The organism is Geodermatophilus sp. SYSU D00525, from assembly GCF_054050475.1.
Window position 1 is genome coordinate 1 of the sequence record NZ_JBJGZK010000029.1, and the last position, 55,433, is coordinate 55,433.

The 55,433-nt window shown below is 77.2% G+C and carries 59 protein-coding genes and 2 pseudogenes; 21 read left to right on the plus strand and 40 right to left on the minus strand.

The annotated features are described in order from the left end of the window. Positions 1–48: 48 nt before the first annotated feature. The 4 genes from ACI796_RS19420 to ACI796_RS19435 form a co-directional block, all read right to left on the minus strand. Positions 49–783 carry a DUF6542 domain-containing protein gene (locus tag ACI796_RS19420; protein ID WP_456942859.1) on the minus strand — a complete coding sequence of 245 codons (735 nt, stop codon included), beginning with the start codon at positions 781–783 and terminating at the stop codon, positions 49–51. Positions 784–987: 204 nt separating this feature from the next. Next, positions 988–2,103, minus strand: a complete 1,116-nt coding sequence (locus ACI796_RS19425; RefSeq protein ID WP_456942860.1) for a DNA recombination protein RmuC — start codon at positions 2,101–2,103, stop codon at positions 988–990. A gap of 62 nt (positions 2,104–2,165) precedes the next feature. After that, positions 2,166–2,702, minus strand: a complete 537-nt coding sequence (locus ACI796_RS19430; protein WP_456942861.1) for a methylated-DNA--[protein]-cysteine S-methyltransferase — start codon at positions 2,700–2,702, stop codon at positions 2,166–2,168. Continuing rightward, positions 2,699–4,183 carry an AlkA N-terminal domain-containing protein gene (locus ACI796_RS19435; RefSeq protein WP_456942862.1) on the minus strand — a complete coding sequence of 495 codons (1,485 nt, stop codon included), beginning with the start codon at positions 4,181–4,183 and terminating at the stop codon, positions 2,699–2,701. Before ACI796_RS19435 ends, ACI796_RS19430 begins: the two co-directional genes overlap by 4 nt. A gap of 113 nt (positions 4,184–4,296) precedes the next feature. Here ACI796_RS19435 and ACI796_RS19440 point away from each other — a divergent pair, with 113 nt between their 5' ends. The 5 genes from ACI796_RS19440 (at position 4,297) to ACI796_RS19460 (ending at position 8,565) form a co-directional block, all read left to right on the plus strand. Continuing rightward, positions 4,297–4,896, plus strand: a complete 600-nt coding sequence (locus tag ACI796_RS19440; RefSeq protein ID WP_456942863.1) for a hypothetical protein — start codon at positions 4,297–4,299, stop codon at positions 4,894–4,896. An 81-nt stretch (positions 4,897–4,977) separates the two neighbouring features. Then, entirely contained in the window at positions 4,978–5,877 is a 900-nt protein-coding gene (locus tag ACI796_RS19445; RefSeq protein WP_456942864.1) for an ABC transporter ATP-binding protein, read from the plus strand. Then, positions 5,874–6,692 (plus strand): ABC transporter permease, encoded by an 819-nt coding sequence (locus ACI796_RS19450; RefSeq protein WP_456942865.1) that lies wholly within the window; start codon positions 5,874–5,876, stop codon positions 6,690–6,692. The genes ACI796_RS19445 and ACI796_RS19450 overlap by 4 nt, the downstream gene beginning before the upstream one ends. Continuing rightward, positions 6,689–7,933, plus strand: coding sequence for a sensor histidine kinase (locus ACI796_RS19455; RefSeq protein WP_456942866.1), 1,245 nt, complete (start codon positions 6,689–6,691; stop codon positions 7,931–7,933). Before ACI796_RS19450 ends, ACI796_RS19455 begins: the two co-directional genes overlap by 4 nt. Beyond that, complete coding sequence (locus ACI796_RS19460) at positions 7,930–8,565, plus strand: response regulator (RefSeq protein ID WP_456942867.1); 636 nt, start codon at positions 7,930–7,932, stop codon at positions 8,563–8,565. Before ACI796_RS19455 ends, ACI796_RS19460 begins: the two co-directional genes overlap by 4 nt. A 48-nt stretch (positions 8,566–8,613) precedes the next feature. On the opposite strand, the gene ACI796_RS19465 is transcribed toward ACI796_RS19460, so the two are convergent. Continuing rightward, positions 8,614–9,510, minus strand: a complete 897-nt coding sequence (locus ACI796_RS19465; protein WP_456942868.1) for an ATP-binding protein — start codon at positions 9,508–9,510, stop codon at positions 8,614–8,616. A gap of 77 nt (positions 9,511–9,587) precedes the next feature. Then, positions 9,588–10,541, minus strand: coding sequence for a helix-turn-helix domain-containing protein (locus ACI796_RS19470; RefSeq protein ID WP_456942869.1), 954 nt, complete (start codon positions 10,539–10,541; stop codon positions 9,588–9,590). A 57-nt stretch (positions 10,542–10,598) separates the two neighbouring features. On the opposite strand from ACI796_RS19470, the gene ACI796_RS19475 reads away from it, so the two are divergent. The 4 genes and pseudogenes from ACI796_RS19475 to ACI796_RS19490 all read left to right on the plus strand — a co-directional run bounded on the left by ACI796_RS19475 (position 10,599) and on the right by ACI796_RS19490 (position 14,633). Further along, entirely contained in the window at positions 10,599–11,810 is a 1,212-nt protein-coding gene (locus tag ACI796_RS19475; RefSeq protein ID WP_456942870.1) for a hypothetical protein, read from the plus strand. Between the two features lie 142 nt (positions 11,811–11,952). Continuing rightward, positions 11,953–12,824 (plus strand): annotated as a pseudogene (locus ACI796_RS19480) (DUF222 domain-containing protein); the annotation flags it as partial. Between the two features lie 21 nt (positions 12,825–12,845). After that, complete coding sequence (locus ACI796_RS19485) at positions 12,846–13,127, plus strand: HNH endonuclease signature motif containing protein (RefSeq protein WP_456942916.1); 282 nt, start codon at positions 12,846–12,848, stop codon at positions 13,125–13,127. Positions 13,128–13,235: 108 nt separating this feature from the next. Continuing rightward, positions 13,236–14,633 carry a TonB-dependent receptor gene (locus ACI796_RS19490; RefSeq protein WP_456942871.1) on the plus strand — a complete coding sequence of 466 codons (1,398 nt, stop codon included), beginning with the start codon at positions 13,236–13,238 and terminating at the stop codon, positions 14,631–14,633. A 7-nt stretch (positions 14,634–14,640) separates the two neighbouring features. On the opposite strand, the gene ACI796_RS19495 is transcribed toward ACI796_RS19490, so the two are convergent. Further along, complete coding sequence (locus ACI796_RS19495) at positions 14,641–15,675, minus strand: alpha/beta fold hydrolase (RefSeq protein WP_456942872.1); 1,035 nt, start codon at positions 15,673–15,675, stop codon at positions 14,641–14,643. A 38-nt stretch (positions 15,676–15,713) separates the two neighbouring features. Continuing rightward, positions 15,714–17,243: a flavin-containing monooxygenase gene (locus tag ACI796_RS19500; RefSeq protein WP_456942873.1), complete on the minus strand. Its 1,530-nt coding sequence runs from the start codon at positions 17,241–17,243 to the stop codon at positions 15,714–15,716. 112 nt (positions 17,244–17,355) lie between these two features. On the opposite strand from ACI796_RS19500, the gene ychF reads away from it, so the two are divergent. Beyond that, positions 17,356–18,429 (plus strand): redox-regulated ATPase YchF, encoded by a 1,074-nt coding sequence (gene ychF, locus ACI796_RS19505; protein WP_456942874.1) that lies wholly within the window; start codon positions 17,356–17,358, stop codon positions 18,427–18,429. A gap of 23 nt (positions 18,430–18,452) precedes the next feature. On the opposite strand, the gene ACI796_RS19510 is transcribed toward ychF, so the two are convergent. Continuing rightward, positions 18,453–18,923 (minus strand): DUF7144 family membrane protein, encoded by a 471-nt coding sequence (locus tag ACI796_RS19510; RefSeq protein ID WP_456942875.1) that lies wholly within the window; start codon positions 18,921–18,923, stop codon positions 18,453–18,455. Positions 18,924–19,121: 198 nt separating this feature from the next. Between ACI796_RS19510 and ACI796_RS19515 the strand changes: the two genes are divergently transcribed. Beyond that, on the plus strand, positions 19,122–19,370 hold the full coding sequence (locus tag ACI796_RS19515; protein ID WP_456942876.1) for a DUF6458 family protein: 249 nt from the start codon (positions 19,122–19,124) through the stop codon (positions 19,368–19,370). 9 nt (positions 19,371–19,379) lie between these two features. On the opposite strand, the gene ACI796_RS19520 is transcribed toward ACI796_RS19515, so the two are convergent. The 3 genes from ACI796_RS19520 to ACI796_RS19530 form a co-directional block, all read right to left on the minus strand. Beyond that, a complete protein-coding gene (locus ACI796_RS19520) occupies positions 19,380–20,249 on the minus strand; it encodes an RNA polymerase sigma-70 factor (RefSeq protein WP_456942877.1) in 870 nt (289 codons plus the stop codon). Beyond that, positions 20,246–20,839 (minus strand): carboxymuconolactone decarboxylase family protein, encoded by a 594-nt coding sequence (locus ACI796_RS19525; RefSeq protein ID WP_456942878.1) that lies wholly within the window; start codon positions 20,837–20,839, stop codon positions 20,246–20,248. The genes ACI796_RS19520 and ACI796_RS19525 overlap by 4 nt, the downstream gene beginning before the upstream one ends. Before the next feature lie 94 nt (positions 20,840–20,933). After that, positions 20,934–21,389 carry a hypothetical protein gene (locus ACI796_RS19530; RefSeq protein WP_456942879.1) on the minus strand — a complete coding sequence of 152 codons (456 nt, stop codon included), beginning with the start codon at positions 21,387–21,389 and terminating at the stop codon, positions 20,934–20,936. 117 nt (positions 21,390–21,506) lie between these two features. Between ACI796_RS19530 and ACI796_RS19535 the strand changes: the two genes are divergently transcribed. Continuing rightward, positions 21,507–22,211 carry a hypothetical protein gene (locus ACI796_RS19535; protein WP_456942880.1) on the plus strand — a complete coding sequence of 235 codons (705 nt, stop codon included), beginning with the start codon at positions 21,507–21,509 and terminating at the stop codon, positions 22,209–22,211. Between the two features lie 2 nt (positions 22,212–22,213). Here the strand turns inward: ACI796_RS19535 and ACI796_RS19540 are convergent, their stop codons facing one another. Then, positions 22,214–23,212 (minus strand): LLM class flavin-dependent oxidoreductase, encoded by a 999-nt coding sequence (locus ACI796_RS19540; protein ID WP_456942881.1) that lies wholly within the window; start codon positions 23,210–23,212, stop codon positions 22,214–22,216. A gap of 111 nt (positions 23,213–23,323) precedes the next feature. Here ACI796_RS19540 and ACI796_RS19545 point away from each other — a divergent pair, with 111 nt between their 5' ends. The 3 genes from ACI796_RS19545 (at position 23,324) to ACI796_RS19555 (ending at position 28,225) form a co-directional block, all read left to right on the plus strand. After that, on the plus strand, positions 23,324–26,176 hold the full coding sequence (locus tag ACI796_RS19545; protein WP_456942882.1) for an AfsR/SARP family transcriptional regulator: 2,853 nt from the start codon (positions 23,324–23,326) through the stop codon (positions 26,174–26,176). Positions 26,177–26,274: 98 nt separating this feature from the next. Further along, the gene (locus ACI796_RS19550) at positions 26,275–27,108 is read left to right on the plus strand and encodes a class I SAM-dependent methyltransferase (RefSeq protein ID WP_456942883.1); all 834 of its coding nucleotides are present in this window, start codon (positions 26,275–26,277) and stop codon (positions 27,106–27,108) included. A 61-nt stretch (positions 27,109–27,169) separates the two neighbouring features. Then, positions 27,170–28,225, plus strand: coding sequence for a DUF2855 family protein (locus ACI796_RS19555; RefSeq protein WP_456942884.1), 1,056 nt, complete (start codon positions 27,170–27,172; stop codon positions 28,223–28,225). A 5-nt stretch (positions 28,226–28,230) separates the two neighbouring features. On the opposite strand, the gene ACI796_RS19560 is transcribed toward ACI796_RS19555, so the two are convergent. The 6 genes from ACI796_RS19560 to ACI796_RS19585 all read right to left on the minus strand — a co-directional run bounded on the left by ACI796_RS19560 (position 28,231) and on the right by ACI796_RS19585 (position 31,871). Continuing rightward, positions 28,231–28,539, minus strand: coding sequence for a hypothetical protein (locus ACI796_RS19560; protein WP_456942885.1), 309 nt, complete (start codon positions 28,537–28,539; stop codon positions 28,231–28,233). Continuing rightward, positions 28,536–28,844 (minus strand): hypothetical protein, encoded by a 309-nt coding sequence (locus ACI796_RS19565; protein WP_456942886.1) that lies wholly within the window; start codon positions 28,842–28,844, stop codon positions 28,536–28,538. Before ACI796_RS19565 ends, ACI796_RS19560 begins: the two co-directional genes overlap by 4 nt. Positions 28,845–29,045: 201 nt before the next feature. Then, complete coding sequence (locus tag ACI796_RS19570) at positions 29,046–29,492, minus strand: YdeI/OmpD-associated family protein (RefSeq protein ID WP_456942887.1); 447 nt, start codon at positions 29,490–29,492, stop codon at positions 29,046–29,048. Positions 29,493–29,534: 42 nt separating this feature from the next. Continuing rightward, positions 29,535–30,038, minus strand: coding sequence for an inorganic diphosphatase (locus tag ACI796_RS19575; protein ID WP_456942888.1), 504 nt, complete (start codon positions 30,036–30,038; stop codon positions 29,535–29,537). Between the two features lie 70 nt (positions 30,039–30,108). Then, positions 30,109–30,753, minus strand: a complete 645-nt coding sequence (locus tag ACI796_RS19580; RefSeq protein ID WP_456942889.1) for a response regulator — start codon at positions 30,751–30,753, stop codon at positions 30,109–30,111. Next, the gene (locus ACI796_RS19585) at positions 30,750–31,871 is read right to left on the minus strand and encodes a sensor histidine kinase (RefSeq protein ID WP_456942890.1); all 1,122 of its coding nucleotides are present in this window, start codon (positions 31,869–31,871) and stop codon (positions 30,750–30,752) included. The genes ACI796_RS19580 and ACI796_RS19585 overlap by 4 nt, the downstream gene beginning before the upstream one ends. 108 nt (positions 31,872–31,979) lie before the next feature. Here ACI796_RS19585 and ACI796_RS19590 point away from each other — a divergent pair, with 108 nt between their 5' ends. Together ACI796_RS19590 and ACI796_RS19595 are read left to right on the plus strand one after the other, a co-directional pair. Next, positions 31,980–32,876 (plus strand): ABC transporter ATP-binding protein, encoded by an 897-nt coding sequence (locus ACI796_RS19590; protein WP_456942891.1) that lies wholly within the window; start codon positions 31,980–31,982, stop codon positions 32,874–32,876. After that, positions 32,873–33,613 (plus strand): ABC transporter permease, encoded by a 741-nt coding sequence (locus ACI796_RS19595; RefSeq protein WP_456942892.1) that lies wholly within the window; start codon positions 32,873–32,875, stop codon positions 33,611–33,613. The genes ACI796_RS19590 and ACI796_RS19595 overlap by 4 nt, the downstream gene beginning before the upstream one ends. 2 nt (positions 33,614–33,615) lie before the next feature. Here ACI796_RS19595 and ACI796_RS19600 read toward each other — a convergent pair whose 3' ends face one another. Then, on the minus strand, positions 33,616–34,629 hold the full coding sequence (locus ACI796_RS19600; protein WP_456942893.1) for an NAD(P)-dependent alcohol dehydrogenase: 1,014 nt from the start codon (positions 34,627–34,629) through the stop codon (positions 33,616–33,618). 64 nt (positions 34,630–34,693) lie between these two features. On the opposite strand from ACI796_RS19600, the gene ACI796_RS19605 reads away from it, so the two are divergent. Continuing rightward, positions 34,694–35,359 (plus strand): TetR/AcrR family transcriptional regulator, encoded by a 666-nt coding sequence (locus ACI796_RS19605; RefSeq protein WP_456942894.1) that lies wholly within the window; start codon positions 34,694–34,696, stop codon positions 35,357–35,359. Here ACI796_RS19605 and ACI796_RS19610 read toward each other — a convergent pair whose 3' ends face one another. The 7 genes from ACI796_RS19610 to ACI796_RS19640 form a co-directional block, all read right to left on the minus strand. Further along, positions 35,360–36,469, minus strand: a complete 1,110-nt coding sequence (locus ACI796_RS19610; RefSeq protein ID WP_456942895.1) for a winged helix DNA-binding domain-containing protein — start codon at positions 36,467–36,469, stop codon at positions 35,360–35,362. A 31-nt stretch (positions 36,470–36,500) separates the two neighbouring features. After that, on the minus strand, positions 36,501–36,827 hold the full coding sequence (locus ACI796_RS19615; RefSeq protein ID WP_456942896.1) for a hypothetical protein: 327 nt from the start codon (positions 36,825–36,827) through the stop codon (positions 36,501–36,503). A 61-nt stretch (positions 36,828–36,888) separates the two neighbouring features. Beyond that, complete coding sequence (dhaM, locus tag ACI796_RS19620) at positions 36,889–37,296, minus strand: dihydroxyacetone kinase phosphoryl donor subunit DhaM (protein ID WP_456926344.1); 408 nt, start codon at positions 37,294–37,296, stop codon at positions 36,889–36,891. Next, positions 37,293–37,913 (minus strand): dihydroxyacetone kinase subunit DhaL, encoded by a 621-nt coding sequence (gene dhaL / locus ACI796_RS19625; RefSeq protein ID WP_456942897.1) that lies wholly within the window; start codon positions 37,911–37,913, stop codon positions 37,293–37,295. The genes dhaM and dhaL overlap by 4 nt, the downstream gene beginning before the upstream one ends. A gap of 14 nt (positions 37,914–37,927) precedes the next feature. Beyond that, entirely contained in the window at positions 37,928–38,926 is a 999-nt protein-coding gene (dhaK, locus tag ACI796_RS19630) for a dihydroxyacetone kinase subunit DhaK (protein WP_456942898.1), read from the minus strand. 129 nt (positions 38,927–39,055) lie between these two features. After that, positions 39,056–40,372, minus strand: a complete 1,317-nt coding sequence (locus ACI796_RS19635; protein WP_456942899.1) for a PRC-barrel domain-containing protein — start codon at positions 40,370–40,372, stop codon at positions 39,056–39,058. Between the two features lie 124 nt (positions 40,373–40,496). After that, positions 40,497–41,336, minus strand: a complete 840-nt coding sequence (locus ACI796_RS19640; protein ID WP_456942900.1) for an alpha/beta hydrolase — start codon at positions 41,334–41,336, stop codon at positions 40,497–40,499. A 227-nt stretch (positions 41,337–41,563) separates the two neighbouring features. Between ACI796_RS19640 and ACI796_RS19645 the strand changes: the two genes are divergently transcribed. Next, entirely contained in the window at positions 41,564–42,532 is a 969-nt protein-coding gene (locus tag ACI796_RS19645) for a helix-turn-helix domain-containing protein (RefSeq protein ID WP_456942901.1), read from the plus strand. A gap of 61 nt (positions 42,533–42,593) precedes the next feature. Here the strand turns inward: ACI796_RS19645 and ACI796_RS19650 are convergent, their stop codons facing one another. The 7 genes from ACI796_RS19650 to ACI796_RS19680 form a co-directional block, all read right to left on the minus strand. Then, entirely contained in the window at positions 42,594–42,977 is a 384-nt protein-coding gene (locus ACI796_RS19650; protein ID WP_456942902.1) for a DUF1761 domain-containing protein, read from the minus strand. Beyond that, positions 42,974–43,255: a DUF1905 domain-containing protein gene (locus ACI796_RS19655; RefSeq protein WP_456942903.1), complete on the minus strand. Its 282-nt coding sequence runs from the start codon at positions 43,253–43,255 to the stop codon at positions 42,974–42,976. Before ACI796_RS19655 ends, ACI796_RS19650 begins: the two co-directional genes overlap by 4 nt. A gap of 59 nt (positions 43,256–43,314) precedes the next feature. Beyond that, positions 43,315–43,956 (minus strand): SDR family NAD(P)-dependent oxidoreductase, encoded by a 642-nt coding sequence (locus ACI796_RS19660; RefSeq protein WP_456942904.1) that lies wholly within the window; start codon positions 43,954–43,956, stop codon positions 43,315–43,317. Further along, a complete protein-coding gene (gene nhaA, locus ACI796_RS19665) occupies positions 43,953–45,896 on the minus strand; it encodes a Na+/H+ antiporter NhaA (RefSeq protein ID WP_456942905.1) in 1,944 nt (647 codons plus the stop codon). Before nhaA ends, ACI796_RS19660 begins: the two co-directional genes overlap by 4 nt. Continuing rightward, positions 45,893–46,732: an SDR family oxidoreductase gene (locus ACI796_RS19670; RefSeq protein WP_456942906.1), complete on the minus strand. Its 840-nt coding sequence runs from the start codon at positions 46,730–46,732 to the stop codon at positions 45,893–45,895. The genes nhaA and ACI796_RS19670 overlap by 4 nt, the downstream gene beginning before the upstream one ends. Before the next feature lie 219 nt (positions 46,733–46,951). After that, a complete protein-coding gene (locus tag ACI796_RS19675) occupies positions 46,952–47,776 on the minus strand; it encodes a VOC family protein (RefSeq protein ID WP_456942907.1) in 825 nt (274 codons plus the stop codon). Positions 47,777–47,856: 80 nt separating this feature from the next. After that, positions 47,857–48,120, minus strand: coding sequence for a glutaredoxin family protein (locus ACI796_RS19680; RefSeq protein ID WP_456942908.1), 264 nt, complete (start codon positions 48,118–48,120; stop codon positions 47,857–47,859). Positions 48,121–48,320: 200 nt separating this feature from the next. On the opposite strand from ACI796_RS19680, the gene ACI796_RS19685 reads away from it, so the two are divergent. Continuing rightward, positions 48,321–48,647 (plus strand): hypothetical protein, encoded by a 327-nt coding sequence (locus tag ACI796_RS19685; RefSeq protein WP_456942909.1) that lies wholly within the window; start codon positions 48,321–48,323, stop codon positions 48,645–48,647. A gap of 49 nt (positions 48,648–48,696) precedes the next feature. Next, positions 48,697–48,891: pseudogene (locus tag ACI796_RS19690) on the plus strand (DUF1905 domain-containing protein); the annotation flags it as partial. 151 nt (positions 48,892–49,042) lie between these two features. On the opposite strand, the gene ACI796_RS19695 reads toward ACI796_RS19690, so the two are convergent. Genes ACI796_RS19695 through ACI796_RS19720 form a run of 6 tightly spaced genes read right to left on the minus strand, consistent with a single transcriptional unit; the run spans position 49,043 to position 55,277 of the window. After that, positions 49,043–49,759, minus strand: coding sequence for a PIG-L deacetylase family protein (locus ACI796_RS19695; protein WP_456942910.1), 717 nt, complete (start codon positions 49,757–49,759; stop codon positions 49,043–49,045). A gap of 2 nt (positions 49,760–49,761) precedes the next feature. Continuing rightward, positions 49,762–50,970, minus strand: a complete 1,209-nt coding sequence (locus ACI796_RS19700; RefSeq protein ID WP_456942911.1) for a glycosyltransferase family 4 protein — start codon at positions 50,968–50,970, stop codon at positions 49,762–49,764. After that, entirely contained in the window at positions 50,967–51,839 is an 873-nt protein-coding gene (locus ACI796_RS19705) for a sugar phosphate isomerase/epimerase family protein (RefSeq protein WP_456942912.1), read from the minus strand. Before ACI796_RS19705 ends, ACI796_RS19700 begins: the two co-directional genes overlap by 4 nt. Further along, positions 51,836–53,299 (minus strand): YcaO-like family protein, encoded by a 1,464-nt coding sequence (locus tag ACI796_RS19710; protein ID WP_456942913.1) that lies wholly within the window; start codon positions 53,297–53,299, stop codon positions 51,836–51,838. The genes ACI796_RS19705 and ACI796_RS19710 overlap by 4 nt, the downstream gene beginning before the upstream one ends. After that, a complete protein-coding gene (locus tag ACI796_RS19715) occupies positions 53,296–54,270 on the minus strand; it encodes an MBL fold metallo-hydrolase (RefSeq protein WP_456942914.1) in 975 nt (324 codons plus the stop codon). Before ACI796_RS19715 ends, ACI796_RS19710 begins: the two co-directional genes overlap by 4 nt. Continuing rightward, on the minus strand, positions 54,267–55,277 hold the full coding sequence (locus ACI796_RS19720; RefSeq protein WP_456942915.1) for a Gfo/Idh/MocA family protein: 1,011 nt from the start codon (positions 55,275–55,277) through the stop codon (positions 54,267–54,269). Before ACI796_RS19720 ends, ACI796_RS19715 begins: the two co-directional genes overlap by 4 nt. Between the last annotated feature and the right edge of the window lie 156 nt (positions 55,278–55,433).

The window sequence follows — 55,433 nt, forward strand, 5'->3', positions numbered from 1 at the left end:
CGAGCCCCCTCCCGGCCGGGAGGGGGCTCGCCGCGTCTCGAGGTGCGTCTAGCGGCGGGCGGCCCAGCGGACGATCGCCAGGACCAGGGCCACGGCGGTGGCGACGGCCATGGTGGGGAAGCCGCGGATGAGCACCGTCGCGAGCGTCGGCAGGGCGAAGCTCGCCGACGGCGCGAGGCCGATGTTGACCAGCGCGACCGCCACGAACACCAGCGGCGGGGCGACGACGACCGTGAGCAGGTCGCGGCGGCGGACCAGCAGCGTGCCGACGGCGGCGGCCGCGACCAGCGTGACGAGGGTCAGCGTGCCCAGGCCCGTGCCGAGGAACGAGTCGACGGCGCCCCCGGCGAGGGTGATGACGAAGACGCCGAGGACGACGAGCAGGCCGCGCATCCGGCTCCCCTGGGTCGGCTCCGCGGCGGCCCGCCCGGCCGCACGCGCGCCGGCACGGGTGCCGTGGGCGCGGGGCGGCGCCGCGGGCTCGGGACGCTCGGCGAGCGGGTGGACGCCCGGGTGGGAGACGCTCTGCTGCGCGGGGCGCGCGATCGGGGAACGGGACACGGGCCGGGCCTCGACGGGCGGACGCGCCGGGACGGCACTGCGGCCGGCGCCGCGGTCACCGGGGCGGCTGCGCGGCGGGGGCGGCGGCACCGGCGGGAGGCCCATGCGCATCGAGCGGTCCGGGCCGGTGGCGTCGGGACGCCCCGCCCGCGGGCCGGCGTGGGGGCGCGGCGCGCCCACCCCGCTGCCCCGCCAGGTGTCGGCAGTGCTCGCCGAGGCCATGGCGTACCTCCCCGTCCGGCGTCCTGGCCCCTCCGGGCCGCTGTCGGTCCTCACGGTAGCGACGGCGGGCCACCCGCTGGGGGAGTTGCCGGTCTCGACGCGCGACAGGTCGCCGTGTCGATTTGGCAACTCTCGATGACCCGCGGGGTCGGTGTGACGGGCGTGGCCCCCGGGCCGGGCGGGACGGCCCGGTCTGGACGCCGCTCAGCGCCCCTCGGGCAGCCGCCAGCGCAGCGGGGGAGCGGCGTCGGCGTCGGCAACGTCGGCCGCATCGTCGGGGAGGGGCAGGTCCTCACCGGCCGGCCGCAGCTGCCGGACCACCGCCTCCACCTCCGCCGGGGCGGGCACCGGCGTCTCGCCGACGCCGAGGTCGTCGAAGCGGCGGGCGGCGGCGAGCACGGAGCGCTCGTAGGAGCCGACCGTCTCGTTGTAGCGGGTCAGCGTCGAGCCCAGTGCCGAGCCCAGGCGGGTGAGGTGGCCCGACAGCGTGGTGAGCCGGGCGTGCAGGCGGCGGCCGGTCTCGATGACCTGGTCGGCGTCGCGGGCCAGGCGCTCCTGCCGCCAGGAGTGCGCCACCGTGCGCAGCAGCGCGAGCAGCGTGCTCGGGGTGGCGATGACGACGTCGCGGCCGAAGCCGTACTCGAGCAGGCCGGGCTCGGCCTCCAGCGCCGTGGTGAGGAACCCGTCGGAGGGGACGAACAGCACGGTGAACGGCGCGGCCGGGCGGAACGCGGTGGGGTAGCGGCGCTGGGCGAGGGCGTCGACGTGGGCGCGCAGCTGCCGGGCGTGCGCGGCGACCCGCTGCACCCGCACCGTCTCCTCGGTCGCCTGGGTGGCCTCGATGTAGCCGGTGAAGGGGACCTTCGCGTCCACGACCACCTGCCGGCCGTCGGCGAGGGTGACCACGAGGTCGGGCCGGACGCCGGCGCCCTCGTCGTTGGTCGACGACGGCTGCTCGACGAAGTCGCAGTGCTCGAGCAGGCCGGCCACCTCGACCACCCGGCGCAGCTGGATCTCGCCCCAGCGGCCGCGGACGTGCGGCGTGCGCAGCGCGGTGACCAGCGCCGCGGTCTCCTGGCGCAGCATCGCGCTGGTCTGCCCGACGGTGCCCATCTGCTCGCGCAGCTCGCCGTGCGCGGTGGCCCGGGCCTGCTCCATGCCGGCGAGCAGCCGGTGCAGGTGGTCCAGCGACTCGTGCAGCGGGTCGAGCCCGGACTCGGCCGGGCGGCGGCGGGCCAGCAGCGCGACCACCCCGAGGGTCACGGCCGCCCCCACCAGCACCCCGAGGAGCAGGCCGAGCAGGAGGGAGGCAGCGTCCACGGACAGCAGGGTGCAACACGCCACCGACAACCCGTGGGAGGCGGCTCCGTCCCGCTCCTTCCTCAGGCGTCGACGGGGACCGGGGCGTGCGCCGCCTCGTGGTCGAGCAGCCAGCGCTTGACCGGCGTGCCCCAGCGGAACCCGCCCAGGCCGCCGTCGGAGCCGAGCACCCGGTGGCACGGGACGAACAGCGCGGCGGCGTTGCGGGCGCACGCGTTGGCCGCCGCCCGCACCGCCGAGGGCCGGCCGCAGCGGGCGGCGAACTCGGCGTAGGTGTCCGGCTGCCCCGGCGGCACGGTGCGCAGCACCTCCCAGGCGTCCTCGAGGAACGGCCCGGAGCGCTGCCGGACGGGGACGGCGTCGATCGCGCCGACGTCGCCGGCGGCGTGCGCCTCCACGACGTCGAGGACCGGCAGGTGCTCCACCCGCTCGACCCAGGTGGGCCGCAGCGCGCGGTGCACGACGGGCAGCAGCTCGGCGACGTCGCCGGTCCACCCGGCGGCGAGGACGACGTCGCCGCCGTCGGGCCCGGGTGTGACGACGACGGTGAAGGGACCGGGCGGGGTGGCCACGGTCGCGTAGCGGGCGGACGGGGTCATGACGCACTCCGATCGGCGGGGGAGCGGGTGAACAGTGTGGGCGCCGCGAGCGCCCAGAGGTGCATCGCGGCGTACGAGCGCCAGGGCCGCCAGCGGGTGGCGGCCTCGGTGTCGGAGCTGCCGAGGGCGGCGAGGGCGCGGCGCAGCGCGAGGTCACCGGGCAACCACACGTCGGGGTCGCCGAGGCCGCGCATCACCACGAGCGCCGCCGTCCACGGCCCGATGCCGGGCAGCGCCAGCAGGTCGCGGGCGGCCGCCTCGCGGTCGCAGCCGGGGTCGAGGACCACCCGCCCGTCGGCGAGCGCGGCGGCCAGGCCGCCCAGCGTGCGGCGGCGGGTGCCGGTCAGGCCGACGGCGGACAGGTCGGCGCCGGCCAGGGCCTCCGGGCGCGGGAAGGCGTGCGTGAGCGTGCCGACCGGCTCGGGCAGCGGCGTCCCGGCCAGCGTCAGCACCCGCGCGGTGAGCGTGCGGGCACCGGCCACCGACACCTGCTGGCCGAGCACCGCCCGCGCCGCCGCCTCCGGGGCGTCGGGGGAAGCCGGCACCCGGCGGCCCGGGGCGACGGCGACCAGCGGCGCCACCGCCGGGTCGGCGCCGAGGACCTCGTCGACGGCGGCGGGGTCGGCGTCGAGGTCGAGCAGCCGCCGGCAGCGGGGGACGGCGGCGCGCAGGTCGCGCAGGTCGGTCAGCAGCAGCCGGGCGGTCACCGCGGCACCGCCGTCGGCGGCGGGGGACAGCCGGACGACGCCGGGGCCCGCGGGCAGGTCGAGGACGCGGGAGAACGTCGTCCCGTCCCACTCCTCGAGGCCGGGGACGGCGTGCGCGCCGAGGAAGTGCAGCACCTCGGCGGCGTCGAACGGGGCGCGGGCGGCCAGCCGCAGGGTCAGCCAGCCCGGCGTCCCGCCGACCGTGCCCGGCCGGCGGCTGCGCAGCTCGGTCGGGGTGCAGGCGAAGACCTCGCGGACGGTGTCGTTGAACTGCCGGATGCTGGCGAACCCGGCGGCGAAGGCGACGTCGGCCATCGGCAGGTCCGTGGTCTCGATCAGCACCCGCGCGGTCTGCGCACGCTGGGCGCGGGCCACGGCCAGCGGTCCGACGCCGAGCTCCCCGACCAGCAGGCGGTGCACCTGCCGCTCGGAGTAGCCGAGCCGGGCGGCCAGCCCGGGCACGCCGGTGCGCTCGACCTCGCCGTCGGCGATCAGCCGCATGGCCCGGGCGACGACGTCGGCGCGCACGTCCCACTCGGGCGAGCCGGGGACGGCGTCGGGCCGGCAGCGGCGGCAGGCGCGGTAGCCCGCGGCCTGGGCGCCGGCGGCGGTGCCGAAGAAGGAGACGTTGGCGGCCGCCGGCGTGCGCGCCGGGCACGAGGGGCGGCAGTAGATGCCGGTGGTGCGCACCGCGGTGAAGAACCAGCCGTCGAACCGGGCGTCGCGGCTGGCGACCGCGCGGTAGCAGCGTTCGGCGTCGAGGGGGGAGAGCACGACCCCGAGCATGGCACCGGGGACGGTCGGGGACTGGCGGTTTCCGGACGCGGCCGTGGGCCTCCTCTGGGCCCACGGGGGATCTCCGCGGCCCGTCGTCCGTTGGCCGGGGTGTGCAGACGCCGGAGGCCGCCCCGCCCCGGCAGCGGCAGGTGGCGGCCCTCGTCGTCGGCGTCCTGGTGCTGCTCGCGGCGTTCCTCGTGGTGCGCCAGGTGACGACGCCGCCGCGGTCGGCGGACTGCGCGGCCGCGGAGCCCGGGGTGCGGGTCGACCCGGCCGCGGTGCCGGACGGGCCGGTCGCCGGGTACGGCGCCGAGCAGCTGGCCAACGCGGCGGCGATCGTGAACGCGGCCGAGGCGCTGGGCCTGGACACCTGCGCCCAGGTCATCGGGGTCATGACGGCGATGGGCGAGTCCTCGCTGCTGGTGCTGGACCGCGGCGACGCCGCCGGACCCGACTCGCGGGGGCTGTTCCAGCAGCGCGACAACGGCGCCTGGGGCTCCTACGAGGACCGGATGGACCCGGCCACCAGCGCCACCAACTTCTTCCTGGCGCTGCAGGAGGTCCCGGACTGGCAGTCGCTGCCGCCGACGATCGCCGCGCACCGCACCCAGCGCAACGCCGACCCGTTCCACTACCAGCGCTGGTGGGACGACGCCGTCGAGGTGGTGGGCGCGCTGGCCGGCCGGCCGGTCCTGGCTCCGCGTCCCTGACCCGTCGTCCACCGGACGGTGGACGACGGACCCACCGCGAGGCCGTCCCGGGCAGCCGGTCGCGCCGAGAGGCTCGAGGCCATGACAGCGATCGAGACCGCGCCGCCCCCTGCGGCGCACGGGTACGGGACGGCGGTCCGCGTCCGCGGGCTGGTGAAGCGGTACGGCGGGCGGGCGGTGGTCGACGGCGTCGACCTCGACGTCCGGCGCGGCGAGGTCTTCGCCCTGCTCGGCCCGAACGGCGCGGGCAAGACGACGACCGTCGAGGTCCTGGAGGGCGTGCGCCGCCGCGACGGCGGGGAGGTCGCCGTCCTCGGCGAGGACCCCGCCCGCGCCGGCCGGGCGTGGCGGGACCGCCTCGGCGTCGTCGGCCAGACCACCGGGGCCGGCACCGCGCTGACCGTGCGGGAGACCCTCGACCACTTCGCCGACTACCACGCGACGCCGGTGCCGACCGGCGGGCTGCTGGCCGACGTCGGGCTCGCCGACGCCGCCGGCACCCGGGTGGACCGGCTCTCCGGCGGGCAGCGGCGGCGGCTGGAGGTGGCCCTCGGCGTGCAGGGCCGGCCGGAGCTGCTGTTCCTCGACGAGCCGACGACCGGCATGGACCCGGTGGCCCGCCGGCAGTTCTGGACGCTGGTCGAGGGCCTGCGCGACCGCGGCACCACGGTGCTGCTCACCACGCACTACCTCGACGAGGCCGCGCACCTGGCCGACCGGGTCGGCGTCATCAGCGCCGGCCGGCTGGTCGAGGTGGCCCCGCCGGCGGAGCTCGGCGCCGCCCTGCGCCGCGAGGCCACCGTGCGCTGGACCGAGGACGGCCGCGGCCGCGAGGTGGTCACGGCGACTCCCGCGGCCGTGCTGCGCGACCTGCTCGCCGCCGCCCCGCACGGCGAGGTGCCCGACCTGACCGTCACCCGCCCCGGCCTGGAGGACGTCTACCTCCGGCTGGTCGCCACCGCCGAGGGGGAGCCCCGATGACCGCCACCGTCCCCCGTCCGGCGCCGCCGTCGGCCGCCGCGATCGGGCTGGCCCGCGTCGGCCTGGAACTGCGGCTGTTCGCCCGCGACCCCGGCCAGGTCGTGTTCTCCTTCGCCTACCCGGTGATCATGCTGGCGATCTTCGGGGCGGTGTTCGGCGACGAGGTGGTCGTGCCCGGCGTCGGGTTCCGCCAGTACTTCCTCGCCGGCATCGCCGCCACCGGCGTCATGCTGACCAGCTTCCAGGCGGTCGGCACCGCCGTCGCCGAGGAGCGCGAGCGCGGCGACCTCGCCCGGCTGCAGACGCTCGGCACCCCGGCCCTGGCCTACGCGATCGGCAAGGCCGGCCAGGTGGTGACGACGACCGCCGTCCAGCTGGCGCTGCTGCTCGCGGTGGCCGCGACCGCCTACGACGTCCCGCTGCCCACCGACCCGGCGCGCTGGCTGACCTTCGCCTGGGTCGTCGTGCTCGGCATCCTCGCGGGCACCGTCCTCGGCCTGGCGGTGGCCGCGTTCGTCGGCAGCGCCCGGTCGGCCGGGACCGGCATCCCCGCCTTCGCCGTCGTCCTGCAGTTCGTCTCGGGCGTGTTCTTCATCGGCTCGGACCTGCCGGACCTGATGGACCGGATCGCGGCGCTGTTCCCGCTGAAGTGGCTGGTGCAGGGCATGCGGTCGGTGTTCCTGCCCGACGCGGCCGCCGTCGCCGAGCAGGCCGGCGGCTGGGAGCACGGGAGGACTGCCCTCGTGCTGGCCGCATGGGTGATCATCGGCGCCGTGGTGTGCGCCCGGACCTTCCGCTGGCGCCGGACGACGTGAGCCTGACCCGCCGCCTGGCCGCCGCCGTCGTCCCGCCGCGGGACGACGGCGGCGAGCCGCTGCCCGAGCGCGGCTGGCGGGCCACCGTCACCGGCGTGCACGTGATCTCCGCCGTGGTGTGGGGCCTGGCCGTGGTGTCGGCGACCGCCGGGGACGCCGTCGACGACGACCGGCGCGCGGCGGCGCTGGCGGTGCTGGGCGGGCTGGCCGTCGCGTACGCCGTCCTCGGCGTCCCCGCGATCGGCCGGGGGGCGCGGCGGCGGGCGGTGGCCTACCTGCTCGTGCTGGTCACCGCGTTCGCCCTGCTCGGCTGGGTGGCGCCGGGGCTGCTGTTCCTGCTCTTCCTCGCCTACCCGCAGGTCTGGTTCGCCGTCCAGGGGACCCTCACCGGCGTCACGTGGACGCTGCTGCTCGGGCTGGCCAGCGCGGCCGGCCCGGTGCTGTCGGCCGCGACCGGCGGTCCCGGCCGCAGCGCCGCCGACGTGCTGCTCGAGACCGGCATCGGCATCGGCTTCAGCCTGGCGCTCGGCGTCTGGATCAGCCGCGTGCTGCACGAGAGCGCCGAGCGCGCGTCGCTGATCGCGCAGCTGGAGGCGACGCGGTCGGAGCTCGCGGCCGCCGAGCGCGAGCGCGGCGTGCTGGCCGAGCGGGAGCGGCTGGCGCAGGAGGTGCACGACACCCTGGCGCAGGGCTACACGTCGATCGTGGTGCAGGCGCAGACCGCGGCGGCGCTGCTGGACACCGAGCCCGGGGCCGTCCGCGAGCGGCTGGCGGTGATCGAGGAGGTCGCCCGCGACAACCTCGCCGAGGCGCGGGCGGTGGTCGCGGCGTTCCGGCCGGTGGCGCTGGACGGCTCGACGCTGGTGGAGGCGCTGGAGCACCTCGCGGGCCGGTTCGCCCGCGAGACCGGGCTGCCGGTGCGGGTGGACACGCAGGCGCTGGACGGGGGGACCGGGTTGCGCACCGACGAGGAGGTCGTGCTGCTGCGCGGGGCGCAGGAGGCGCTGACCAACGTCCGCCGGCACGCGGGCGCCACGGCGGTGGTGCTGCGGCTGGCGCGGGTCGGCGGGCAGGTGTCGGTGCACGTCGAGGACGACGGCGTGGGCTTCGACCCGTCGTCGGTGGCGGTGTCCGGGCTCGACGGCCTGCGCGGGCGGGTGGCGCAGGTCGGCGGCGAGGTCGACGTCGCCTCGGCGCCGGGCGCGGGCACCCGGGTCACCGTGCGGGTGCCCGGCCCGTGATCCGCGTGCTCGTGGTCGACGACCACCCGGTGGTGCGCGGCGGGCTGGTGGGCTGGCTGGCCGCGCAGCCCGACCTCGACGTCGTCGGGGAGGCCGGTGACGGGCAGGAGGCCCTGGCGCAGGTCGCCGCGACGCGGCCCGACGTCGTCCTCATGGACCTGCGGATGCCGCGGATGGACGGCGTCACCGCGATCGAGCGGCTGGCCGTCACGCACCCCGGCGTCCGGGTGCTGGTGCTCACCACCTACGACACCGACGCCGACATCGTGCGCGCCGTCGCCGCCGGGGCGACCGGCTACCTCCTCAAGGACGCGCCGCTGCCGCAGCTGGCCGACGCCGTCCGCGCGGCCGCCCGCGGGGAGACCGTGCTCGCGCCGCCGGTGGCCGCCCGCCTGGTGTCCCGCATGCGGGCGCCCGCGGCGGAGGAGCCGACCCCGCGGGAGCTCGAGGTGCTCGCCGGGGTGGCGCGCGGGCTGACCAACGCCGAGATCGGCCGCGAGCTGTACATCGGCGAGGCCACGGTGAAGACCCACCTGCTGCGGGTGTTCGCCAAGCTCGGCGTCGACGACCGCACCCGCGCGGTGATGGTCGCCGTCGAGCGCGGCCTGCTCCCCGGCCCCGGCACGCGCTGACCCGGGACCGCCGCCGTCCTCACGGGGGGCCGGGCCCGCTGCCCGGCGTCACCGGTCGGTCGTCGCGAGGTCGCCGTCGCCGGTGAGGTGGGGCAGGCGCACCAGTTCGAGCACCGCGTGGGCGGGGCTGCCGGGCGGGGCGAGCAGCCGCAGGCGTTGCTGCTGGGCGGCGAACTGGTCCCGCATCCGGTGCAGGACCTGCACTCCGGCGCTGGCCAGGTGGGTGACCTCGGTGAGGTCGACGGTCAGCGGGAGGACCCCGCCGCGGGAGGTCCCCGACAGGGCGCGGGCGCACTCCTCGGCGGTGACGACGTCGACCGCCCCGCGGACCCGCAGCCGCGGGTGGCCGTCGATGTGCTCGGCGTCGACGGCGAACGCCGGCCGGGGGACGGGCGCGGCCGGGAGCGCGTCGGTGCCGGGGCCGAGCACGGCGGGCCGGTGCAGCCGCTGCCGGAGCACCACCGTGCCGTCGGGGGCGTCGGCGTGCGGCGGGTGGTGCACCTCGAGGGAGTCGACCAGCCGCTCGGCGAGCAGCGGTCCCCGACCCCGGTGGGTGACCGCCGGGTCGGGCGGACGCCAGCTGCCCCGGTCGCCGACCCGGCACTCGAGGACGCCGTCGGCGCTCAGCGCCGCCTGCAGCCGGACCGGCCCGGGCCGCCCGGGTGGGTAGGCGTGGTCGACGGCGTTCGCGACCGCCTCCCACACGGCCAGCTCCAGCGCCACGCGGTCGCTCTCGGCCGGGTCGAGGGCGTCGAGCCACTCGTCGAAGCCGACCCGCAGCGGCCGCAGGCCCGCCCGGGTGGTCGGCGCCTGCAGGTCCAGGGGGCCGGACGGGGGTGGGCAGGCGGTGGGCGGCCAGGACGGTGACGTCGTCGGCGTAGCCGTGCCACCGGGTGTGACAGCGACGCGGTCAGGCCCAGCCCCACCCGCCCCGGCCCCGCCCACGCCGGAACCGGCGGCACCACCCTCAACAAGGTGGTCGCGGGCACGAGCAGGGGGTCAGGGGCCGCCCCATGGAGCGGTCAGCCGGCGGCGTCGAGGAGGGCCTGGCCGGCGTCGCTGCGCCAGTAGAGGACCTCGCGCCCCGACCGGCGGCGTTCGAGCAGGCCGGCGTCGAGCAGCACCCGCAGGTGCCCGCCGACGCTGCCCAGCGGCAGGCCCGTCCCCGCGACCAGCGCGCTGGTGCTGCGCGGCGCGTCGAGGGAGGTGAGGACGCGCGCGCGGTTGCGGCCGAGCAGGCGGACCAGCGGCTCGGGCAGGGGAGCGGGGCCCGCCGCCAGCGTGCCGGTGACCGGGTAGACGACCGCGTAGGTGTCCGGCAGCCGCCAGCTCACCCAGCCGCCGCGGCTGTGCGCGGCGATGAACAGCAGGTCGCGGCCGCGGACGTCGCGCGGCGGGTACGGGTGCGGGTTGACCTGCAGCCGGCCGTCCCGGAGCCAGCGGACCCCGGGCGCGATGCCGTCGAGCGCGCCGGACCAGCCCTCCCGGCTCAGCCGGGCGGTCCGCGCGACGACGTCGGCCCGCAGCACCCGCAGCCGCCGTGGCCACTCGTCGCGGATCGTGTGCTCCCACGTCCAGCGCAGCAGGTCGGCGGCGGTGCGGGCGAGGCCCGCGCCGTGCAGCGCGGGCGGCACCGGCCCGGTGGCCACCTCGAGGTCGGCGCGCACGGCGTCGTCGCCGAGGGACTCGAGGAACGCCAGCTCCTCGTCGAGCGTGAGGTCGGGTGCGGCCGGCGGCACGGTGAGGAAGTCGGCGGTCCAGGTGGCGCCGAACGCGGCGCGCAGCAGGGCGGCGCCGACCGGGTCGGCGTCCAGGCGGTCGCGCAGCGCGGCGGCGTGGGTGTCCCGCCAGGGGCGGTGCCACGGCGGGACCTGGTCGGCGAGCAGCAGCCGCAGCCCGGCGAGGGTCTCGGTGAGCTGCGAGGTGCCGAAGCGGGCGCGCGCCATGACGTCGGCGTCGACGATGAACTCACCCACCTTTCGACCGTAGGCGAAAGTGTGGGACGGCGGCGCCCCGCACCGCACGGTCCGGACGTGCTCACCTACCGGGCGCTGTTCGCCCACGCCGAGTTCCGGGCGCTGTGGACCGGCAGCGCGCTCACGACGACGGCCGCGACGACGTCGTCGCTGGCGCTGGCCACGCTGGTGCACCGGCAGACCGGCTCGGCGCTGCTCACGGCCGTGGCGATGTTCGGCCCGTCGGCGGCGCAGGCCCTCGGCGCGACGACGCTCATGTCGGCCGCGGACGCCGGCCCGCCGCGGCGCACGCTGGTGCTCGTCGGGGTTGTGTCCACCGCGGCGCTGGGCCTGCAGGCGCTGCCGGGCCTCGACCCCGCGGTGCGGCTGCTGCTCGTCGTCGCCACGGCCTACGTGGTCTCGGTCGGGTCGGGGGCGCGCTGGGGGTTGCTGTCGGAGCTGGTGCCCGCCGGGGCGTTCCCGCTGGCCCGGTCGACGATGAACGTCGCGGGCGGCGCCTTCCAGGTGGTCGGCTTCGCGGCCGGCGGCCTGCTGCTCACCGCCCTGACGACGACGCAGGTGTTCGTGCTGGCCGCGGCCGTGTCCGCCGCCGCCGTGCCGGTGCTGCGGTTCGGGCTGGCCGAGCGGCCGCCGCGCCGGCGGGGGCGGGCCGGTCTGGCCGAGACGCTGCGCGGCAACCGTCTGCTGCTGTCGCGGCGGGACACGCGGACGCTGCTCGTGGCGCTGTGCGTCCCGAACGGGCTGGTGGTCGGCTGCGAGGCGCTGTTCGTGCCGTACGCGGGGGAGCGGGGCGGCTGGCTGCTGGCGGCGGGCGCCGTCGGCATGATGGCCGGTGACCTGGTGGTCGGGCGGTTCCTGACCCCGGCAGGTCGGCGGCGGTCGAACACCGCCCTGCGGCTGATGCTGGCCGCGCCGTTCCTCGCCTTCGCGTTCGGGCCGTCCGTGCCGGTCGCCGTCGTGCTGGTGGCCCTCGCCTCGGCCGGCTACGCCGCGTCGCTCGCGCAGCAGGAGTGGCTGGTCGCGCTCACGCCGCCCGACTTGCGGGGTCAGGTGCTCGGCGTCGAGTCCGCGACGCGGATGACCGGGCAGGGGGTGTTCGCGGTGCTGGCCGGGGCGCTGAGCGACGCCGTCGCGCCGGGGGCCGCGATGGCGGTGTTCGCGGCGGCGTCGGTGGCCGTGTCCCTCGCGCTGACGCCGGGGCTCCGGCGGGTGGCCGGCCGGGCGGCCGCTGTGGAGGCGCGTCCTGACGGGGTCCCCCACCGGGTGTGAGAAGTCGGACGTGATCGGCGGGACGGGCCCGGCTGATGATCTCGTTCGGGGCGACCGTCACCGGCCGACGTTGATCTGTGAATGGGCGCCTGACCTGGGGATTCATGCTGTGGGAGGTTGCCGGATCCACTAGACTTCGATCATGTGTTCGGGTGAGCTGGGCAGTGGGGACGTCCTCGACGACGTCGCCGCGCTGCTCGCCGAGCGCAACCGGATCGACGCACGGCTGGCCCGCCGGGTCCGTGATGCGGAGAACCAGCAGGCGCCCGAGCGGGACGGACTCAAGTCGATGGCCTCCTGGCTGCGCGGGCACGGCCGGCTCTCGGCCGCGGAGGCTTCGCGACTGGTGCGAAACGGCCGCGCCCTGGAGCACCTGCCGGCGCTGGCCGAGGCGCACGCCGCCGGGCTGGTGTCGGCCGAGCAGGTCGCGGTCGCGGCGAAGGCGGTGACCCCCGAACGTCTCACCGCCGCTACAGCCGCCGGGGTGGACCTGGCGGTCATCGACGCGGTGCTCACCGGCATGGCGGTCGAGCGCGCGCACGCCGACCTCGTCCAGGTGGTGCAGCACTACTGCGACGACCTCGACCCCGACGGGCCCGAGCCCGATCCGACCGAGGGCCGGTCGCTGACGCTGGCCAGGCACGCCGACGGCTCGCTCTCCATCCGCGGGCACCTGGACGCGGTGGGCGGAGAGAAGCTGCAGACCGCGCTGGAGGCGCACGTGCAGGCCGACCGCCCCGCGGGGACGACCGCACCCGCGCCCAGCGCCTCGGGGATGCGCTGGTCCAGGTCGCCGACAACGTGCTCGCCGCTGGGACACTGCCGACGCTGCGCGGCCACAAGCCGCAGATCGCAGTCGTCATCGATGTCGAGGACCTGGTCGACCCGGCCGGGAGTCCCAACGCCGGGCGGTTGGGGTTCGGCGCCACCATCTCCGCCGCTCGCGCCCGCTGGCTGGCCTGCGACGGCGCCGTCAGCCGGGTGGTGTTCGGCCCCGACGGCGCACCCCTCGACCTGGGCCGCGAGCAGCGACTGATGAGCCGCCACATCCGCCGCGCCGCCGAGCTCCGCGACGGTGGCTGCGTGTTCGCCGGCTGCGGCGCCCCGACCTGGTGGTGCGACATCCACCACCTGGTCCACTGGATCGACGGCGGCGCGACCTCGCTGGAGAACTCGGCACTGCTGTGCGAACGCCATCACGCGAAGGTCCACCACGGCTTCCGCGTCGAACGACAACCGACCGGCACCTGGCGCACCTACCGACCCGACGGCACCGAGATCACCACCCCGGCGCCGCTGCTCGCCCCCGCGGCGTGACCGCGCCCCGGGGAGCGACGGCGGTGTCCGCGGCGACGTCGCGGGAGGTGACGTGGGTCACAGGTGACTACGCTCGCGCAGCACCCGGACCGCACCCGGAGGTGCCCCATGGACGCCGGTGTCGACACGCTGCAGAAGGCCCTGCAGATCAACCTGGACCTGCGCTGGTACGGCACGATCGCCGAGATCGGGGCCGGGCAGGAGGTCGCCCGCTGGTTCTTCCGCGCCGGGGGTGCGGCGGGCACGGTGGCCAAGTCGATGTCGGCCTATGACATGGCGGTCAGCGACGCCGTCTACGGCAAGGCCGACCGCTACGTCTCCAAGGGCCGCCTGCAGGCGATGCTCGACCGCGAGTTCCAGCTCAACGTCGACCGGCTCGGCGACCAGCGCGGCGACGACACGTCGTTCTTCGCCTTCGCCGACACGGTCGTAGCCCGCAGCTACCGCGGCGGCAACGAGTGCCACGGCTGGATGGGCGTGAAGTTCCAGGCCCACCCGCGCGACGAACCCAGCCAGGTGGTCGTCCACGTGCGGATGCTCGACGACGAGGCGCCGCAGCAGCAGGAGGCGCTCGGCGTCGTCGGCGTCAACCTGCTGCACGCCGCCTTCTTCCAGCACCACGAGCCCGACCGCCTGGTGGAGAGCCTGCTCGACCGGCTGACCACCGGCCGGATCGAGATCGACCTGCTGGAGATGAGCGGCATCGAGTTCCGGATGGTCGACAACCGGGTCATGGCGCTCAAGCTCGTGCAGGTCGGGCTCTCCGGCGCGGCCATGTTCGGCCCCGACCGGAAGGTGCTGCAGCCCAGCGAGGCGCTGCGCAAGAAGGCGATCCTGGTCGAGCGCGGCAGCTTCCGCCCGCCGACGGTGGTCAACCTCGACATGCTCGAGGCGGCCCGCACCGCCTTCGAGCGGGACCCGGCGGTCGCTGAGCGCGAGGTGCTCGTCCTCGCCGAGCTCACCATGGCCAACCTGCGCGCCGGTGGGGACGTCGTCGACCGGCGGGACTTCCTCGCCCGGGCCGACCTGCTGGCCGCCTGCGGTCTGCCGGTGCTGATCTCGGACTACCTGGCCCACCACCGGCTCGCCGCCTACCTGGCCTGGCGCACCGACGGCCGGATCGGCATGGTCATGGGGCTGCCCAGCCTGCTGGAGCTGTTCGACGAGGACCGGCACGCCGGGCTGCCCGGAGGCATCCTCGAGAGCTTCGGCCGGCTGTTCAAGAACGAGCTGCGGCTGTTCGTCTACCCGATGCTGCGCGAGGGCCAGGTGGTCACCGTCGACACCCTGGAGGTGACCGACCAGCTGAGGCCGCTGTTCGACTACCTCAACCGCCGCGGCAGCTTCGTCGGGCTCGACCACAAGCCCGACCACCTGCCGATCCTCAGCCGGGACGTGCTCCGGCGGATCCCGACCGAGGACACCGGCTGGGAGGCGATGGTGCCGCCCGAGGTGGCCGCGCTGATCAAGAAGCGCGGCTTCTTCGGCTACGACCGCTCGCGCTGAGCCCTCCTCAGGCGCTGCGCTCCGCGACCACGGGCGCGGCGGCCGCGGCGAGGGCCCGGTCGACCAGCGCGAGCAGCCGGCGGCTGACCTCGGGCCGGCGCTCCAGCTGCACCATGTGCCCGGCGCCCGGGTAGACGGCGAGCTCGGCGGTGGGCAGCGCGGCGGCGAGCGTCCGGCTGTGCTCGACGGGGCACAGCCGGTCGGCGTCGCCGACGGCCACCAGCGCCGGGACCTCCGCCAGCGCCTCGAGCGCCGCGGCGCGGTCGTGGTCGGAGAAGGTGGGCAGGAAGGCGGCCACCGTCTCGGCCGAGCAGGCGCGGTGCACCTCGGTCGCCGCCCGGACGTCGGCGGGGTCGGCCGCGGCGCTGAAGATCAGCCACATGTCGGCCTTCCCGACCGCTCGGGGCTTGCCGGCCTGCTCGGCCCGGACCGCCCGCTCGTTGAGCCCCGGCAGCGCCCGCTTGACGACCTTCGCCACCGGCCCGGGCAGCCCCCAGGTCACCGCGTCCAAGCCGCCGGAGCTGGTGCCGACGAACGCGACGCCGACGACGCGGTCGCCGAACAGCTCGGGCCGCTGCTCGGCCAGCGCCATGAGCGTCATGCCGCCCATCGAGTGGCCGCCGAGCACGACCGGCCCGTCGGGGGCGACCGCGTCGAGCACCCGGGCGAGGTCGCGGGCGAGCTGCTCGATGGTGGCGCGGTCCCGCGGCGTCGAGCCCGAGGCGCCGTGGCCGCGGTGGTCGTAGGTGACCACCCGCAGGTCGGGGCGGGCCTCCAGCAGGTCGCGGACCTGGCCGGCCCACAACCGCGAGGACTGCACGTAGCCGTGTGCGAGGACGACGGTCGCCGTCGGCCGCTCGGCGCCGAACTCCTCGACGTGCAGGTCGACGCCGTCCTCGGTGGTCACGGTCCGGACGCGGCCCCGCAGCGGGGGCGCCGGCTCGGGCGTGGGGGTGTCGCCGGGACGGGCGGCGCGGCGGCGGGCGACGACGGCCCCGGCGGCGAGGACGGCGAGACCGGCGGCGGCGGTGGAGGTGCGCATGGGGGTCGGGAGCTCCGGGGTCGGGCGGGGAGGGGGAGTCAGGCGGGGACGGGGACGCGGGGGGCCGCGCGCAGCTCGTACGCGTCGGCGTCGAACCGCTGCATCTCCCGCATGAACGTGTACGTGTGCGTCGGCCACAGGGTGAAGTTGCGGCCCTGCTCGTCGCGGTACCAGGAGCGGCAGCCGCCGGCGTTCCACACGGTGTCGGTGAGCTCGGCCTGCAGCCGGGCGTCGTAGGCGTCCTGGGCCGAGCGGCGGACCTCCAGCGCGCCGGCGCCGGTCTCCCGCATCCGCTCCAGCGCCGCGACGACGTAGCCGATCTGCGCCTCGATCATCAGGACGACGGAGGTGTGGCCGAGCGCGGTGTTCGGGCCGAGCAGCAGGAACAGGTTGGGGAACCCGGCCACGGTGGTGCCGCGGTGCGCGCGGACGCCGTCGCGGTCCCACTCCTCGCGCAGGGTGCGCCCCTCGCGGCCGACCAGCCGGTGCCCGAGCGGGATGTCCATGGCCCGGAAGCCGGTGCCGTAGACGACGACGTCGACCTCGTGCTCGGTGCCGTCGGCGTCGACCACCGCGTGCGGGCGCACCTCGGCCACCGGCGAGGCGACCACCTCGACGTTCGGCTGGGTGAGCGACCGCAGGTAGTCGTCGCTGACGATCACCCGCTTGCAGCCGATGGCGTAGTCCGGGGTGAGCTTGGCGCGCAGCCCCGGGTCGGGCACCTGCTGCTCGAGGAACGCCAGCGCCTGCTTGGTGACGAAGCCGCGCAGCCGGCCGCCGCCGGTCCACACGCCCAGCCGGGCCTCCCGCGCCAGGTACTGCCCGCCCCGGGCCAGCCGGAGCAGCGCCGGCACGCGCGCCCACAGCCGGTGCTCGCGCTCGGTGTAGGCACGGTCCTGCCGCGGCACCACCCACGGCGGCGTCCGCTGGAACACGACCACCTGCGCCGCCACCTTCTGCAGCTCCGGCACGAACTGCGCCGCCGAGGCGCCGGTGCCGACGACGGCGACCCGCTTGCCCGCCAGGTCGACCGAGTGGTCCCAGCGGGCGGAGTGGAACGACGGGCCGGTGAACGTCCCGATGCCCGGCACGTCGGGCAGGTGCGGCTCGACCAGGCCGCCGGCGCCGCTCACCACGACGTCGGCGGTGAGGCGGCCGCGCGAGGTCTCCAGGTGCCAGACCAGCGCGTCGTCGTCCCACCGGCCGGAGACGACGTCCGTGTCGCAGTACAGGCGCGGCAGCACGCCGTACCGGGCGGCGACGTCCTCCAGGTACGCGCGGATCTCCGGCTGCCGCGAGTAGACGTGCGACCAGTCCCGCTTGGGCGCGAAGGAGAACGAGTAGAGGTGGCTCGGGACGTCGCACGCGGCGCCCGGGTACTCGTTGTCGCGCCAGGTGCCGCCGAGGCTGTCGGCCCGCTCCAGGACGACGAAGTCGTCGATGCCGGCGCGCTGCAGGGCGACGGCGGTGCCGATGCCGGAGAAGCCGCTGCCGACGATCGCCACCCTCGTGTGGGCGGGCAGCGGGCCGGTGGCAGTGGCGTGTCGCGACGTCGTCGTCAGGGTCACAGGGCCTCCAGGTCTCGGTGGTGTGACGAGCGTCGCACGTGTTCCACCCGGAGCCGACAGGGACCCGCCGCTCGTCGTCCGCGCTCCGGGCGGCCCCGTAGGCTGGACTCCCGTGAGTCTCACCATCGGGATCGTCGGGCTGCCCAACGTCGGCAAGTCGACGCTGTTCAACGCGCTGACCAAGAACGACGTCCTGGCGGCCAACTACCCCTTCGCCACCATCGAGCCGAACGTCGGCGTCGTCGGCGTGCCCGACGAGCGGCTGGGGAAGCTGGGCGAGCTGTTCGCCTCGCAGAAGGTCGTCCCGGCGACGGTGTCGTTCGTGGACATCGCCGGCATCGTGCGCGGCGCCAGCGAGGGGCAGGGGCTGGGCAACAAGTTCCTCGCCAACATCCGCGAGAGCGACGCGATCTGCCAGGTGATCCGCGTGTTCAGCGACCCCGACGTCGTGCACGTCGAGGGCAAGGTCGACCCGGCCGACGACATCGAGACGATCAACACCGAGCTCGTCCTCGCCGACCTGCAGACGCTGGAGAAGGCCGTCCCGCGGTTGGAGAAGGAGGCGCGCAAGGACAAGGAGCGGGCGGCGCTGCTGTCGGCCGCGCAGTCCGCCGTCGAGGTCCTGAACACCGGCAAGACGCTGTTCGCCGCCGGGGTGGACCCCGCGCCGCTGCGCGAGCTGACGCTGCTGACGACCAAGCCGTTCCTCTACGTCTTCAACGTCGACGCCGACGAGCTGGCCAACGAGGAGCTCATCGCCGAGCTGCGGGCACTGGTCGCGCCGGCCGAGGCGATCCTGCTCGACGCCAAGACCGAGGCCGAGCTCGCCGAGCTGCCCGCCGAGGAGGCCGCCGAGCTGCTGGAGTCGATCGGGCAGAGCGAGCCGGGCCTGGACCAGCTGGCCAGGGTCGGCTTCCGCACCCTCGGCCTGCAGACCTACCTGACGGCGGGCCCCAAGGAGGCGCGCGCCTGGACCATCCCGGTCGGCGCCACCGCCCCGCAGGCGGCCGGCGTCATCCACACCGACTTCCAGCGCGGCTTCATCAAGGCCGAGGTCGTCTCCTACGACCAGCTCGTGGAGGCCGGCTCGATGCCCGAGGCCCGCTCCCGCGGCTGGGTCCGCATCGAGGGCAAGGACTACGTCATGCAGGACGGCGACGTCGTGGAGTTCCGCTTCAACGTGTGATCCCCGGCCGTGGCCGGTCGCCCTCACTGCCTCGACGCGACCTCGCGTCCGTGCACGGTGACGGCGTAGACCACGACGACGTCGAAGGCGATCACCAGCACCGACCAGAACGGGTAGGCCGGCAGGAACAGCAGGTGCACGAGCGCGCTGAGCCCGGCGAACGCGACCGCCAGGACGCGCGCCACGCGGTTGCCCCGCATGAGACCGGCGCCGACGAGGATGCCGACCACCCCGAGGACGAGGTGCACCCAGCCCCAGACGGCGTAGTCCGCGTCGACGAACAGCGCCTCGGCCCGCACGACGTAGAACTCCTCGCTGACAAGCGCGGTGACGCCCTCCATCACCGCGAACAGGCCCGTCAGCACCAGCAGGACCCCGGCGAAGAGGATCCACGAGGCCCAGCCCGTGGGCCGCTCGTCGGAGCCGTAGGCGCCGACGTGCGCCTCGGCCTGCCAGTTCGCCTCCGGCCGACTCGTCTGGAAGGCGCCGGTCATGGAGCCCACCCCCTCCCTCGCGGGATCGTCCCGCCCGGTGCAGCAGCCTGACCGCCGACGCGGGCGGCCGCCTCACACCGGGCGGACGATGCGCCGGTGGGACCTTCGCTGGTGGCGGCGACGTCCGTCGCCCGTGGTGGCCACCGGCGGCCGGGCCCGCAGCCCGCGGCCGGGGCCGCAGGGGAGAGGTGGTCGGTGATGCGACCCGGTACGGCGATCGTGCTCCTGGCCCTCGGCGCGATCCTGGCGTTCGCGGTCACGGTCGACGTCAGCGGTGTGGACCTGCGGGTGGTCGGCTGGAGCCTCATGGCCGTCGGCGCGCTCGGGATCGTCCTCGAGGTGGCGCTGTTCGCGCCGCGGCGGCGCCGGGTCACCCGGACGGACGCGTACGGCACCGCGCCCGACGGCGGCCCGGTCCGGCGCACCCACACCGACGAGACCTTCTGACCCCCGCCGTCACCGCCGGAGGTCGGCGGGCTCGTCCAGGCGGCCGAGCTTGTGCGGGTTGCGCGTCGCGTACATCCGGGAGATCCGGCCGTCCTCGATGAGGAAGGTGATCGCCGTGTCGAACGGGCCGCCCCCGTCGATCCGCGCGGCGACCGTGCCGTTGACCAGCGGCGTCGTGATCCCCACGCCGGGCGCGAACTCGGCGAAGCGGGCGAGCGCCCGGGCGACCCGCAACCGGCCGGTCACCGGGCGCAGCGCCGCAGGAGCCAGCCCGCCGCTGTCGGCCACCACGACGACGTCGGGTGCGAGCACGTCGAGCAGTCCCTCGATGTCGCCCGCGGTCACCGCGGCGAGGAACCGGTCGACCACCCGCTGCTGCTCGGCGCGGCTGACCGCCGTCCGCGGGCGGCGCGCGGCCACGTGCTCCCGCGCCCGGTGCGCGATCTGCCGCACCGCGGCGCCGCTCTTGCCCACCGCCTCGGCGATCTCGTCGTAGGGCACGTCGAACACCTCGTGCAGCACGAGGACCGCGCGCTCGGTCGGCGGCAGCGTCTCCAGCACGGTGAGCATCGCGATCGACACGCTCTCCGCCAGCTCGACGTCCTCGGCGACGTCGGGGCTGGTCAGCAGCGGCTCGGGCAGCCACTCGCCGACGTAGTCCTCGCGGCGGCGGGCCACGGTGCGCATCCGGTTGAGCGCCTGGCGGGTGACGATCCGCACCAGGTAGGCCCGCGGGTCGCGCACCGCCGCCCGGTCCGCCTCCGCCCACCGCAGCCAGGTCTCCTGCACCACGTCGTCGGCGTCGGCGGCGGAGCCGAGCATCTCGTAGGCGACGGTGAACAGCAGGCCGCGGTGGGCGACGAACGGGTCCTCGGTCATGCCGTGGCGACGCCGTCCGCCGACGGGGCCGCCAGCGGCGGCAGGCCGCAGGACGCCGAGAACTCCTGCGACCGGATGCCGAGGGCCACGTTGGTGCGCGCGCTGGAGTTCATGAAGGCGATCCTGGCGGTCAGCTCCACCAGGGCGGCCGGTCCCAGCTCGTCCAGCAGCGCGGCCGACAGCTCGTCGGTCACGGCCGGCGGGGTCTGGCTCATCGCCTCGGCGTACTCCATAACCCGCCGCTCCAGCGGGGTGAAGACGGCGGACTCGCGCCAGCGCGGCACCTCCCGGACCTTGGCCTCGTCGAGCCCGCGGCCGTTGGCCAGGAAGTGGTGCAGGTCCAGGCAGAAGCCGCAGCCGACCGTGGCGGCCGCGGACATGGCCGCGAACGTCGCGAGGTGCGGGTCCAGCCGGTTCCAGGAGTCGACCTTGCGGCCGAAGGCCATCGAGTCCTTGAGCACCGCCGGGTGGTGCCACAGGACCCCGGCGCCCTCGGGCACCTGCCCGAGCACCCGCCGGCTCATCGTCTTCAGCAGGGCCCCGTACAGGCCGGTGATCTCGGTCGCGGGGACCCGGGTGCTGCCCGCCATGTCTCCTCCAGGGTGTGCGGTGGCGTCGACATGGAGACACCGGCCGCGCCCCGCGTGTGACACCCCGGAGGAGACGGGGCGAGCAGCCTCCCGGCTACTGGCCGGACTTGGCGGGCGGGATCAGCGGGTCCGGCACCGGGCCGGCCGTCCCCCCGGTCGTCCGCGTGTCCGCGGCCGGGGTGGTCGGCGTCTCGACGTCGGCGTCCTCGAGGACGAACGCCTCGGCGACCGTCGGCGGGGTCGGGGGGACCACCGCGTCGGCGTTGCTGCCCGCAGCCAGCGTCCCGGCGTCGACGGTGCCACCGCTCGTGCCACCGCTCATGCCACCGCCCGTGCTGCTGCCCCCGGACGCCTGGCCGGTGAGCTTGTCGATGCTCCCCTGCAGCGGGGCGGGCGCGGCCTCGCGGGCCTTCTCCAGCGTCTGCTGCACCTCCGGCCGGCCCAGCAGGTCCCGCGCCGTCTTCGCGATCTGCTCGTACCGCTCGCGTCCGGCCCGTGCACCCAGCACGAAGCCGACCCCGAGGCCCAGTCCCAACGACAGCTTGCCCATGTCCGTCCTCCCTCTGGTCGGTCGCTCCCGCCGCCGCTACCCAGGTGGAGGCGAGCCAACCCGTGGACGCCCTCGCACCGGCCCGGCTCCTTGCGGCCGGTCCGGACGACTGCCACGGTGCCGTCGGCCACGCTGCCGTCGGCCGAGGGACCGGAGGTGCGGGTGGACGGGCAGGTCGCCGGGACTGCTGCACCGCCGCGGGCGTCCCGGCTGCGGTTCCTCGTCGCGGTGACCGCCGGCGTGCTCACCGGGGCCTTCGCCGCCTGGGCCTACCACGACGACCTCCTCCGCCCGCTGTCGCACACCTTCGGGCTGTGGACCACCACGGTCGCCCTGCTCAGCGCCCGGCAGCCGCGCCTGCGGGCCGTCGTGATCTCGTCCCTGGCGCTGGCGGCCGCGGTGCCGGCCTTCTACGTCGGCAAGGACGTCGTCCACGGCATCGAGTACCCGGGGATGCCGTACGCGGTGGATCCCGGCCAGGTCGCGCAGTGGCTGGTCCTCGCCGGGGTGGCGGGAGTCGTGCTGGGCGCCGTCTTCGCCGGCATCGGCACCGGGGGCCGCGCGGGCTCGGTCGGCGCGGCGGCCGCCGTCGGGCTGCTCGTGGCCGACGCGTACCGGCGCGCCTCCTCGTACCCGGGCGAGGCCCCGGTCGTCGTCGGGTTCGCGGTCCTGGGGGTCCTCGCCGTCCTGGTCGTGGCCGTCCGGGCCCCGTGTCAGCTGCCGGGCATCGCCGCCTGGACGGTGCCGGCGGTGCTGGGCGGGCTCGTGCTGGTGTCCGCGCCCGACCTCCTCGAGCAGCTCCTGCTGACCGGCGGCCCCTGAGGTCACGCCGGCACGGGCGCCCGCTGCGGGCTGAGCGCCTCGAGCGCGGCGTCCAGCTCGGCCACCGGCCGCCCCGGGGGCAGGACGACGACGGGCAGTTCGGCGCCGGCCGCGCGCCAGGCGTCGAGCGCGGTCGCCGCGGTGCCGGCGTCGCCGTGCAGCAGGAGCTCGTCGACCAGCACGTCCGCGCCCGGCGGCACCTCGCCGGGCCCGGCGGCCAGCACCGCGTCGACGGCGGCACCGAGACCGGCGCGGCGCATCGTCCTCGGGTAGAGCGGGCCCATCGCCGTCAGGTAGGTGGTCAGCCACCACGACGCCGTCGCCCGGGCGACCGCCGGGTCGTCGGCCACCGCCACCGGGATGCCGGGGCTGACCAGCGGCACCGGACGGCCCGCGCCCGCGGCACCCTCGCGCAGCAGGGCGAGGCCCGCCGCGAGGCCGGACCGGGGGAGCAGGAACGGGTACCAGGCGTCGGCCACCTCCCCGGCCAGCCGCACGGCGGCGGGACCGAGCGCGGCCAGGTGCACGGGGAGGTACGGACGCGGCGGCATGGCCAGCCGCAGCGGCCGCTGCCCGCCCGGCCTCGACGGCGTCACGCGCTCGCCGGCCAGCAGCGCACGCACCTGCCGGGTGACCGCGCCGAGGCGGGCGACCGGTGCGGTGAACGGCTCGTCGTGCAGGCCCTCGGCCAGTTGCGGCGAGCCCGCGCCCAGGCCGAGGACGAACCGGCCGCCGGACAGGGTGTCCAGTGACGACGCGAGCATCGCCAGGTGCGCCGGGCTGCGCCCCCACACGTTCAGCACGCCGGTGCCGAGCCGGATCCGCCGGGTCCGCGTGGCGATGGCGGCGAGCAGCACCGGCGCGTCGTGCGCCCAGCCCTCGGCCAGCAGGAACGCCTCGTAGCCCAGCTCCTCCGCGCGGTCGGCGAGGTGCAGGACGACGTCGGGTCGGGTCTCCATCGGGGTCACGCCGACGGCGAGCCGCCGGGTCGGTGCGGTCATGGTGCAGCCCTCCTCGTGCTTGCCGGGAGCCGGTCCGCGTCTGGTCGCGCTCCCGGGGCCGCCGCTAGGGTCGGCCGGACCCGTTGCAGTCCGCTTGCAGGCGAGGCAGCGATGACCGGTGCGACGCACCTGCACTTCCGGGTCCTCGGCCCGCTGCAGGTCGAGGACGGCTCCGGGCCGGTCGCGGTCGGCGGGCACAAGCCGCGCACCCTGCTCGCGGCGCTGCTGGTCGCCCGCGGCGAGGTGGTGCCGGCCGACCGGCTGCTCGCCGCGGTCTGGGGCGACGCCCCGCCCGACGGCGCGGTCACCGCGATGCGCGCCTACGTCTCCCGGCTGCGCGGCGTCCTCGGCGACGCCGCCCCGCTGCGGCACCGCCCGCCCGGCTACTGCCTGGACCTCGACGGCGCGACGCTGGACGCCGCCGAGTTCGAGCAGCGGGTCCGCACCGCCCGCGCGGCCGCCGCGGCGGGCGACTCCGCGCGGGCGCTGGCCGACCTCGACGCCGCGCTGGCGCTGTGGCGGGGCGACGCGCTCGCCGAGTTCGCCGACGACGACTTCGCCGCCGCGGAGGCCGCCCGGCTGACCGAGCTGCGCACCGGCGCCGCCGCCGACCGCGCCGACGCGCTGGTCGAGCTCGGCCGCGCCGCCGAGGCGGTGCCCGAGCTCGAGGCGCTGGTGCGCCGCCACCCGACGTGGGAGCGGCCGGCGGTGGCGTTGATGCGGGCGCGGTACGCCACCGGGCACCAGGCCGACGCGCTCGCCGCCTTCCACGAGCTGCGCGCCCGCCTCGACGACGAGCTGGGGGTGGAACCCGCCGCGCCGGCCCGGGAGCTGTACCGGCGGATCCTCGTGCACGACCCCGCCCTGGCCGCGCGGCCGCCGCCGGGCAACCTGCCCCGCCGGGCCAGCGGGTTCGTCGGCCGGGAGTCCGAGGTCGCGCGGGTCCTGGACGCGCTGCAGGCGGGCCCGCTGGTGACGCTGACCGGCGTCGGCGGGACGGGGAAGTCCCGGCTCGCGGTGGAGGTCGCCGCCCGGGACCGGGCGCGGTTCGACGACGGCGTGTGGCTGTGCGAGCTCGCCGCCCTGCCCGACGGCAGCCCGGTCGGGGACGCCGTCGCCGCGGCGCTGCGCATCCGGCAGCGGTCGGGGCTGTCGGTCGAGGAGACCGTGCTCGACTACCTGCGCGCGCGGTCGCTGCTGCTCGTCGTCGACAACTGCGAGCACGTGCTGCCGCACGCCGCGGCGCTCGTCGCCGAGGTGGTGCAGCGCTGCCCGCGCGTGGTGGTGCTGGCGACCAGCCGGGAGCCCCTCGGCGTCGACGGCGAGCAGGTGTGGCCGGTGCCGCCGCTGCCACTGGCGGACGCCACCGCGCTGTTCGTCCAGCGCGCCCGCGCCGCGACGCCGGACTTCCGCCTCGACCCCGCGGCCGCCGACGCCGTCGCCGCCATCTGCAGCCGCGTCGACGGCCTGCCGCTGGGCATCGAGCTGGCCGCAGCCCGGATGCGGGTGATGAGCCCGGGTGAGGTGGCCGCCCGGCTGGAGGACGCCCCGCTGCTCGGCGGCGGGCGCGGGCCGGTGCCCCGGCACCAGAGCCTGGTGGCCGCGATCGAGTGGTCCTACCGGCTGCTGCCCGAGGACGAGCAACGGCTGTTCCGCGGCATGTCGGTGTTCGCCGGCGGGGCCGACCTGCGCGCCGTGCACGCCGTCGCCGACCCCGACGCGACCGAGGACGACGTCCTCGACCGGCTGACCCGGCTGGTGGACCGGTCCATGGTCGTCGCCCGCAGCGGGGTGCACAGCCGCTACGGACTGCTGGAGACCCTGCGGGCCTACGGCCGGTCGCAGGCGGCGGCCGCGGGTGAGTCCGCGGAGCTGGCCCGGCGGCACGTCGCCCACCACGTCGACTACGCCGAGCGGGCCGGGGCGGGGCTGCAGGGACCGGACGAGCGGGCGTGGGCGGAGGAGGCCCTCGGCGTCTACGACGACCTGCGCGCCGCGTTCACCCGCGCCGCCGCCGACCGGGAGTGGGACCTGGCCGTGCGGCTGGTCGCGGCCGTGCCCGAGCTGGTGCACCTGCGGGTCGGCTACGAGGCGTACGCCTGGGCCGAGCAGCTGCTGCCCGTCGTGGACCCCGGCCACCCGCTGTACCCGGCCGCCGTGGGCGCGGCCGCCCGGGGCGCGTGGAACCGCGGCGACTTCGCGCACGCCCGGGCCACGGCCCGCCTCGCCGGCGGCCGGCTGCCACTGCCCGGCACCGCCCGCATCGCCCACCCGGGCGACGTGCTCGCCGACGTCGCGCTCTACGAGGGCGACTCCGGGACCGCGCTGGCGCACTACACGGCCGAGGCGGAGCGGGCCCGGGCCGACGGCGACCGGATCCGGCTGGTGTGGACGCTCTACTACGTCGCCGTGTGCCAGGCGGTGCGCCGCCGCCCGGAGGAGGGGCTGGCCGCCGCCCGGGAGAGCCTGGACGTCGCCGAGGCCACCGCCAACCCGACGGCGCAGTCCATGGCCCGCTACGCCCTCGGCCTGGTGCTCAAGAAGTCCGATCCCGACCGGGCGCTGGCGCTGTTCGACGAGGCGGGTGCGCTGGCCGCGGCCGTGCACAACTTCTGGTGGCACGGCATCGCGCTGATGGAGGCGGCCGCGACCCGGGCGGTGCACGGCGACCCGGCGGCGGCCGCCCGCGCGCTGCTCACCGTCATCGACCACTGGGACCGGGTCGGTGACTCGACGCAGCAGTGGCTGGACCTGCGCTACGTCGCCCGGCTGCTGCAGCGGGTGGGCGCGGAGTCCGACGCCGCGGCCCTGCACGCGTGCCTGGTGGCGGCGGGCAAGCCCTCCCCGCTCGGCCCGCCCGCCGAGGGCGCGCCCGCCGGCGACCCCCGCTCCGCCGAGGCGGCGGCGGTCGCGCAGGCCCGCGCCGCCCTCGGCCGGGTCGCCGCCGGGGAGGCCGGTGCATGACCGGTGCATCCGCGGTGCACGCGGTCTGCAACCCGCCGGCACCAGCGTCGTCGGCACACCGCGGGGCCACCCCGCACCGACGACGAGGAGCACTCCCGATGACCGACACCATCGACGCCACCGCCGACCGCGCGCTGAAGGCGAAGCACCGGGCGATGTGGGCGCTGGGCGACTACCCGTCCGTGGCCCGGGACCTCATCCCGGAGCTGGGCCGGGTCCTGGTCGCCGCGGCCGGCGTGGGCCGCGGGGACCGGGTGCTGGACGTCGCGGCCGGCACGGGCAACGCCGCCGTGCCCGCCGCGCTGACCGGCGCCGAGGTCGTGGCCTCCGACCTCACGCCGGAGCTGTTCCCGGCCGGCCGCGCCTTCGCCGCCAGCGAGGGCGCCGAGGTGACGTGGGAGGAGGGCGACGCCGAGGCGCTGCCCTACCCGGACGCGAGCTTCGACGTCGTCCTCTCCTGCGTCGGCGTGATGTTCGCGCCGCACCACCGGCAGGCCGCCGACGAGCTGGTGCGGGTGTGCCGCCCCGGCGGGCGGATCGGGCTGGTCAGCTGGACGCCGGAGGGCTTCGTCGGCGAGATGTTCCGGACCATGAGGCCCTACGCGCCCCCGCCGCCGCCCGGCGCGCAGCCGCCGCCGCTGTGGGGCGACGAGCAGCACGTGCGCGACCTGCTCGGCGACCGCGTCACCGACGTCGTCGCCCGCCGGCAGACCGTGACGGTCGGCGGCTACCCGTCGCCGGAGGCGTGGCGGGACTCGTGGAAGACGGTCTACGGGCCGACGATCGCGACCTACCGCAACGTCGGCGACGACCCCGAGCGGGTCGCCGCGCTCGACCACGACCTCGCCGCGCTGGCCGCCCGGTACGACCGCGGCACCGACGGCGTCGTCCTCGACTGGGAGTACCTGCTGCTCACCGCGCGCCGCGCGTGAGATCCACCGGCCGGCGCCGGGGGAGCCCGGCGCCGGCTCGCCACGAGAGGGGAGGGGCGACGTGGTCGACGTCCTCGTCCGGCGCGACGACCTGCGGACCGTGCGCTGCGACCCGGGGGAGCCGCTGCGGACCGAGGCGGCCGCGGGCACGGTGCAGTTCGCCGTCGAGCGCTTCGGGCTGACCGCCAACAACCTCACCTACGCCGTCCTGGGCGACTCCTGGCGGTACTGGGACCACTTCCCCGCGCCGGAGGGCTGGGGCCGGGTCCCGGTCTGGGGCTTCGGCCGGGCCACGGCCTCCGGCGTCGACGGCGTCGCCGCGGGGGACCGCTTCTTCGGCTTCTGGCCGACGTCGAGCCGGGTCACCCTCGAGGTGGCCGCGGGCCCGGGTGGGCTGGCCGACCGCTCGGCCGCCCGCGCCTCCCTGCCCCGGGTCTACGCCCGCTACGCCCGCGCCCTGCCGGAGGCGGGCTTCCCGCCGGAGCACGACGACGTCGCGGCGGTGCTGCGGCCGCTGTTCCAGACCGGGTGGCTGCTCGCCGACCGCGTGGCCCGGGAGGGGCCCGGGGTGGTGGTCCTGACCTCGGCGTCGAGCCGGACCGCCGTGTGCACCGCGGCGGCGCTCCGGGCGCACGGGGACCCGCCGGCGCTGGTCGGGCTGACGTCGTCCCGGCACGCCGCGGCCACCGCGGCGCTCGGCCTCTACGACCGGGTGCTGACCTACGAGGAGGTCGAGGCCCTGCCGGTGGACCGCGGCGTCGTGCTGGTCGACCTCGCCGGCGACCCGGACGTGCGCGCGGCGGTGCACCGCCGCACCGCGGGCGTCCTGCGCGCCTCCGTCGTGGTCGGCGCGACGCACTGGACGCGGGCGTCGTTCGAGAGCAGCGGCCTGCCCGGGCCCGAGCCGGAGGTGTTCTCCGCGGCGGACGCGGCGGCCGGTGCAGACCCGTCGTCCGCCCGCCGGATCGGGGTCGCGTGGCCGGAGTTCGCCGCGAGCCGGGCGCCCGGGCTGCTCGCCGTCGAGCACCGCACCGGCGCGCAGGCGTTCACCGAGGCGTGGACGGCGCTGCTCGACGGCGACCTCGACCCGCGTCGCGGGCTGGTCCTCTCCCTCTGAGCGCCTCAGCCCGGCCCGTCCGCGGTCCCCGGCTCCGGCGGCCGGGGCGCCGACGCGCGCTGACCCTGCAGCTGCCGGCCGAGCTCGTCCCGCATCCGGTAGAGCTGGGCCAGCAGCTGCCCCCGCGCGGCGTCGCCGAGGGCGGCCGCCGCCGTCTGCAGCGCCGGGCCGTGGTGACGCCAGTAGTCCCCGACCGCCCGCGCGACCTCGCCCGGGTCGGCCCGTTCCCGGCCGGCCCGCCGGAGCAGCTCCTGGAGCCGTTCCAGCTCCGCTGCGGCGGCCGCCGCGGGCGCGGGGTCCTCGGGGCCGGTCACGCCGCCGCCGGCTGCGTGACCGGCGCGGTGCCGCCGCCTCCGCCGCCGCCCCCGCCGATGCCCTCGAGCAGGCGGATGATCGCGTCGATCAGCTCCTGCAGCAGGTTGCCCAGGACGCCGCCGAGGTCGACGCCGTCGAGGAGCCCGGCGATCGCGCACAGCAGGTTGCCCAGCAGGTTGCCCGGGCCGGGGATCGCCTCGATGTCGAGGACCACCTCGTTGAGGTGCACGTGGAGGCCCAGCAGGTCCAGGTCCAGCGGCCCGAGGGTGAGATCGAGGATCGGGCAGGGGGTGGGTTGCGTCATGGGAGCACCTCGACTCTGAGGAACTGCCGCCGGTGCGACAGGTGCCCGACGCAGGGCGCGCGCACAGTGTGGGTGCCTCCCGGGCCGGCCCGGAAGGCACCCGGCCTGCCGCCCGGAGCCGGGCGGGTGTGCCCGTCACCGTGCGCGCGCGACCGCCCGCCCTTGGTGAGACGAGATCGTCCGTAACGAGTGGGGAGCCCCTCAGCCCGAGACGGCGGCCACGACGGCGCTCACCCGGCGGGCGCGGGTCTCCGGCTTCTTCGCGTCGGTCACCGACCGCGTGTGCTCCTTGCGGTGGGTGTGCGACAGCCGGTCGAAGGCCTCCCGCACGCCCGCCGCGGCCAGCGCCTCGGCCAGGTCCGGCGGCACCTCGACGGTGCGCTCTGCCCGGTCGGGGGCGACGACGACGTCGACGGTGTCGCCGGTGGCCACCCCGAGGGCGGCCCGGCGCTCCTTGCTCAACCCGATGAGGTTCTCGCCGCCCATCCGCGCGACCCGCCCCTCCACGGTCACCCCACTGACGGTGACCCGGACGGGGAACGCCTTGGCGCCGCCGCCGAGGCCGGCGGCCTGCTCGTCGGTCAGCACGATGGCGGCCGCCGGGCCGCGGGGTGCGAGGGTGGTGGTCAGCCGCAGCTCCTGGGTCACCCGGTCACCCTGGCGTCCGGGCCGTCCCGGCGGAAGCCCCCGTCACCCGTCCGTCCCACCGGCGGCCTGCTCGGCGAACCGCCGCCGCGCGTCCTCCAGCGCCGCGACGGCCTGCGCCCGGCGCTCCCACCCGCGGGTCTCCGCCGACTTCTCCGGCGTCAGCGCCTCGTAGATCTCGAAGAAGTGCCAGATCTCCGCGACCTGGTGGATGGGCACGTCCTCGAGCTCCTGCAGGTGCTCCATCCGCGGGTCGCTCGCCGGCACGCACAGCAGCTTCGCGTCCGGGCCGCGCTCGTCGTGCACCCAGAACACCGCGATGACCCGGGCGCGTACGAGGCAGCCGGGGAAGGTCGGCTCGCCGAGGAGCAGCAGGGCGTCGATGGGCTCGCCGTCCTCGGCGAGGGTGTCCGGGACGAACCCGTAGTCGCCGGGGTAGCCGGTGGCGGTGAACAGCATCCGGAGCAGCCGGATGCGGCCGAGCCGGTGGTCGTACTCGTACCTGTTCCGCGAACCCTTGGGGATCTCGACGATCACGTCGGCTTCCACGGGGCACCCTCCTCCGGCCGGGACCGCGAGGCGACCCTGGCCCAGGACCTGCTCCCCGGCAACCCGGAGGTCAGCGCAGGGGGACGAGCCCGGACTCGTAGGCGGCGATCACGGCCTGGGTCCGGTCCCGGGCGCCGAGCTTGCGCAGCAGGCTGCTGACGTGGGTCTTCACCGTCTGCAGGCCCAGGTACAACTCGCCGGCGATCTCGCCGTTGGACAGCCCGCGCGCCACCAGGAGCAGGACCTCCCGCTCGCGCCCGGTCAGCTCCGGCGCCGGCCGGTCCCGTTGCGCCGGCGCGTGCCGCGCGGCCAGCGCCCGGATCGCCGCAGGGAACAGCAGGCTCTCGCCCCGCGCGACGACCCGGACGGCGTCGGCGATCTCGGCCGGCCGCGCCCGCTTGGGCAGGAACCCGTCGGCGCCGGCGGACAGGGCCGCGTAGACGTTCTCGTCGTCGCCGAACGTCGTCAGCACCAGCACCCGCGGCGGGTCCGGCAGCCGGCGCCGCAGGTCCCGGGTGGCCTGGATGCCGTCGACCAGCGGCATCCGCACGTCCATCACGACGACGTCGGGACGCAGCCGGGCGGCCAGCGGCACGACGACGGCGCCGTCGGCGGCCTCGCCGACCACCTCGACGTCGTCGCGGGCGGCGAGCACCGCCCGCAGCCCGCCGCGCACCAGCTCCTCGTCGTCGACGAGCAGCACCCGGATCGTCACGCGGGCCCGGCCAGGGGCAGCCGCACCTCGACCCGCCAGCCGTCGTCGGCCGGCCCGGCGACGGCGGTGCCACCGAGCCCGGCGGCGCGCTCGCGCAGCCCGCGGACGCCGCTGCCGCCGGTCGCGGCCGGCACGGGCACCGGAACCGGGTTGCCGACGTCGATCGCCAGCGCGTGCGGGCCGGCGTCGACGCGCAGCCGCACGGGCACGGGCCCGGCGTGCCGGAGGGCGTTGGTGAGCGCCTCCTGCACGATCCGGTAGGCCTCCCGGGACAGGACCTCCGGCAGCTCCGCGACCGCGCCGGTCACCCGGACGTCGACCCGCGCCCCGGCCGCCTCGGCCGAGCGCACCAGCGCGTCGACGTCGGCCAGCGTCGGGGCCCGCGGCGGCGGGGCGCTGTCCCGCAGCAGCGCGAGGACCCGCTCCAGGTCACCCAGCGCGGAGCGGGCGCTGTCCTCGATGGCGGCGAGCGCGCGGTCGGCGAAGGCGGGGTCGGCGCCGGCGACGTCCCGGGCGGCGCCGGCCTGCAGCAGCGTGACGGTGAGCGCGTGGCCGATCGAGTCGTGCAGGTCCGCGGCCAGCCGGGTGCGCTCGAGCAGCCGCTCGGTGCGGGCCCGCTGCGCGGCCAGCCGCTCGGCGGCCGAGGGGTGCAGCAGCACCCGGGCGGCCGCGGCGGTGAGCGCGCCGAGCCCGGCGAGGGCGTAGGCCCAGGCGGGCGCCACCACGACCGCCAGCGGCCACCGGGCCGCCACCGCCCACACGGCGAGCGCGGTGACCTCCGCGGCGAGCACCCCGAGCGTCACCCGGGCGACCAGCCAGGCCAGCAGCCGGCCGCGCTCGGCCCAGGTGCGGGCGGGCTCCACCGTCACGTCGTCGTCGCCGGGCAGCAGCAGCGCCCGCGCCTGCACGCCCTCGCTGCGGCGCACCGCCGGGACGCAGGCCAGCACCGCCAGCAGCGGCAGCGGCGCGAGGTAGAGGCCGGCGAGGGTGCGCGGCGAGGCGTCGTCCAGCCCGGGCCACACCAGCGCGCAGGCGACGGCGAGCCAGGCGCCCAGGGCCAGGTGCACCGCGCGGGTCCAGGTCGACCTGCTGGTCACCGGACGGAGCACCGCGCGCATGCCCCGATCATGGCGCGCCGCCGGCCGTCCGGACCTCCCGCGCGGGAGGGAGGCGGCCGGACCCCGCGGGGGAGGCGCACCGCCGGCGCAGGGCGCGACGGTGGGCCCGTGATCGAGGTGCGGAGCCTGACCAAGCGGTACGGACCGGTCGTCGCGGTGGACGACCTCACCTTCGACGTCCCGCCGGGCAGCGTCACCGCCCTGCTCGGCCGCAACGGGGCGGGCAAGTCGACGACGCTGCGGGTGCTGCTCGGACTCGACCGGCCCACCGCCGGCACCGCGACGGTGGCCGGCCATGCCTACGCCGACCTGGCCGCGCCCCTGCGGACGGTGGGCGCCCTGCTCGACAGCGCCGCGGCCCACCCGGGGCGCACCGCCCGTCAGCACCTGCGCTGGCTGGCCGCGAGCAACGACCTGCCCGCGCACCGGGTGCGCGCCGTCCTGGACCTGGTCGACCTGCGCGCCGCCGCCGACCGCCGGGTCCGCGGCTTCTCGCTCGGCATGCGGCAGCGGCTCGGCGTCGCCGCGGCCCTGCTCGGCGACCCGCCGCTCCTGCTGCTCGACGAGCCGGCCAACGGCCTGGACGCCGAGGGCATCCGCTGGCTGCGGACCACCCTGCGCGACCTCGCCGCCGAGGGCCGCACCGTCCTGCTCTCCAGCCACCTCATGGGCGAGGTGGCGCGCACCGCCGACCGGCTGCTCGTGGTCGGCCGGGGCCGGCTGCTGGCCGACACGCCGCTGGACGCCTTCCTCGCCGAGCACACCGGGCGGCGGGTGCGGGTCCGCACCGCCGAGCCCGAGCGGCTGCGCGGCCTGCTCGCCGCCGCGGGGGCGACCGTGGCCCCCACCGACGACGGCGCGCTGCGGGTGGCCGGGGTCGACGCACGGACCGTCGGCGCGGTCGCGGCCCGGCACGGCGTCCCGCTGGTGGAGCTCGGCGCCGACGGCCGGTCCCTGGAGGACGCCTTCCTCGCGCTCACCGCGCCGGCCGGGGAGACGGCGTGAGCGCGCTGCGCGCCGAGTGGGTCAAGGCGACGACGCTGCGCTCGACGTGGGTGACCCTGCTCGTCTACGCCGTCGCGGTCGCCGGCATCGGCGTGGGCGTCGTCGCCGCGGTCGGCGACGTCGAGGCCGCCGAACCCGACTACGACCCCGCGGTGATCGCCTTCTACGGCCTGAACTTCGGCCACGTCGCGGTGGTCGTGCTCGCGGTGCTGCTGACCGCGGGGGAGTACGCCCGGCAGACCGTGCACACCTCGCTGCTCGCCGTGCCGCGGCGGGGCGCCTTCCTGGCCGCGAAGCTGACCGTCGGCGCGGGCCTGGTGCTGGCGACCGCCGCGGTCACCGCCGTCGCCACCCTGCTGGTCACCCAGGCGTCGCTCGGCGCGCCGGGCGTCTCCCTGTCGACGCCGGGGATGCTCCGCGCGACCGTCGCGGCCGCGCTGTACCCGACGCTGCTCGCCGTCGTCTGCACGGCCGCGGGCCTGCTGCTGCGCGACCAGGCGCTCGCGCTGGGCCTGCTGGTCCCGTTCCTCTTCCTGGTCTCGCCGCTGCTGGAGCTGGTCCCCGGACTGCAGCGGGCCGCGGTCTTCCTGCCCGACCGCGCCGGCGCGGTCGCCGTCCGCCTGCACGCCCGCCCGGTCGACGTCTTCGGATCGCTCGCCGGGCTGGGCGTCCTGACGCTGTGGGCGACCACCGCCGCGCTGCTGGCGTGGTGGGCGCTGCGCCGGCGCGACGCGTGAGGTCAGCCGGCGACGCGGAGGGCCACCTTGCCGCGCGCCGCGCCGTCGAGGAGGTGCCGGACGGCCGCGGCCGCCTCCTCCAGCGGGAACACCCGGTCGACGGCGGGGGTGAGCGCGCCGGCCCCGACCAGCGCCGAGAGCTCCCGCAGGTCCGCCCCGTCCTCCCGGGAGACGAAGGTGCCCAGGTGCTGCCCGACGAACGGCGAGAGCGCCTGGGCGCGCAGCTGGCGGTCCGTCCCGCCCAGCCACCGGCCGCCGTTCTCCCCGCCCACGATCACCAGCCGCCCGTGCGGCGTGAGCGCGCGGCGCAGCGCGCGCAGCGGGCGGTTGCCGCCGGTGTCGAGGACGACGTCGTAGCGGACGCCGCCGTCCAGCGGGTCCTGCCGGGTGTGGTCGACGACGGTGTGCGCGCCCAGGCCGCGGACGAGGTCGACCTTGGCGGTGCTCGCCGTCCCGGTCACCTCGGCGCCGGCGGCCCGCGCGACCTGCACGGCGAAGCCGCCCACGCCGCCGGACGCACCCAGCACCAGGACCCGCTGCCCGGCCTCGACGCGGCCGTGGTCGCGCACCGCCTGCAGGGCGGCGAGCCCGGACACCGGCACGGTGGCGGCCTGCTCGGGGGTGAGGCCGGGCGGCAGCGGCGCGAGCTTCCGGGCGGGCGCGACGGCGTACTCCGCGAACGTGGCCCGGCCGATCCCGTACACCCGGTCGCCGGGGGCGAGGCCGGCGACCCCGCTGCCCGTGGCGACGACCTCCCCGGCCAGGCTCACGCCCGGGTTCGGCGTCTTCGGCCGGCGCAGGCCCGACACCGCCCGCACCGGGTAGGGGAGACCGGCCATCAGGTGCCAGGTGCCGCGGTCGACGCTGGAGGTCAGCACGCGCACGAGGACCTCGCCCTCGCCCGGCCGGGGCACGGCCGCCTCCCCGACGGCGAGCAGGCCCTCGGGATCACGCCCGTAGCGCTGCTGCACCACCGCGGTCATCAGGGACGGGACGACGGCGGACTGTCCGGACATGGCTCCTCCTCCGCGCGGGTGACTTACGCCGTAAGGCTGCACCTTACGGCGTAAGGTCGTCAAGGTGCCGGGACGCCGACTGAACGGGAAGGCGCTGAGCCGGGACCGGGTGCTGCAGGCCGCCGTGGCGCTCGCGGACGAGCACGGCGTCGGCGCGCTGACCATGCGGCGGCTCGGGGAGGCCCTCGGGGTGGAGGCGATGTCGCTGTACCACCACGTCAGCGGCAAGGACGACCTGCTCGACGGCATGGTCGACCTCGTCTTCGCCGAGGTGCCGGTGCCCGACACCGGGGCCGGCTGGCGGGCGGCGATGCGCGAGCGCGCCGACGCCGTGCGGGCGGCGCTGGCGCGGCACCGGTGGGCCGTCGGGCTCCTGGAGTCCCGGCGCTCGCCCGGGCACGCGACGCTCGCCCACCACGACGCCGTCCTCGGCTGCCTGCGCGCGGCCGGCTTCCCCGTGGAGCTGGCGGCGCACGCGTACTCGGCCATCGACAGCTACGTGTACGGCTTCGCGCTGCAGGAGCGCGCGCTGCCGTTCCAGACGCCGGCGGAGACCGCCGAGTTCGCGGCGGAGCTGATGGTCCGGTTCACCGAGACCTACCCGCACCTCGCGGAGTTCACGACCGAGCACGTGCTGCGGCCCGGCTACGACTACGGAGCGGAGTTCGGCTACGGCCTGGACCTCGTGCTCGACGGGCTCGAGCGTGCGCTGCGGGACGTGGCCGCCTGATCAGCCGGTCACCGCGACCGCGCCGGGCACGCCGTCGCCGAGGAAGGCGGCGAGGTCGGCGCCCTCGGCCTCGACGTCGTCGCGCTCGGCCGGGGTGAGCTGCCGCAGCGGCTGCACGGTCAGCGCGACGCCGCCGTCGTCCCGGTCGCGGGTCGTCCAGGTGGCGGCCACGGTGCCGTCGACGAGGACGAGGCGGGCGCCGGCCACGCTCAGGCCGCGGTGCTCGTCGGCGACCAGGCGGGACCGGTCGTCGTAGCCGAGGACCGCGTTGTCGAACGCGGGCAGGAAGCGCACCGGCGCGGGCTCGTCGCGGTCGGGGAGGAGGCCGTCGGGGACGTCGAGCAGCTCGCGGCCGCGCTCGTCGCGGGCGGTCCGCAGCCGCGGCCGCAGCCGGGCGACGACCGCCGGGAGACCGCTCAGGCCGGACCAGGACCGCAGGTCCGCGGTCGCCGCCGGCCCGTACGCGCGCAGGTAGCGCAGCACCAGGTCGCCGAGGACGACGTCGGGCGGCCCGTCCCCGGGGTCGCGCCCCAGCCAGGCGCGCACCGTGGTGTTCCGGGCCGGGGCGCGCTGCCGCCACAGCCCCCGGGGCGGGACCTGCACCAGCGGCACCAGGCTGGACAGCGCGTCGCCGAGGTCGCGGGCCGTGGCGTCCGGCCAGCGGTCGCCGACCAGCCGGCCCACCTCGGACAGCAGCCGCGGCGCCTCGGCGAACAGCGGCTCCCCGGCCGCGGCCAGCTCGCCGAACTCCACGCCGGGCAGCCGGCGCCCGAGCGTGCCGCGCGCCCGGGCGACGAGCATCGCCTGGTGCACCGGGCGCAGGCTCAGACAGTCGCCGGCGGTGACCAGGTGCAGCGTCCGGCGCATGAGCAGCGTGCGGACGACGCGGCGCGACTCCAGCAGGTCGTCGAGCTCGGCCGGCCGGAACGCCGTCAGCCGCGACCACAGCCCGGCGAAGGGCTCCTGCGGCTCCTGCGCCTGCAGCCCGACGAGGTGGTCGACCGCGTCGAGGACGCTGCGCCCGTCCCGCCGCAGCAGCAGCTGCCGGGCGAGCGTGGCGCGGCCGAGCGCGCGCCGGTCGAGCACCTCGGCTCCCCGGCGCGCACCCACCCCGGCTGTCTACCGCGGGGGACCGACGATGTCAGGCGGCCAGCGGGTGGTGGTGGCAGCGGCCGCCGCCGGTGGCCCGGGCGGCGCACGGCGCGCCCGCCCTCGTCACCCCGCCGGTGTCGCCGCAGCGGGCCGGCCGGGCGGCGGGGGCCGCGGGGACCCGCTCGGCGGGCAGCGCCGGGCGGGGGAAGGGCAGGACGACGGCGTCCCGCGTCGCGGCCACCTCGGGAGCGGTCACGGCGGCGGGAGCCGGGACCGGGCGGCCGGCGCGGCGGTGCAGCGCGGACGCGGCGGTCAGGCCGGCGGTGAAGGCGGCAGTGGCGAGGGCGGCGGCGGTGGCGACGTGGCTGGCGCGCATGCCCGGCTCATCGGCCGCCGACGACCCGGCGGGAAGGCCGTCGTCACACGTGTCCCGGGCGTCACGCCAGGTGCGCCTGCTTGGGCGCCAGCCCCCGCTCGGCCTCGGCGGCGACCTGCGCCCGGGAGGCGCCGGTCGACGCCAGCACGACCGCGCCGACCAGCCCCTCCACCAGCGGCGCCGGCGAGAGCGTCACCCGCGACCGGACGTCGTCGTCGAGGAACTCCAGCGCGGTCTCGGCCGAGAGCACCGCGCTGCCGAGGTCCATGAGCACGACGACGCCGTCGCCGGAGTCGGCCTGCCCGACGGCGTCGGCCACCGCGGCGGCGTCGGTGCCGAGCCCGCCGTCCTCGGTGCCCGCGGCGACGGCGATCGCGAGCTCCCGCCCGGGCAGCATCTGCCGCGCCAGCTCGACGGCGGCGTCGGCCAGCGCCCGGCTGTGCGAGACGACGACGAGGCCGACGCTCACGACCGTCCCAGGGTCGCCGCGGCGGCCTCGAGCAGCAGCGCCGTCGACGTCGCCCCCGGGTCCTGGTGCCCGGCGCTGCGCTCGCCGAGGTAGCTGGCCCGGCCCTTGCGGGCGACCATCGGCACGGTCGCGTCCCGGCCCTGCGCCGCCGCCTCCGCCGCCGCGGCGAGCGCGTCGGCCAGCGGCTTGCCCGCCTCCACCGCGGCGTCGAGGGCGTCGCAGGCCGGGCCCAGCGCGTCGACCATCGTCTTGTCGCCGGCCTCGGCCTTGCCCCGGGCGACCACGCCGTCCAGGCCGGCCCGCAGCGCCCGGGCGAACGCGGCGTCGTCGAGGTCGCCGTCGCCGGCCGCGCCGGCCATCCGCAGGAACAGCGTCCCGTACAGCGGGCCGCTGGCCCCGCCGACCTTGCTCACCAGGGTGGCGCCGGTCTTCTTGAGCAGCGCCGCGGCGTCGGCCGGCGGGGCGTCGTCCAGCGTGGTGACGACGGCGGCCATGCCGCGGTCCATGTTGGCGCCGTGGTCGGCGTCGCCGATGGCGGCGTCGAGCGCGGTCAGCCGGTCACGCTGCTCGTGCACGGACTCCGCGAACCGGCGCAGCCAGGCGGTCAGGTCCGCCACGCCCACCGCCACGCTCAGGCCCCCCAGCGCAGGCCCGGGGTGACCACCGGCGCGTCCCACAGCCGCAGCATCTCGTCGTCGGCCTGCAGGAGGGTCACCGAGCAGCCGGCCATCTCCAGGCTGGTCATGTACGGCCCGACCAGCGACCGGGCGACCCCGATCCCCGCCTTCTCCAGGATCGCGGCCACCTCGGCGTAGACGACGTACAGCTCGATCAGCGGGGTGCCGCCCATGCCGTTGACGAAGCAGATGACGCCGTCGGTGTACCGGCGGTCGGCGAGGATCGGCTCGACCAGCATCGCGGCGACCTCGCGGGCGGGGGCCAGCGGCACCCGGCGCCGGCCGGGCTCGCCGTGGATGCCGATGCCGATCTCCATCTCGTCGTCGCCCAGCTGGAAGGTGGGCGTCCCGGCGGCGGGGACGGTGCAGGAGGTGAGCGCCATGCCCATGCTGCGTCCGGCGTCGTCGACCCGCTTGGCCAGGTCGGCCACCTCGATGAGCGGCCGGCCCTCCTCCGCGGCGGCGCCGACGATCTTCTCCAGCAGCACCGTGGTGCCCACCCCGCGGCGGCCGGCGGTGTAGAGGCTGTCGGTGACGGCGACGTCGTCGTCGACCACGACGGTGGCCACCTCGATGCCGCTCTCGGCGGCGACCATCTCGGCGGCCATCTCGAAGTTCATGACGTCGCCCGTGTAGTTCTTGACGATGTGCAGCACGCCGGCGCCGCTGTAGACGCCCGCGGTGGCCGCCTGCATCTGGTCGGGCACGGGCGAGGTGAAGACCTCCCCGGCGCACGCGGCGTCGAGCATGCCGCGGCCGACGAAGCCGCCGTGCATGGGCTCGTGACCGGAACCGCCGCCGGAGACGATGCCGACCTTGCCCTGCACGGGCGCGTCGCGGCGGAACACCACCCGGTTCTCGTGGTCGACCCGCAGCAGGTCCGGGTGGGCCAGCTCCATGCCGCGCAGGGCGTCGGAGACGACGTCGGCGGGGTCGTTGATGAGCTTCTTCATCGTGCACCTGACCTCGGGGAGGGCGAGCAGGGACCGCCCCGGAGGCTAGGGCTCATGTGATCCGCGGCACAACGAGGCGGTGCCCCCGGGTGCAGGCCGCGGCCTGCACCGGGGGCCACCGTGCGACGGTCAGGCCCGGCCGGTGACGCGCGCGGCGGCCCGCTCGATCTGCGCGTAGTCGCCGTAGCGGGCGCCGACGACGTAGCCGGTGCCCAGGCCGGCGCCCAGCGAGGACAGCCGGGCGACGCGCCGGCCGCGCTTGCGGATGCGGTGGCCGACCTCGGCGACCTCCTCGGGCACCGCCTCGACCGCACCGCCGACCCGCGCGACCGCGCGCAGGGCCGCCTGCCCGATCTCGGTTCCGGCCTCGGTGGCCCGGGCGACCACCGTGGACGTGAGCTCCGGGAGGGCGTCGAGGGCCTGCTTCGCGGCCTCCGCGCCGGCGCTGGCGCCGGTCTGCAGCGCGTGGCTCGTGGTGGCCAGCAGGGGGCCGGCCGCCGCGGCGCCGGTCCGGGTCACCTCGCCAACGCGCTGGGCGGCCGTCGCCAGGACCGGCCCGGCCGCGGACGCGCCGCCGCGGGCCGCCTCGCTCACGCGGTGTGCGGCGCCGGCCACGACGGGGCCGGCTGCGGACGCGCCGCCGCGGGCGGCCTCCCGCACCGACGAGGCGGCGTCGGCGACCACCGGCGCGGCCGCGGCCACCAGGTGCTCCACCCGCGCCCGGCCGGCCGCCGGCACCGCGCGCGCCTGGCGGGCGGCCTTCCGCCCGGTCCGGCGGGCGGCGGCCCGCCCGGTGCGCCGGGCGGCCTTCGCGCCGCGCCGGGCCCGGCGGGACACCGTCGCCGCCGGCTGCCGGCGTCGCCGCAGCACCGCGAACAGCAGGCCGCCCAGCGCCAGCAGCGCGGCGAGCCCGCCCGCGGCCCCGCCGGCGCGCGCGGCCAGGGACCGGCCCTGCGGCCGGTCGGCGCGACCGAAGTCGTCGTCGCCGGGCTGGGCCACTGGCGGCGGGGGCGGGAGCTCCTCGTCCGCCTCCGGCGTGGGCAGGGGCGCCACCTCCTCGCCGGACACCGCCACGGCGGTCGTCGCCGGCGGCTCCGCGTCGGGCGCCGGCAGCAGCGTCTCGGAGGTCTCGGTGGTCGCCTCGATGCCGTAGTGGCGGTAGAGCGCGGACTCCTGCTCGGTGGTCAGCTCGCGGCTGTCGCCGAAGCGCGGGGCGCCGTCGACCAGCCCGCGGTCGACCACCACCTGCACCCGGTCGCCCTCGCCGGTCGCGTCGAACAGCGGGACGACGACCGTCGTGCCGGCCATGTCCGCGTAGAGCCACTCCGGCCGGCCGGTCCCCTCGTCGGCGAGCAGGTGCGTCACCGTGCCGATCTCCGCGCCGTGCCGGTCGACCACCGTCCTGCCGACCCAGTCGACAACGGAGTCCCGTTCGGGCAGTGCCATGGTCGCCTCCCCACTTCTCGGGGCCGGGCCAGGATGGCCCGGCGCTGCCGTCCGGGCGGCCCTACCCCGGTCGTCCCGGCGCCACCCGTGCCGATCACGGGAGCCCGCAGCGGCGGCCCGGACCTCAGTGCACCTCCTCCACCGGCTCGGGGGACGGCGCGCCGACGCCGTGGCGGGCCAGGAAGGCGAGCACGGTGCCGGCCACCTCCTCCCAGCCGGAGTCCGCGCCGAGCGAGTGCCCGCGGTCGGGGAAGGCCACGAACTCGGTGACGCCCGTGCCGTGGCGGCGCTGGATCCGGTACGCGGCGCGCGAGGCCGCCGCCGGCACGGTGCGGTCGCGCCCGGCGGCCACGACCAGCACCGGCCCGCGCTCCCGCCGGGTCTCGACGGTGGCCTCGCTGCGCGGCGTGAACGCGGCGAAGCCCGCCTGGAACAGCGGTCGCGCGGGGGAGGGGATCGCGTAGGCCTCCCAGAGGCGGTCGGCCTCCTCGCGCGGCACCGCGCTGGCGAAGCCGCGCGCCCAGCTGTCCGGCGTGTGCGCCCAGGTCCCCGAGCGCAGGCCGGGACGGGACAGCACCGGCCAGGCCGTGCGCAGCTGCACCGGCGGGAGCACCAGGTTGCCGCGGAACTGGGCCGGCGAGAGCGCCACGCAGGCGCGGGTCAGGCCCATGCCGTGCAGCTTCTGGGCGATCAGCCCGCCGAACGAGTGGCCCACCACCACCGGCGCCGCGGGCAGCCGCGCGATCACGTCGGCGACGTGCTGCGTGACGTCGTCGATGCCCACACCGGCGACCGCCTCCGGGTGCGCCCGCGCCTCCTCGGCGGTCGCCGGCTCACCCGGCCAGCCCGGCGCGACCGGGTCGTAGCCGCGGGCGGCGAACAGCTCCAGCCACGGCGCCCAGCTGTCGGCGTGCAGCCACAGGCCGTGCACGAGGACGACGGGGACGGGGGCGGCAGCGGTCACGGTGGGCCTCCGGGAGGGGGTGCGGCCACCCGACCGGGCCGCGGACGCCGGGGACGCTAGGGCCGCGCCCGCGGCTCCGGCTGTGCCCTGCCTGACCGGTGCCGGACCCAGGCTGCCGAGCTCACCGGGGCGACGGGCTTCCGCCGCCACCCGTCCCCGGCCAGGATCGGCGCCGAGGCGACGACGCCGACCCGCCCGCCGACGTTCCCGCCGACCCTGGAGGCCCCGTGGCCACCCTCGTCGACACCGACGCCCTCGCCGCCGCCGACCGCCGTCCCGCGCGGGTGGCCGACCTGCTCGAGGCGATGATGTCCTCGCGGATCCGCTTCCCCGACCCCGCGGCGCCGGCCCGGGCCCGGCTCGACGGCTGGGACCTGGCGGGCGTGTCGGTGCTGCGGCTGGACCTGACCGGCGAGGTGACCCTGCTGCGCACCGCCCGCCACGCCCGCGCCGACCCGGAGCCGGTGCTCTCCCTCGCCGTGCAGGAGACCGGCACCGCCCGGCAGGAGCAGTTCGGCTCCCGCCGGCTGGTGACCGCCGGCGAGCTGTCGTTCAGCGAGGTGTCCTCGGCCTACGAGTACGCCTGGTCCGGGCGCGGCGTCTGCCGGGCGCTGCGCATCCCGGCCGCCTCCCTCGGCCTGCCGATCGACACGGTGCGGCGGGCCCTGCCGGTCGCCGCCCGCAGCCCGCTGTACGGCCTGGTGCGCACGCACGTCACCCAGCTGACCCGCGACGTCGCGCTGCTCGCCGCCGAGCCGCTGGTGCACTCGCTGGCGTCGGCGACGGTCGACCTGGCCCGCGCGCTGCTGGCCTCGGCCGCCGACGGCGCGCGCGGCGCCGGCGACGTGCTCGCCGAGACCCTGCCGGCCCGGGTGCGGGGCTACGTGCGGCAGCACCTGACCGAACCGGACCTGGACGCCGAGCGCGTCGCGCGGGCGCACGCGGTGTCGGTGCGGCAGCTGTACCGGATCTGCGCCGCCGCCGGGTTCAGCCTCGAGCAGGAGGTCATCGCGCAGCGGCTGGAGGGCGCCCGGGCGGAGCTGGCCCGGCCGGGTGACCGCTCGATCGCCGCGGTCGCCCGGCGCTGGGGCTTCACCGACGCCTCCTACTTCGCCCGCCGGTTCCGGGCGGGGTACGGCGTCAGCCCGCGGGAGTGGCGGGACCGCTCCCGGGCGGGGGCCGCCGTCGCCGGCTGACCGCGAGCGTGTGCGCCGGCGCCGCGTCCCGGCCCCCGCAACACGGCGCCGGCGCACACGTTCAGCCGTCGCGGCCGACGACCGTGGAGACCAGCAGCAGCTTGACCAGCCAGTCGCCGGCGTGGATGGCGGCCTGCTGCCAGGGCACCTTCTCGTGGACGACCGACCCGGTGAGCAGCACCAGCGGGAACGCGGCCCACAGGCCGGCGCCGAGCGTGAGCGCCGCGCGCGGGCCGCGGACCGGCAGCCGGTCGGCGAGCACCGACACCCCGGCGGCGACCACCCCGCTGCGGACCAGCTCCACCGGCGCGATCACCGCCGGGGACGGGCCGGGCTGCGCGTAGGCCTCGTCGAGCCGGGCCAGTCGCTCGCCGAAGGCCGTGTACCAGGCCGAGCTCGCGGCGAACGACGCCCCGGCCGCGGCGGCGACGCGCAGCGGCCTCACGACCGCTCCCCGGGCTCGATCCGCTCGAGCAGGTGCACCTCGACCTCGTCGCCGGCCTGCTTGCCGATGGCCGTCCGGATCCCGGCGGCCACGGGCGGTTCGTGCGTCCCGTCGCCGAGTGCCGTGGAGGAGCTGCGGAACGGCTCGCCGTCGATCGTCCCGGCCACCTCCACCAGCCCGTGCGTGCCGAGCACCCGCACCGACTCCGGCCACACCAGGTAGGTCCACCCGCCGGGTGCCGGGCTCCTCCGCGGGGTCGCCCTGAACCGCTCGTCCACCGTCCGCCTCCTCGCCCTGGGGTGCAGGGGAGACCGGCGCCGGCCCGCGGACTCATCGCTCAGCCGCTGCGGGTGGTCAGCAGCGACACCTCGGCGACGTTCGTCGTCGGGGGCAGGGTGAGGGTGAACAGCACGGTCTGCGCGACGTCCTCGGGCAGCAGCGCGGTCCCGCCGTCGGCCGCCGCGCCGGGGGACACCCAGCCGACGGCGACGTGCCGCACCCGCACCAGGGTGCCGCCGAGCTCCAGCCGCAGCGTGCGGGCCAGCTGGGCGGCGCCGGCGGCCGTGGCGGCGTGCACGGCGAACGCGGGCACCAGCTCCGACGCCGCGGCCGACCCGACCAGCACCAGGTCGGCGGCGGAGTCGTTGGCCGCCGCGGTCAGCAGGTCGTCGAGGAACGCGCGCGCCGCCAGCACCGCGTCGCCGGCGCCCTGCTCGATGATCTCGGCCCACCGCTCGGCCGGCGACAGCCCGAACGGGCCCCCGCCGACGCCGCCCAGCACGGCCACCACCAGGTCGACGCCCCCCAGCCGCTCGCGCACGCCGTCCGCGGCCCCGAGCACGTCGCGCGCGGAGCCGACCTGCTCGACCACCGCCCCCGCCGCGGCCAGCCCGGCGACCACGGCGTCGGCGATCAGCGGCAGCCCGATGACGACGGCGCGGCGGCCGGCGACCGGGTGCACCCCTCCCGGCGCGGTCACGCCACCGGCTCCGCGTCGACCGGCTCGCGCACCGCCGGCTGCCGCACCGGCAGCGCGTCCTCGGCCGGCGCGTCCGCCGGCGCGGCCGCCCGCACCCGCGACCGCCCGGCGGTCTGCTCCAGCGCGGTCCGCATCGGCCCGACGTCGAGCGGGCCGTCGTAGAGCTGGCCGTTGACGAAGAACCGCGGCGGCTCGTCGAGGGCCATCGCGCGGGCGTCGTCGTCGTCCTCGCGGACGCGCGCGGCGTGCACGCCGGAGGCCACGGCGTCGTCGACCCGGGCGAGGTTGAGCCCGGCGTCGACGGCGCAGCGGCGGATGGCCCGGTCGTCCAGGCGCCCGGCCCGGGCGGCCAGCGCGTCGTGCATCGGCCAGAACCTCGACTGCGCGTCCGCGGCCTCGGCCGCCTCGGCGGCGCGGGCCGAGGCCGGGTCGTCGGTGAGCAGGTGGCGGTACACGAAGACCAGGTCGTCGCCGAGGACCTGCCGCAGCTCGTCGACCACCTCGGCGGTGCGCCCGGCGTTGGTGAACACGAACGAGGCGTAGACGACGAGCTCCATCGGCGCGCCGACCCGCCCGCGGACGTGGTCGCGCGTGGCGCTCACCGGCCGGGCCAGCCGCTGCCGGCCGGGCAGCCGGGACCGGTCGACCGCCCGGACGACGGCGACCGCGCCCAGCGCCAGCAGCGCCGCGATCACCGACGCACCCAGCACGCCGATCCGCGCCTGCGCGGCCAGCGCCTCGTCGTCGAGGGCCAGGTCGATGATGAACAGCGAGATCGTGAAGCCGATCCCGCTGAGCACGCCGGCGGCGAACACGTGCCGCGGGAACAGCCCCGACGGCAGCCGGCCGATCCCGAGCCGGACGGCGGCCGTCGACGCGGCGGTCACGCCGACCACCTTGCCGACGACGAGCCCGATCACGATCGCCCAGGTCAGGCCGGAGGTCGCCGCGGCGGACAGCGTCTCGGCGCTGAGCACGACGCCGGCGTTGGCCAGCGCGAACACCGGGACGACGGCCAGGTTGACCCACGGCCGGAACAGCCGCTGCCCGCGCTCGTTGATCGACACCGACCGGGTCAGGCTCAGCACCGCCCTGTGCGCCCCGCTGGAGGTCGGCGTCCGCCCGTAGTCCCGGGCCGCGGCCTCGGCGGCGTCCACCTCGTCCGCGCTGGGCGGGTAGACCGGCAGCAGCAGGCCGATCGCGACGCCGGCCACCGTCGGGTGCACGCCCGAGGCCAGCACGCCCAGCCACACCGGCACCGCGACCAGCAGGTACGCCCCGCCGCGCCACACCCGCATCCGCCGCAGCCAGACCACCGCGACCAGCCCGACGCCCGCCACCGCCAGCGGCAGCAGGGTGAGGTCCTCGGTGTAGGCGACGGCGATGACGGCCAGCGCGCCGACGTCGTCGACGACCGACAGCGCGAGCACGAACGCGCGCAGGTTGACCGGCACCGCGCGGCCCACGACCGCGAGCAGGCCGAGCACGAACGCGGTGTCGGTGGAGATGACCACGCCCCAGGCGGCGCGCGCCTCGCCGGGCTGGTCGCTCAGCCCGGTCACCGCGAGGAAGACCAGGGCGGGCACGACCAGGCCGGCCAGCGCGGCGACGACCGGGATGCGGATCCGCCGGGTGTCGCGGAACTCGCCGAGCACCAGGTCCCGCTTGACCTCGAGGCTGATCAGGCAGAAGAACAGCGCCATCAGCGCGTCGTTGACCCAGTGCCGCAGGTCCATCTCGAGGACGGTGTCGCCCAGGCTGACGGCGAACGGCGTGTGCCAGGTCTCCTCGTAGGTCGAGCCCGGCACGTTGGCCCACACCAGCGCCACGACCGTCGCGGCCAGCAGCACGGCGGCGGCCGCGGCGTCGGAGTCGGCCAGCCGGAGCACCCGGCCGAGCGCCGAGGGCCGCTCCAGCTCACCCCGCGGGGTGCCCCTCACCGGACCCCCGTCCCGCGCCGCGTGGGCAGGTAGGGGTCCTGGCGGGTGGGCAGCACGAGCAGCTCGGCGACGTTGACCCGCGGCGGCAGGCCGGCGCCGAACAGCACGGTGCGGGCGACGTCGTCGGGGTCCATCGGGACGACGACCTCGCGGTGCTCGGCCCAGCCGCGCGCGGTGCCGTCGTGGCTGATCTCGGAGCCGAGGTCGGTGTCGGTGAGGCCGGGGGCGACGACGTGCACGCGCACGCCGCGGCGGCCGTACTCCGCGCGCAGCGCCCGGGCCAGCTGGGCGACCGCGGCCTCCACCGCCGAGTAGACGGCATAGCCGGGGAAGCGCACCTGGCCGGCGAGCGCGCCGATGAGGAACAGGTCGGCCGGGCGGCCGTCCTCGGCGGTGGCCAGCAGGTCGCGGGCGAAGGTCTGCGCGGTCCGGAGGATGCCGCCGAGGTTGACGTCGATCATCTCGATCCACTCGGCGGGCACGCCGTCCTCGAACGGCGCGCCGGTGAGCACGCCGGCGCCGGCGACGACCAGGTCGGCCGGGCCGAACCGGTCGTGCAGGGCGTCGAGGGCGTCGGCGAGGTCGAGCCCGTCGGAGACGTCGGCGGCGACGGTGAGGGTGCGGCCGGGGTCGGCGGTGCTGTCGGCGACGGCCTGCAGGCGGTCGCCGCGACGGCCCAGCAGCGCGACGCGGCAGCCGGCGGCCACCAGCGAGCGCGCCGTCGCGGCGCCGATGCCGCTGCTGGCGCCGGTGACGACGGCGACCCTGCCGTCGAGCGCGCCGGGGGTCGCCCGGGAGGCCGGGACGGCGGCGGGTGTGCGGGGTGGTGCGGACACGGTTCCCCTCTCGGAGGTCAGCAGGGGGATGCGCCGATCATGCCGGGCCGGGGGCGTCCCAGTCGATCCGCGCGGCGAGGTCGCGGAGCCGGCGCCGAGGACCGGGTCCACCGAGCCGGCCCACGGGTGACCCCCGGAGACCGCTCGCTGCCGCCCGTCCTGTGCGACCCGCCGCGCGTGCCGGGCACCGTGGCGGCGGGCGGCGTCAGTGGCCGCCCGTCACCAGTCGCCGTCGGGCGGGGTGAACTGGCTGACGGTGAGCTCGGCGCCCTGCGGGTCGCGCAGCAAGGCGGTGCGGGTCCAGGTGTCCTCGGCCGTGCGCAGCACGGTGGCGCCCAGCCGCTCGGCGGTGGCCGCGCACCCGTCCCGGTCGGCCACGGTGACCACGACGTGCCAGTGCGGCGGCTCGTCGCCGGTCACCAGCAGGCCGCCGATCACGTCGGCGAAGCCGGGCGGCGCGGACGCCTGCCGCTCGTGGATGCCCGGGTCGACGGTCGCGGCCAGGTGGTCGCCGTAGCCGGGGACCTGCAGCATCGTGCCGGCGTCCTGGGCCATGTCGACGTCGCGCCAGCCGAACAGCGGCCGGTAGAAGGCCATCGCGGCGGCGCGGTCGGAGGTGTGCAGGTCGGAGAAGTTCCAGGTGCCCGGCACGTTGGTGAGCTGCGCGCCCGGGCGCCGGCGGGCCTGCCACAGCCGGAACGCCGCGCCCTGCGGGTCCAGGCAGGTCGCCGTCCGCCCGCCCGGGCCGGCGTCCTCGGGGCCGGAGAGCACCGTGCCGCCCAGTCCGGGCACCGCGGCGGCGGTCGCGTCGGCGTCGTCGACCGCGACGTAGGTGTTCCAGGCCGGCGGGCCGTCGCCGGGCCCGACGGCGGCGACGTCCTGCCCGTCCAGCGTCGCGACGAGGTAGGAGCCGGGCGCGCCGGGCGGCACCGCCTCGGCGAACTCCCAGCCGAACAGGGCGCCGTAGAAGGCGGCCGCGGCGGCCGGGTCGGGCTGCTCGGTGTCGATCCAGCAGGTCACGCCGTGCGGGTAGGTGCGGATCACGACGGCTCCTCCCACCGGGGGTCGAGGTGGCGCGGAGCGTAGCGGCGCCCGGGGACGGTCCCGGTCCCTCGCGCCCGCCGTCAGTGCGCGGCCATCGCCGCCCGGACCTCGCGCAGGCTCGGGTTGGTCAGGTACCGGCCGCCGACGACGACGGTGGGCGAGACCTCCCAGCCCTGCGGGTGGCGCGCCCGGACCTCGGCGGCCCCCACGGGGTCGTCGGCGAACCGCACCGCGCGGTGGGGGAGCCGGGTGGCGGCCATCTTCGCCCGCAACGTGGTGCTGTAGGGGCACCCCGGCTTGTAGTAGACGGTCACGGCCTCGTCGGTCACGGCCTCGTCAGTCACGGCGACCTCCGCTCTCGGGACGGCGCTGGATCCCTGGGCCGTCACGGTCGCAGGGCGGCGACCGGTGCGGCAACGGGGTTCCCGGGCGCGACGGGTGGGACGGGAGTCGTGAACTCCGTGTTGCCGGCGGCACGGCACGCCCCCGCGGGCAGGGGTGGGTCCCACAGTGGACGGCTCCCGAGCCAGTGGAGGAGGGGACCGTGAGCGTGACCCCCGAGGACGTCTTCGCCTGGGTGCAGCGGGTGCGTGACGACGGCGCCGGCGTGTGGGCCGCCGTCGACACCCTGGACGCGGACGAGACCCGCGACCTCGTCGGCCACCTGCTGGCCTACCTGTGCGCGCTGACCACCGCCCAGGACGGCGCCGTCGCCGCGCTCGACGCCCGCCTCCGCGCCGAGCCCGTCATGTCCGACGGGCGCCGCGTGGCGGTGCTGCGCTCCTGGCTCGACGCCGTCCCGCTGGGCACCGCCGGCCTGGCGCAGGTGATCCGCGGCATCGAGGAGGCCGAGGCCGGCGAGGCCGCCTGACCTCGGCGATGAGTCCGGCGCGCCGGCGCGGTCCGGACCGGCACCCGGCTCGGCCGAGCTGTTCGACACCCGGAAGGCGGTGGAGGTGGGCGGCACGATCGACGGTCACCCCTTCACCGCCACCTGCATGCCCTCGGGGGAGGGGCCGCACTGGCTGCCGTTGCGGAAGGCGCTGTGCCGGGCGATCGGCAAGGACGCGGCGGGCCAGGAGGTCTCGGTCCACCTGGAGCAGCGGCTCACCTGACGGGCGGGCCCGGCGGCGCCCCGGCGGGCCGGCGCGCCCGCGGCACCCTGCGCGAGGTGGTCGGCAGCGCGTGGACCTCCTGGCGGGCGCTGCAGTCCCGGTGAGTGCTCGCGCGCACGGTCGTGCTCTGCCCACGACGGTGGGCAGAGCACTAGCGGGCCGGGGACACCACCCCGAGGGCGAGCTCCCGGGCCTCGTCGTCGGCGAGCAGCACCTCGGGCAGGCCCGCCAGCGCGGTCCGCATCGCGTCCACGCCGCCGAACTGGAAGCCGAGCTGGGTGGCGTAGCAGGCGCAGGCGTCGGCCCGCCGGCCGAGGTCCTGCGGCAGCTCCACCGGGGTCAGCCCGCCGGGCAGGTCGGGTCCGGGGACGGCGTCCGGGTCGCGCAGCACGTACGGCGAGTCGCGCCACCACAACACCGGCCGGCCCGTCCCGGCCACGGCGCGCAGCACCTGCAGGTGGTCGACGTGCCCGCCGAGCGCCTGCGGGGCCAGCCACACGTCGCCGGGCAGGCCGGTCAGCGCGGTGCGCACGTCCAGCCACGCGTCGTCGTCCTCGTGCACGCCGGCGAACAGGTCCGCCGCGCCGTCGTAGCCGCGGTGCGGCGCCTCGGCCAGGTCCAGGTGCAGCGGCGTCGCGCCGAGCACCGCCGTCGCGGCGGCGTCCTCGTCCCGCCGCAGGGCCATGTAGTCGACGTCGGGGGGCAGGCCCTTGTCCAGCTGGCAGGCCAGCGCGAAGCCCCCGGGGTCGGGCACGCTGCGGGTGAAGCAGGTGACCACGGTGACCTCGTGCCCGGCGTCGGCGAGCGCGGCGAGGGTGCCGCCCACGGAGAACGCGGCGTCGTCGAGGTGCGGGCTGACCGCGGTCACCCTCACAGCAGGTGCGCCGCGGCGCGGAACCGGCAGGAGAGGTCGACCGTCGGCGGCATCGTCCAGTCGACGGACGGCGTGGACCCGGCCACGGACCGGTACACGTCGTCGATCGAGGTGGCTAGCACCGGCCACGAGTACAGCCGGCGCACCTCCTCCAGCGCCGCCGTCGCCAGCCGCTGCCGCAGCGCGCCGTCGGTGAGCAGCCGGTCCAGCGCCGCGCGCAGCCCGGCGACGTCGCCCGGCGCGTGCAGCAGCCCGTTCTCGCCGTCGCGCAGGCAGTCGACGACGCCGACGCTGTCGGTGCTCACCGTCGGCAGCCCGCTGGCCATCGCCTCGAGCAGCGTGTTGGAGAACCCCTCGCTGTAGGTCGGGCTGACGAAGACGTCGGCCGAGCGGTACACCGCGGGCGCCTCGTCGGGCGGGACGTAGCCGAGGAACGTCGTCCGCCCGTCGGCGCGGGCGCGGGCCTCGTCCAGGTCGGGGCCGATGCCGGAGACCACCAGCCGGACGCCGCCGGGCAGCGCCTCCAGCAGGTCGAGCACGCCCTTGCGGCGGTCGACGCGGCCGTGGAACAGCAGCACCGGCGGGTCCTGCAGCGCGCCCAGCGGCCGCTCGACCGGGGTGAACCGGCGGGTGTCCGTGGCGCCCGGGACGACCGTGAACCGCGCCGGGTCCGAGCCGAGGTTGCCGACCACCTCGTCGCGGAAGCTGGCGCTGCCGATGAGCACCGCCGACGAGCAGTCGACGACGGCGCGCATCGCGTGCGCGTGCGTGGCGCAGCAGGTGCCCACCCAGTGCCCGTCGCCGCCCTGGATGCTCACCACCGCCGGCAGCCCGGTCTCCCGCGCGGCGGCCAGCACCGCCAGCCCCGGCGGGTAGCCGTACTGGGCGTGCAGCACGTCGAACGGGCGCTCGCGGTGCAGGCCGACGACGGTGTGCACGATCTCCGCGACGTCGCCCTCCCAGTCGGCCGGGACGACGGTCTCCCCGCGGCTGGGCAGCGCGTGCACCTCGACGCCGGCGGGCACGCGGTCGGGCGGGGGCGGGCCGCCGCCGTAGACGCGGGTGCCGGCCTCGTCGTCGCGGTACTGGCTGACCAGCACCACCTCGTGGCCGAGCGCGACCTGCTCGCGCAGCAGGTTCTCCGCGTAGACGCTCATCCCGCTGACCGCGGGCCAGTAGCGCCGGCTGACGAAGCAGGTCCTCACGCCAGGGCCTCCGCCTTCCGCAGCGTCTCGATCGACCGCGGCACCATCTCGTGCGCGCGGTGCCCGTCGCGGGACAGCTCCAGCGTCACCAGCCGGTCGAACGACGCCTCCCGCAGCGCGCGCAGCACCGCCGGCAGGTCGACGTCGCCCTCGTCGAGCGGCAGGTGGTCGTGCACGCCGCGGCGCATGCCCTCGACGGCCACGGTGCCCAGGTGCGGCGCGAACCGGGTCACCGCCTCCTCCGGCTCGTACGCCCCGGCGACGACGCAGTGCCCGGTGTCCAGCGCCAGCGCGGTGCCCGGCGCCTCGTCGGCCAGCCGCGCCCAGCCGTCGCAGTCCTCGACGAGCATGCCCGGCTCCGGCTCGACGGCGAGGGCGTAGGAGCGGCCGCCGTGGCTGTCGACCAGCGCGCGGACGCCGTCGACCACCCAGCCCCACGCGGCGTCGCGGTCCACGCCCGGCTTCGGCACGCCGGCCCAGAAGCTGACCGCCTCGGCGCCCAGTACCTCGGCGAGGTCGCAGGCCAGCCGCAGGTAGGCGAGCCGCCGCGCGCGGCCCTCGGCCGAGGCGGTGACCAGCGTCGGCTCGTGCTTGGCCCGCGGATCGAGCAGGAACCGGGCGCCGGTCTCCACCACCACGCCCAGCCCGAGTTCGTCGCAGCGCGCCCGCGCCTCCTCGGCCTGCGCGAACGCGTCCGGCGCGAACGGGTCGAGGTGGACGACGTCGAGGGTGAGGGCGACGCCCGCGTAGCCGCAGTCGGCGAGGAAGGGCAGCGCGTCCGACAGCCGGTGCGAGGTCAGCCCGTTGGTGTTGTAGGCGTAGCGCAGGGCGGTGCTCCGTGGGTCGTGTGACCTCGCAGGCTCGGTCACGAGGCCAGGACCTCGGCCACCACGTGCCGGCCCGGCTCGCGGTACAGCGCGTACAGCGCGCCCACCCGCCGGTCGGCGCCGGCGCGGTCGAACCAGGCCGGCCCGCCCAGGCGCTCCTCGGCGCCGGCGGTCAGGTGCACCCGCGCCCAGCCGCCCGGGTCGGCCCCGACGGCCACCAGCGGGTCGTCCCGGTCCAGCAGCCGGCGCACGCCGCGCTCGCCGATCCGGCCGTAGGACATCGTCTCGACCTCCAGGCCGGTCACCAGCACCTTCGCCGCGACCGCGTCGCCGGCCGAGGGCTGCAGCTCCACCAGCACGTCGTGCCCGGCGGCCTGCACCGCCCCGGTGACGTGCGCGTGCAGATCGTCCCCGGACCACGTGGGCAGGTCGGCCAGCGCCACGGTGGACCGGCGGGACAGCACGGTGTCCTGCAGCAGGTCGACCAGCGCGCCGGTGCCCATCCGGGTCCAGGCCAGCATCGCCTGCAGCGCGCGGTCCTCCTCGACCAGCCGCTCCGGCGGGTGCCCGGTGCGCCAGTGCTCCAGGTAGCCCGGCGGCGTCGCCGGCAGGACGACGTCGAACGGCCCGTGCATGAACGCCTTCCGGCTGCGCGCCGAGGCGAACTCGTGCAGCGCCTTGCGGACGGCGGTGTCCCGGTCGGGGTGCGCGGCCTCCCCGCACGCGGTGGCCATCACCGGCACCGGCTCCGAGCCGTCCCGCGAGCAGCCGACCGCGTACACGTCCACGACGCCGAACTCCGTGGACGCCAGCTTCACCGCGACGTCGATGCCGGCGGCGTCGAGCCGGTCGAGCAGCGCCAGCGCGTCGGGGTCGGTCAGCCCGGCGAGGTCGACGACGACGCCGCGGTCCATCGCGCGGAACGCCGTCGCGTTGCCGTCCCGCTGCAGCACCTCCAGCAGCGCGTGGGTGACCGCCCGGTCGGCGTCGAACGCCGCGCCCTGCCCGTTGGTGATCACCGTGGTGAGCCAGCCGCCGGGCGGGGGAGCGCCGGGCAGGTCGTCGGGCGCCGACGCCACCAGTTCAGCGGGCACCAGCACCCGCTCGCCGTCGCGCAGCCGGGTCATCGGCAGCCACTGCAGCGGCCGGTCGTCGTCGTACGGGCTGCCCGCCTCCAGGCAGAGGGTGCGCGGGTCGGCGACCCGGTCGCGGCCGTGCCGGCGGGCCATCTCGGCGTAGGAGCCCTCCTCGCGGGCCACGCCCCGGTGCGCCCGCAGCGACAGCGCCATCTCCGCCATCTCGCCCATCGCGCCGGTGCGGGCCTCCTCGCGGGTGGCGCCGTAGCCGAGCCCGCTGCCGCCCGGGTGCAGCTCCGACGGCGGCAGCACCGCCGAGTGCAGCGGCACGTCGAGGACGTCGATGCCCTCGATCGCGAAGTCCTCGACCGGGACCGGGAAGCTGTCGCGGTACCGCTGCGACGGCGTGACCTCGACGGCGGTCACAGCTCGTCCAGCGGGACGGGCGCGGCGTCCGGCGGCCCCGACAGCAGCCGCTGCACCAGGTGGACGACGTGGTCGGTGGTGATCCCCGGGACCATCTCGAACGGCGTCGCGACCACCTCGAAGTCCAGCTCCGCGACGACGGCGAGCATCTCCCGCAGCTCCCCGTGCGAGAGCGGGATCTGCGCGTGGAACGCCTTGTGCGCCGACAGGGCCACCGGGTCGCCGTCAGGGGACAGGTCCACCTTGAGCGAGTCGCCGCAGAAGAGGATGCCGCGGCGGGAGTCGTGCAGCACCGAGTGCCCGGGGAAGTGGCCGCCGGTGCGGTGCAGCGTGAGGTCGGGGGCCAGCGCCAGGACGTCGTCGGCCGGCCAGGTGACCCGGAAGGCCTTGGTCCAGACCAGGTCGTGCACGTTGACGCACACCACCCGCGGCTCGAACTCCTGCTGCAGCTGCCAGAGCGCGCCGTAGCCGTGCACGTGCGAGGACGCCAGCACCGGGAAGCCGCCCTTCTCGGCGGCCATCCGGCGCAGCTCGGCGAGCATGTCGGCGGTGTACCAGGGCGCGCACTCGAAGCCGACCAGGCCGGTGTCGGTCTCGATCACCCAGCCGCGGCTGTCGAGGCCGAAGCGCGGCTCGGTGCCGAACTCGGTGACGCCGTCGACCGGAGCCGGCCGCCAGAAGCCGGTGACCAACTCGTCGGCCTGCTTGTCGGTGACGAACTCGAAGCCGTGCTCGGGCAGCGCGTTGCGGACGTCGGCGCAGACCGGGCAGACGACCGGGCCGGGCGCGGGCCAGCGCTGCCAGTGCCCGCAGTTGGTGCAGGCGTAGGCGGGCAGGTCGGGGAGCAGGCCGCGGTAGGGGTTGGTGTCGACACCTCCCTGACGAGCCTGGCTGGGCACGTGCCGCGCGCCGTCGTCGACGGCGGGGTCGGTGGCCCGGTCGATGGCGCCGGGGACGTCGGGCGAGCTCACGGTTTCCCTCCGGAGAGAGCGGCGAGGAGCAGGCGGTGCAGGGCGAGGTCGCGGGCGGGGTCGTACGGCCAGGCCGTCGTCACCGGGGCGCGGCCCGCGACCGCGTCGGTGAAGGCGGCGAACTGCGCGGTGAACGGGTCGCCGAACGGCGGGGTGTCGGCGAACGGCACGTCCACCGGGTCGGGGCGGTACAGCGTGAGCGAGCCTCCCGCCGTCTGGCCCATCGTGTCGACGGCGACGGCCATGCCGCGGGTGCCGACCACCTCCAGGCGGCGGCGGGGCAGCGTGTCGGGGGTGTTGAAGGCGACGTGCAGGCTGACCAGCACGCCGGAGTCGGTGGTCCCGGTGAGCAGGGCGCCGTCGTCGACCCCGTAGCCGTGCACGCGGGTCTGCAGCAGCGCCGACAGCGACGTGACGTCCTCGCCGAGCAGCGTGCCGGTGAGGTCGAGGCCGTGCGGGGCCAGGTCGATCGCGGCGCCGCCGCCGGCGCGGGCCGGGTCGACCCGCCAGTTGTCGTGCGGGCGGCCGTCGGGCGTCCAGTCCCCGGGCAGCCAGCAGCCGTAGACGATCCGGACGGCGGTGACCGTGCCGAGCTCGGGCACCAGCTCGCGCAGCCGCACGTGCGCGGGGTGCCAGCGCTGGTCGTAGGCGGTGCCGAGCAGCACGCCGGCCCGCGCGCACGCGTCGACCAGCGCCTGGGCGTCGCCGGCGTCGGCGGCCAGCGGCTTCTCGCACAGCACCGCCTTCCCGGCCGCGGCGGCCGCCTCGACCAGCGGCCGGTGCCCGGCGTTGGGGACGGCGACGTAGACGGCGTCCAGACCCGGGGTGGCGAGGAACTCCGCGAGGTCGGTCGTCCGCCGGGCGCCCTCGACCGGCATGCGGTCCATCGCCGCGGGGTCGAGGTCGTGCAGCGCCACCACCCGGGCGCCGTCGACGGCGAGCAGTCCGGGCAGCGCGTGGTCGCGGGCCACCCAGCCGCAGCCGGCGATGCCCCACCCGACGCTCACGGCGTCCCCCTCCCCGCCGAGATCACGTGATCTCGACGCCGGAGGGCCCCGTGGACGGGGGGGGGGGGGGGGGGGGGGCGGGCGGGGGGGCGGGGGCCCCCGGCCGCGGCCGGCCGCCCCGCTCCCCGCCGCCCGCCGCGTGGGGAGGGCGCGGGG

What these genes read in the sequence shown, in the direction of transcription:
- ACI796_RS19525 (WP_456942878.1), bottom strand. Translation starts at nt 20,839, where the DNA reads ATGGCGGGCAGCACCCGGGTCCCCGCGACCGAGATCACCGGCCTGTAC.
- ACI796_RS19600 (WP_456942893.1), bottom strand. Translation starts at nt 34,629, where the DNA reads ATGTCCGGACAGTCCGCCGTCGTCCCGTCCCTGATGACCGCGGTGGTG.
- ACI796_RS19635 (WP_456942899.1), bottom strand. Translation starts at nt 40,372, where the DNA reads ATGGCACTGCCCGAACGGGACTCCGTTGTCGACTGGGTCGGCAGGACG.
- ACI796_RS19420 (WP_456942859.1), bottom strand. Translation starts at nt 783, where the DNA reads ATGGCCTCGGCGAGCACTGCCGACACCTGGCGGGGCAGCGGGGTGGGC.
- ACI796_RS19510 (WP_456942875.1), bottom strand. Translation starts at nt 18,923, where the DNA reads ATGACCGGCGCCTTCCAGACGAGTCGGCCGGAGGCGAACTGGCAGGCC.
- ACI796_RS19540 (WP_456942881.1), bottom strand. Translation starts at nt 23,212, where the DNA reads ATGACCGCACCGACCCGGCGGCTCGCCGTCGGCGTGACCCCGATGGAG.
- ACI796_RS19550 (WP_456942883.1), top strand. Translation starts at nt 26,275, where the DNA reads ATGACCGACACCATCGACGCCACCGCCGACCGCGCGCTGAAGGCGAAG.
- ACI796_RS19585 (WP_456942890.1), bottom strand. Translation starts at nt 31,871, where the DNA reads ATGCGCGCGGTGCTCCGTCCGGTGACCAGCAGGTCGACCTGGACCCGC.
- ACI796_RS19520 (WP_456942877.1), bottom strand. Translation starts at nt 20,249, where the DNA reads ATGACCGAGGACCCGTTCGTCGCCCACCGCGGCCTGCTGTTCACCGTC.
- ACI796_RS19450 (WP_456942865.1), top strand. Translation starts at nt 5,874, where the DNA reads ATGACCGCCACCGTCCCCCGTCCGGCGCCGCCGTCGGCCGCCGCGATC.
- ACI796_RS19430 (WP_456942861.1), bottom strand. Translation starts at nt 2,702, where the DNA reads ATGACCCCGTCCGCCCGCTACGCGACCGTGGCCACCCCGCCCGGTCCC.
- ACI796_RS19615 (WP_456942896.1), bottom strand. Translation starts at nt 36,827, where the DNA reads ATGCGCGCCAGCCACGTCGCCACCGCCGCCGCCCTCGCCACTGCCGCC.
- ACI796_RS19485 (WP_456942916.1), top strand. Translation starts at nt 12,846, where the DNA reads ATGAGCCGCCACATCCGCCGCGCCGCCGAGCTCCGCGACGGTGGCTGC.
- ACI796_RS19490 (WP_456942871.1), top strand. Translation starts at nt 13,236, where the DNA reads ATGGACGCCGGTGTCGACACGCTGCAGAAGGCCCTGCAGATCAACCTG.
- ACI796_RS19545 (WP_456942882.1), top strand. Translation starts at nt 23,324, where the DNA reads ATGACCGGTGCGACGCACCTGCACTTCCGGGTCCTCGGCCCGCTGCAG.
- dhaK (WP_456942898.1), bottom strand. Translation starts at nt 38,926, where the DNA reads ATGAAGAAGCTCATCAACGACCCCGCCGACGTCGTCTCCGACGCCCTG.
- ACI796_RS19515 (WP_456942876.1), top strand. Translation starts at nt 19,122, where the DNA reads ATGCGACCCGGTACGGCGATCGTGCTCCTGGCCCTCGGCGCGATCCTG.
- ACI796_RS19565 (WP_456942886.1), bottom strand. Translation starts at nt 28,844, where the DNA reads ATGACGCAACCCACCCCCTGCCCGATCCTCGATCTCACCCTCGGGCCG.
- ACI796_RS19495 (WP_456942872.1), bottom strand. Translation starts at nt 15,675, where the DNA reads ATGCGCACCTCCACCGCCGCCGCCGGTCTCGCCGTCCTCGCCGCCGGG.
- ACI796_RS19530 (WP_456942879.1), bottom strand. Translation starts at nt 21,389, where the DNA reads ATGGGCAAGCTGTCGTTGGGACTGGGCCTCGGGGTCGGCTTCGTGCTG.
- ACI796_RS19445 (WP_456942864.1), top strand. Translation starts at nt 4,978, where the DNA reads ATGACAGCGATCGAGACCGCGCCGCCCCCTGCGGCGCACGGGTACGGG.